We start from the raw sequence: 57,006 nt of genomic DNA, 5'->3' as shown, positions 1-57,006 counted from the left end.
AAACAGCGACCGTCCCTGTCATTAAGAGGAAGGCGCTACACCTCGGGAGGTGAGTAATGCGCAGACTTGCATTAGCTTTAATGCTGCCTGCTATTGCAAAAGCAGGGGAAATGAACTTTCCACCAGCGCAATCTGCAATAGCACACGAAATCACTAATCTGCATACGCTATTGATGTGGGTCATTCTGGTGATTTTTCTTTTAGTGTTTGGCGTAATGTTTTACGCCATTTTAAAACACCGAAAATCCCTCGGCCATGCGGCCAAACCTTTCCACGAAAACACCACGGTCGAGATTCTCTGGACCGTCATTCCTGCGCTGATTTTAATCGCAATGGCTTGGCCTGCGGCACGCGTGGTCATTGCGCAAAAAGACACCCGAGATTCAGAGATCACCATTAAAGCCACCGGTTATCAATGGTTCTGGGGCTACAAATATCTGGATCATGGTGTTGATTTTAAAAGCCGCCTCACGACCAATCGCAATCAGATTGAGGAATACAAGGGCAAGGGCAGCCCCAAGGGCGAGCACTATCTATTAGAAGTAGACGAGCCTTTAGTGGTGCCCGTTGGCAAGAAAATCCGCATTCTGACCACCAGTAACGATGTAATCCACTCATGGGCAGTGCCTGTTTTTGGCGTAAAGCAGGATGCGATTCCGGGTTTTATTCGCGACACTTGGTTTAAAGCCGAAAACACCGGCACCTTCCGCGGCCAGTGCTCCGAGCTCTGTGGTAAGGACCACGGTTTTATGCCCGTGGTCGTTAAAGTAGTGACTGATAAAGAATTCCAGGACTGGGTAGGTAAAAAACAAGCCGAGGCCAAAGCCGCTGCTGACGATCCAAACAAAAAATGGACTAAGGACGAGCTAATCGCCCGAGGCCGGTCTGTTTACGAAATCAACTGCGTAGCCTGTCATAAGGCCGACGGCAAGGGCTCTGGCCCTTACCCATCGCTGGTCGGCTCAAAAATTATCCTAGGCCCTATAGCCGACCATCTTGGCATGGTGTTGAAGGGCAAAAACGCCATGCCTGCATGGAATGCTTTATCAGATACCGAAATTGCCGCAGTCGTCACTTACGAGCGTAATAGCTTTGGCAATACCGTAGGCGATGCCCTATTCCCGGCCGACGTTAAAGCCGCCAGAAAGTAAGGACAAGACGATGACGACCGCACACGACGCACTCCACACACACGATCATGCCCATGAGGAGCATCACGTTTCCTTTGTGCAGCGCTGGTTTTACGCCACCAATCACAAAGATATCGGCACGCTTTATCTATGGTTTGCCTTTAGCATGTTTATTACTGGCGGCATTATGGCGCTGTGTATCCGTGCGGAGCTATTTCAGCCCGGCCTGCAATTCTGGCAACCTGATTTCTTTAATCAGCTCACCACTTTGCACGGCGTGATTATGGTGTTTGGGGCCATTATGCCGGCGTTTACCGGCTTGGCTAACTGGATGCTGCCGCTGATGATTGGTGCGCCAGATATGGCTTTTGCCCGAATGAATAACTGGAGCTTCTGGCTACTGCCTCCTGCTGCCGCACTGTTAATGATTTCATTCTTTGTACCCGGTGGTGCAGCGGCTGGCGGCTGGACGCTTTACCCACCGCTGTCGATTCAGGCAGGAATGGGGATGGATCTGGCGATTTTTGCCATCCACCTCTTAGGGCTATCTTCGATTATGGGTTCGATCAATATCGTCACCACCGTGCTGAATATGCGTGCACCGGGCATGACGATGCTGAAAATGCCGCTGTTTGGCTGGACAATGCTGATTACGGCTTATCTATTAATTGCCGTAGCTCCGGTGCTGGCTGGTGCAGTGACGATGCTGCTCACCGACCGGCACTTTGATACGCACTTTTTCAAGGCGATTGGCGGCGGCGACCCAGTATTGTTCCAGCATATTTTCTGGTTTTTTGGCCACCCCGAGGTTTACATTATGGCGCTACCTGCTTTTGGTATCGTCAGCCAGATTATCCCCACCTTTGCCCGCAAGCCGTTATTTGGCTATGTGTCGATGGTTTACGCCACCTGCTCGATCGCCATTCTGTCGTTTATGGTATGGGGCCACCATATGTTCGCCGTCGGCATGCCGGCCAGCACCCAGCTGTTTTTTATGTTTCTCACCATGCTGATTGCCGTACCAACGGGGGTAAAAGTCTTTAACTGGATCGCCACCATGTGGCAGGGCAGCATGACTTTTGAAACACCAATGTTGTTCTCAATTGGCTTTGTTTGCCTGTTTACCGTCGGTGGTTTCTCGGGGCTAATCCTTGCGATTGCCCCTGTCGATACGCAAATGCAAGACACCTACTATGTGGTGGCGCATTTCCACTATGTGCTGGTGGCAGGCGCGTTATTTAGCCTGTTTGGTGCTACCTATTACTGGCTACCTAAATGGACCGGCTATATGTATCACGAGGGCCGGGGCCAGTTTCATTTCTGGTGGTCAATGATCTGGTTTAACGTCACTTTTTTCCCGATGCACTTCCTGGGCCTCGCCGGAATGCCACGCCGCATCCCTGATTACAATATGCAATTTACCGACTTTAACGCCATGGCTACAGTGGGTGCGTTCTGCTTCGGGCTAGGGCAGATCTTCTTCCTGTTTAATGTGATTCACACCATTCGTGGCGGCGTAGGTAAAGCACCAGCCAGCCCCTGGGAAGGCGCAAATACGCTGGAATGGGAAGTCGCGTCGCCAGCACCACACCACACATGGGAAACACCACCGTCCTTAGAAATGGTTGAAAAAGGCCTCAAAGCCCAAGGCTTGCTAGGAGATCATCATGAGTAAAAATCTGCGCACTGCCCTGATCACCGCCAGCATCGCCGCCGCCTTTTTTGTGGGGATTATTATCCGGCGCTGGTTGATGGACGTTTAGAACCCAAACCAAACCTAAAATCTGTAGACGAAATGGTAGGGTGGGCATGCTTTTATGCCCACGCGCGTTGCACCTACCGCGTGGGCACAAAAACGTGCCCACCCTACACACTGGGCACATCGTCCTCTCACGATTTGATTTTCTCCGTGTAACTCTGTGTCCTCGGTGTTCTCTGTGGTTCAAGATTTGGGTTTTAAAATAGTTACCTGAGTATAAAAAGGCCGCAATGCAAAGCACTCTCCAGCAAGCCAATCGCAAACTCGCCATTCGGATGATCGTCATTGCCTGCATGATGTTTGGCTTTGGCTATGTCATGGTGCCGTTTTACGATGCTTTTTGCCAAGTATTGGGCATTGATCGGGCCAATAGCGATTTTGCCAATACCAGCGCAGCGGTGATTCGGGTGGAGTTTGATACCAATGTGGACGAGGGCTTAGCCGCCACATTAGAAGCGCTCGATCCTGTCTTGGCAGCCAAGCCCGGCGGCTTACTTAAAGCAAGATTTCGTTTAGTTAATAAAAGCGATCAGCCCTTGAAAGTACGCGCCGTTCCCAGCTATGCCCCGGCCAGATCGGCAGGTTTGCTGCAAAAGCTGGAATGCTTTTGCTTTGATGCACTAACACTGGCTGCTAATGAGCAACGCGATGTCACGGTAGTGTTATTAGTCGCCAATGAATTGCCCGCCGAGCTGGGTGCTGCCACGCTTTCTTACACGCTGCACCCAGAGTTGAAATCATGATTGCGGCACTTAAAACCGTCCTTGCCGCATTTTTTGGCGTTCGCAGCCGCAAAAATGCAGAAAGTGCAAAGCTAAAGCCTCAGCAAATTATTGCAGCGGGTTTATTTTTGGCCCTGTGCTTGGCGTTGAGTGTGTTTCTGCTGGTACGGGTGCTGATTGCTAATTCGTAAGGTGGGTTAGGCGGTTTTTTGCCGTAACCCACCATTGCACTAGCGCAATGGTGGGTTACGCCCCAGCCGCAGGGCTAACCCCTACGCGTGAGGGCATAAAAACTTGCCCCCCTACAATTGATGGAGCTGAAAATGAATGTAGAAAACGGAATTCACGACGCGCATTACTATGTGCCAGCCCCTTCGCGCTGGCCTATCGTCGGCTCTGTCGCCTTATTCTGTATGGGGCTGGGGGCTGCGTTTTCCATGAATAGCGTGCCTGCTGGCAACTGGATTTTGTTGCTGGGATTCGCCATTTTAATCTGGATGATTTTTGGCTGGTTTGGCGATGTGGTTAAAGAATCGCAAAGCGGCAGTTATGGTCAGCAAGTTGACTACTCTTTTCGCTGGGGAATGAGCTGGTTTATTTTCTCGGAAATCATGTTCTTTGCCGCCTTCTTTGGCGCGCTATTTTATACCCGCGTGATTTCAGTGCCCGAGCTGGGCTTTTTCTCTGATACCCATACTTTTCTCTGGTCTGGCTTTAAAGAAAGCTGGCCTGCACGCACCGGCCCGGAATCCGCCGCCTATATCCCGATGGGCGCAATCGGCCTACCCGCCATCAACACCGCCCTGCTCCTCACCTCTGGCGCTACGCTGACTTGGGCGCACTGGGGGTTAATGGAAAACAAACGTGGCCAGCTCAAGCTTGGTCTCTTGTTTACCGTGCTGCTCGGCACCTTGTTTTTAACGCTGCAAGCCGTTGAATACCACCACGGCTGGACCGAGCTAGGCCTAAAAATGAGCTCCGGCGCTTACGGTGCAACCTTCTACATGCTGACTGGTTTTCACGGCATGCACGTACTGGTTGGCACCATCATGCTCGCCACCATGTTAGTACGCACCATGAAAGGCCACTTCACTCCCGAACACCACTTCGGCTTCGAAGCCGCCGCTTGGTACTGGCATTTTGTGGATGTGGTTTGGTTGATCTTATTTGTGTTTGTTTACTGGCTATAAGAAAACCCAGATCTTGAACCACAGAGGACACAGAGAACACGGAGTTTCACGGAGGAAAGCAGAAAGGAAGAATCGTTCAAATAGGCTTTGAATAGGTAAATGAACTGTATTTCAAAACCCAGCGATCTGAATTTATATCGCGGTTCATGGCATGGGGCTTAAGAATCCCCTTAAAGCACGCCGAAGCGAGGAACAAGCGGGGTGGGGTTTCGGCGAGGATGTTTGAGCGAGCGAAGCGAGTGAGTCCCGCAGCCGCCACCTCGATTGTCCGCAGTGAGGGGCCCTCGTGCTGGCCGGGGCGGCCTTCTTTTGGTTCTTTTCTTGGCCGTTCAAGAAAAGAACGCCCCCACGGTGGCTACCGTTCCAAAATCACCGTGCCGAAGGCACTTAAATAAGATCTTTTTAGTTAGCGCACAAATAGAAAATGGCGGGTTGCACCCGCCCTACAAAAGCAGTCCAAAAAAACAAAAACACTCATGCATTGGGATGTATCCACCCCATCCCGTAAGCCACCAATAACAAAACAAATAAAGCAATCGACAAGCCCACCCTCAGTGTTAGAGCACGCACCACCTGTGTGGATCGCCCACCGCGAACCAGCTGCAAGAGTGCTCGCCCAAGGGCAACAACAATAACCAAGAGCAGGATGATGGCAACAATCTTCATGGAAAATCCTCCGTTGAATCCCATCTTAGCGCAACGTCGGCTATCTGCGCTTATCTGTTTGGCAATCTTAATCCTCATTACTTTTTGCATGGGCCTATGGCAACTCAGCCGTGCACACGACAAACAAATACTCATTAAGCAACTGGCCGAGCAAGAAGCACTCCCCCCCCTGCCTTGGGCTACGGGCACACCCCCATTATTTCGCCCAATCAAACTGATTGGGCAATGGCTGCCACAAGCCGAAATCCTACTGGATCATCGTATTGAAGCAGGACAAATCGGCTATCACGTCATCACGCCTTTTCAACTGAGCGATCAAAGCATTGTGCTGGTCAACCGTGGCTGGTGGCCAGATACCCAGCCCCCAAAGCCAAGTGAGAACAGCGTAGTGAGCACTCAGCCTTGGCCCCGTTATGTCGAGCTGGCTCATACCCAGCCTACAGAGCATGTCTTTCAGAATATCAATCCAGAACGCTTTGCCGCGTGGAGCAAGCTGCCCCTACCCATTGCCTATGCACTGATACAAACAAGCGAAAAAGGTTTGAAAGTGCAACACAGCCAACCTGCAATTCCTCCCGAGCGGCATCTTGGCTATACCGCCACATGGTGGGGGATGAGCATAGTAGGGATTTTTCTTTGGATTCGCTTTAAACGGGAGACAAGATTATGAAAGGACGCACCGTACTCATCGCATGTTTTATGTTATCCCTGCTGCCCGTATTAGCGGCGCAAGCCGTTTGGCAATGGTGGCGGCCAGCAGGAGGTAATAGCTTTGGCGAGCTACTCGCCACCCCGATCGCATCCCCCGGCCCTTGGCGATTAGCCGCCGCCGATGCAGCTTGCAGCGACGTGCATCGCAAGCTGCTCTTTGCAGCAGGGCAGCTGAGATTAGCGCAAGGCGAAGCCAGCCAGCGTATCGTGCGCGCCAGCTTTTGCCCCTCGGACAATACCGACATCGCCTATCTACCCAACCACGCCCCCAATAGCGGCCTCTACCTGATCGACCCCCACGGCAACGCCGTACTGCGTTATTCCAATGAACAGCTTTCTAGCGACGATGGTAGGCGCAAGGCATTGAAAGAAATTGGGCAGGTTTTGAAAAATAATAAGGCGCTGGGTTGAAGCTGTAGCGAGGGAGAAGCCCTACGGATGCAATGTATTTTGTTTTTAATTAGCAAACCGCAAAAAACATAATGACTACGCTCTCTGCACGGGGCTTTAGAGTCCCCTTGAAACACGCCGAAGCGAGGAACAAGCGGGCGGGGTTTCGGCGAGGACTGTTTGAGCGAGCTTGCGAGCGAGTTCCGCAGCCGCCGCTCGATTGTCCGCAGATGAGGGGCTTTCGTGTTTCGTGGGGTCGCCTTTTTTGGCTTCGTTTCTTGGCGAAGCAAGAAAGGAAGGCCCCGCGGTGGCTACCGCTCCAAAATCAATGTGCTGAAGGCACTAAAAAGGTCTTTTTGATTTTGGTTTACGAGGATGTGGTCAAACCCGCCGAATTTTGCCATTAAATATTACGAGAGTGGCGGGTTTCACCCGCCCTACAGGAGCCACTTAATGAAACCACTCCTCTGCCTCACCCTAATCTGGACTTTTTGTCTGGTCATGCTGGGTGCTTATGTGCGGCTTTCTGATGCGGGCTTGGGTTGCCCGGATTGGCCGGGCTGCTACGGGCAACTGGGCGCGCCGGATGAGGCGCATGAAATTGCCCAAGCGAGTGCGCAATTTGGCGGCGACGTAGAGCCTGCCAAGGGCTGGAAAGAAATGATCCACCGCTATTTTGCTGGCGGGCTGGGGCTGTTGGTGCTGGCGGCGTGCTGCTTGCTCTGGCAAAAACGCCAGCGGCTAAGCCGCCTCAGTATTCTTTTGCCGCTGGGGGTGATTATCTTTCAGGCCCTGCTGGGGATGTGGACAGTCACCATGAAGCTGATGCCGATAATTGTCACCGCGCACCTACTAGGAGGAATGGCTCTACTGGCCTTGCTCACGTGGCTGGCCGCACGCTCTTCCTTCACTCCTCAGCTCCCCAGCCATCTGCGCCCAATTTTAATCATCAGCCTGATTGCCATCGTGCTGCAAATTGCCTTGGGCGGCTGGGTATCGACTAATTACGCGGCACTGGCCTGCAATGGTTTTCCTAGCTGCCAAGGCAGTTTTGCCGCGCCTGCGGGGTTAAGCGAAGCCATGCAGCCGATACGGCAATTAGGCCAAACCAGCAATGGCGAATCGCTGACGATTCATCATCTGGCCGCCATTCACTGGCTACACCGGCTGGGTGCTTTACTGCTACTGGCCTGCCTGAGTGCACTGATCTGGCAGCTGCGTAAAACCAGCCCAAGATGGGCGGGGTTGATTGCAGCGGCGCTGCTGCTGCAAATCTCACTTGGCATTGCCAATGTCTGGCTTGATTTACCGCTGCCACTGGCCGTAGCGCATAACGGCGGCGCGGCAATTTTACTGATGCTGGTGGTTGCGGCATTGGCACAGGTTTTACCAGTTCATCAGCAAGCAACAAACAACGCCTTTAACACCACATCCCCTAAACACTCCGGAGCCTAACCATGCGTACTCTCGCCCTTACCCGCTCCCACGCCCAGCTGACTGAGCTGCTGAAGCTTGGCAAGCCGCGCGTCATTGCCTTGATTGTGTTCTGTGCGGTGGTTGGTATGCTGCTGGCTACACCACAGTTGCCATCCATCGCGCTGCTTTTAGCTGCCACGGCAGGCATCGGCCTCGTGGCCAGTGGCGCTGCCGCTTTTAACTGCCTGATCGAAGTAGAGCGCGATGGCAATATGCGCCGCACTCAGCAACGCCCTCTGGTCAAAGGCTCGGTAAAGCACGGCGACGCCCTGCTCTATGCCCTAATTACCACCGCAGTTGGGCTATGGCTACTAGGCGCTTTTGTAAATATGCTGACGATGTGGCTGACGCTGGCAACGTTCTTTGGCTATGCAGTGATTTACACCCGCTTACTAAAAGCCGCCACGCCGCAAAATATCGTGATTGGTGGTGCATCGGGAGCCATGCCGCCGATCCTGGGCTGGGCCGCCGTCACCGGCAGCGTGCCGCCCGAAGCGATGGTGTTGTTTTTGATTATCTACACCTGGACGCCGCCGCACTTCTGGGCACTGGCCATCTACCGCCGTGATGAATATGCCAAGGCTGGCCTACCTATGTTGCCAATTACGCATGGTTTAGCATTTACCCGATTATCTATCCTACTCTACGCCGCCATCCTCGCCGCAGTCACCGCCCTGCCGGTGGCATTAGGCATGAGCGGCTGGCTCTACGGCATTAGCGTGGCTGTACTGAACGCAGGCTTTTTATCGCGGGCGTTTAAATTATGGCAGGAAGAGGGGGAAGCGGAAGGCGATGTGATTGCGCGGGAGTTATTTAAATATTCGATTAAATATTTAGCGTATTTGTTTGCAGCTTTGTTGCTGGATCACTGGTTAATGGTGTTGGTGGCATAAAGCGCCCTCTCCCCCTGCCCAACCCTATCAACTTCGCCATATATCATGATGTTGCCACACCATGACAAACATTGAATCATCGTAGGGCGGGTGCAACCCGCGTATTTTTCAGCATGACTCGCGGGTTGCACCCGCCCTACGAATAACGTTTTACTTAAGTTGAGAGGATTATCGCCCTGCCCCTCTCCCAAAAAGGAGAGGGGAAACAAGCAACTTAAACCGTCCAGCTCACCATGCCGCTGTAAGCAGTCGCCAATACGATCAAGCCAAAGGCGATCCGGTAATAGGCAAAGCCAACAAAGGTATGGGTAGAAACAAATTTAATCAGCGCACGAATGGCGATAAAGGCAAAAATAAACGAGGCAATAAAGCCCACGGCAAAAACGCCGCTATCTCCGATATCTAACTCATGGCGGTGTTTAAGCAGGCTATAAATCGAAGCCGCACCCAGCGTTGGAATGCCCAAAAAGAACGAAAACTCAGTTGCCGCCTTACGGGAAATACCAAGAAACATTCCGCCGATAATCGTTGCACCAGAGCGGCTAGTGCCGGGGATTAACGCTAAGCACTGGCAAAGCCCTACTTTCAAGGCATCTTTCAGACTTAGATCATCCACCGTTTCAACCACGGGGGTTTTATTCAGCTGGCGTTTTTCAGCCCAAAGAATAATCAAGCCACCAATAATAAACGCCATCGCCACAGGCACAGGCTGAAATAAATGTGCCTTAATGACCTTATTAAATAAGAGGCCAAATATTGCAGCAGGAATAAAGGCAATCACGACGGCCAGCAGCAAATTACGCTCACTACCCGGCTTGCCTGCGCCCGTCAGTGTCTGAGTGATCTTAGCGCGATACTCCCAAACCACCGCCAACATAGCCCCCAGCTGGATAAAGATTTCATAAACGTCGCGCTTTTCCTTGCTCATAAAATTGAGCAAATCACCCGTTAAAATCAAATGGCCCGTGCTGGAAATCGGTAAAAACTCAGTAATACCCTCAACCATGCCCATAATGAGCGACTTAAACAGCAATACGATATCCATTGATAATCTGCCAATAGCCTGAAAAGAGAAATGCATTATATCTGGGCAATCTTATTTACTGATTAAGATCTGGTGTTTATTGAAGGATTTACATTGGAGCCTGTTGGGTTACGCATCAACATTAATCCAATGTCATGCCGCAATCCCCATGCGGCGTAATAAAGCCAAGCAAAAAACGCTTGGCTTTATTAGCGCCCTACGAATGACATGACGATGAAAAATCTAAGCCAAATTAGATTTTCTCTGTGCTCTTTGTGTGCTCGGTGTTCTCTGTGTCTACAGACCTTTTAAAACACCAAATCAAACCGGCAAATGCGCACGCAATCTGCTTGGCAGCCATGCCAAAAGTGGTTCGAAATCGGTTGCGTCCATTAAGTTTTTTAGCGTGAGGCCCAGCTCGGTATCGCCTTCAATACTTAAGCGGCGCTGGAAAAACAGCGTGTCGGGGTCTTCTAGGCGGCGGGCCAGCACTAGGTAATCGGCAAGGCTGGCGCTAAAGGTGACGTCTGCTGCGCCTGCTCCACGCTTAAACCGGCCATTAGCAAAAGACAGCGTTAAGCCTCGGCCAATATCCAACACTTCTAAGCGGATATTTCGCCCGGCCAGCCACGCAAAATCTTCCTCTGGCCACAGCTTGTTTTTGACTAAATTCAGACTGCTAGCAAAAGCAATGGCAAGCGGCGCTTCGGGGAGCTTTAGTAAGACAAATTGATGTAAGCGTTTCATACACATTCCTTTATGCCCGCTTCACCATGCCAATAACCATTCACAAGCCCCTGTGGATAAGCTGTTGAAAAGTCGTGGATAGCATTGGGATAAGTACATTTCTCTGCATAGGCAGCGACCAGCTCAGCCGTGCCGGTGGATTGGGGGCTGATACGCAGATAATCGATGCCCATCTGCGCCATTTGTGGCAATTCGGCATAAAGCGATTGGCAGGCGGAAGACTGAGTTTGAATGCCATTCAGTCGCAAAAATCCTTGGCCCTCGCGGGTAGACACCAGTTGCCCGTCGGCATGATCTAAGCATCGAAACTCGCACGCGTCTTTGCTTAAGCCGTAATAACGCGCGGTAAAGCAGCGGGCCGAAAACGCCAGCGGCAAATGGCCATGTACAAAGATTTCGGTTTCGATGGCGGCCGTTTTCTCGGCCAAAATAGCGGCGATGGTGCCTTGGCTACTTTCTAAAGAGGGCAACCAGCGCATCGCCCCCTGAGCCACAAACCAATCCAAGGCCGCGCCGTTATAAATATTAAGATGTGGGCCAGCTACAAAGCGCATTCCTAAATCTCGCGCCACCTTAACCGCGCCTAAATCATTAGCCTCAATACAGCCGCCCGCCTCGGCCAGCTTTTTTAAGCTAGAAAGATCACTAGCGGATTCCAACAGTGCTTGAGACGAAATCACCACTTCCTTACCTGCTGCACGCAGCTGCTCCGCCACCTCCAGCCAATCCGCGCTGCGCAACTCGTGGCGGCGCGAGCAAACCACCTCGCCCAGATAGATCACATCCACCGGCCAACTCGCTGCCTCGGCGTAGAAATCCAACACTTGCTGCTTAGGCCAGTAATAAAGGATAGGGCCAAGAGAGAGTTTCATTGTTATTCCTAATGGGTCTGCTTTTATAAGCCCATAATTTGTACTTGTAAGGCAGGTAAACCCCGCGAAACGATATAAAAAGATACGCGGCTTGCAACCCAATCCTATCAACATAAGCGAAATGTTTTTTGTAGGGCGGGTGAAACCCGCGAGCGATGCTGAAAAATACGCGGGTTGCACCCGCCCTACGCCTAGACACGAGCTAACTCATCGCCACGGTCTGCTATACGCACCCAAGGTTTGCTGATGTCCTTCGGATACTTTATCCAGCGTGGCTTGCCAAGCGGGTTTGACTGAATAGCGCGGGTCGGCCGAGGCGTCGATCGCCATACGTAAGGTCTTGGTCACCTCGCTCACGTAAGATGGGCTGCGCTGGCGGCCTTCTACTTTGATGGCCGCCACGCCGATACGTATCAGCTCGGGCAAGATCGAAAGGGTGTTCAGGCTGGTCGGCTCTTCCATGGCGTAATAGGTATCGCCATCGACTTCAAAGCGCCCCTTGCATAGCGTGGGATAACCCGCTGGCTCGCCTGCTTCGAAACGATCGATCAACACGCCATTTAAACGGGCATCCATACGCTCACCTTGTTTTTCCCAGCGTACAAAATGCGCAGGGGAACATACACCGTGGGTGTTCGGCGATTGGCCAGTCACATAGCTAGATAAAATACAGCGGCCTTCGGCCATCACACAGAGGCTGCCGAAACCGAATACTTCGATTTCTACCTTGGTGTTTTTAATCACGTATTCAACTTGCGGCAGGGTCAGCACGCGCGGCAGCACGGCACGGCGCACGCCAAAGCACTCGTACGCTAAATTAATCGCTTCAAAATTAGTCGCCGAGCCTTGCACCGATAAATGCAAATGCAGATGGGGATGAGTGCGGTAGGCGTATTCCAATAGCCCCAGATCAGCCAGAATCACCGTATCAGCACCCAAATCTACCGCTTTATCGACCGAAGCACGCCAATCCGCAATCCGCCCTGCTTGGGCGTAAGTATTAATTGCGATTAATACTTCACGGTTTTTAGCATGGGCATAACGCACGCCCTCGCTAAGCTGCGCATCGCTAAAATTAAGGCCTGCAAAGTTTCTGGCATTGGTAGCGTTTTTAAAACCGAGGTAAACCGCGTCAGCACCTTGGTCAACGGCAGTTTTTAAAGCAGGCAAGCTGCCCGCTGGGCAAACAAGTTGGGGCAGGGCCATAAGCACCCCCGAATGATAAACATAGGGGAGCTTAAAGAGAGATGGCGTAGTGCTTTTTAAGCTAAATCAAACAAAGCCCACAATGATGGACAGAAAAAAGCGTGCGGCCACCAAAAAGTAGCAACGCACGCACCGTACCCACACACAGAGAGTCTGTTCACAAAGCCCACACGCTTTATGACGACTTTTTAATCATAGTGCACTGCAATATATTTTGCCTTAATCGAGATCAATTTTGCAAAAATAAGCAAAATTCTCGTATAAAACATTGAAAAACACCATTTACTGCATTTTGTAGGCATTTGCTTCGCACTACGCACAATGCATAGTGCCATAATTCCCAATTGGCAGACATGCGACTAAGGTTCATGCTGCATGTTATTCCCGCTGGGGCACAAGCCCAGCAACGAAAACCAACAAACAAGGATGCTCAAAATGCAAATTGCAATGATTGGCCTCGGTAAAATGGGCAGCAATATGACACGTCGTTTGGCCGCTGGCGGAGCCACCGTATTTGGCTTTGACGTAAGCGCCGAAACACGTACCCAGCTTGCCGCTGAACACGCCAATATCCGCAGTTTTGACTCCGTAGCCAGCCTGATCGCAGAAATGCCAAGCCCGCGCGTGGTATGGATGATGCTGCCAGCGGGTGAAATCAGCGAAACCATGTTTGGCGAGCTAACCGCACTGATGGCACCAGGTGATTTGATTATTGATGGCGCAAATGCCATGTATAAAGACTCACAACGCCATGCAAAAGAACTGAACGCCCTAGGCTTTAAGTTTATGGATGCAGGCGTATCAGGCGGCGTATGGGGCTTAGCTAACGGCTACACCATCATGATTGGCGGCGAAAAAGACGCATTTGCGATGGCCGAGCCTTTCGTTAAAATCTTGGCCCCAGCATCAGATCGCGGCTGGATTCACGCAGGCCCAGCAGGTAGCGGCCACTATGTGAAGATGGTTCACAACGGTATTGAATACGGCATGATGCAAGCATTTGCCGAAGGCTTTGCCCTCTTGGAAGCCAAAAAAGAACTGAATCTTGATCTGGCTGAAGTCGCTGAAACATGGCGTCATGGCTCCGTGATCCGCTCTTGGCTACTCGACTTAACTGCCGACACGCTGAAAAACGACACCAAGCTAGACGACATCCAACCCTTCGTTCCTGATTCAGGCGAAGGCCGCTGGACCGTGCTAGAAGCCGTAGAACTAGGCGTTCCTGCTCCGGTTATTGCAGCGTCGCTATTCCAGCGCTACACCACCCAAGGCAAAGGCGATTACGTCGCTAAATTGCTATCGATGATGCGCAACGCCTTTGGCGGCCATCATGTGGCCAAGAAGTAAAAGCTGCACTAAACCCCGTCTTTTTAAGGCGGGGTTTTTTTATAGGTCCCGTAGCATAAAAATCTCACAAGAGTGATGCCCCGTCTTCCCCATAGGCTGAGCAATCTGCCTAAAGCCCATTTTTGTATACAGGGCCAAAGCAGCGGGCAAGCTAGCCGTCGTTTCTAAATAACACTGCCGATACCCTGCCTGCTTAGCAAAATCACACGCCATCATCAGCAAACGCTTGCCCAGCCCCAAGCCTCGGCAATCATTCAATAAATACATCTTCTGCAACTCACACACCGATGCATCTGCCCCGGCCAGTGGTGCAATCCCTGCCCCACCCAATAAAGCCCCCGACTCTTTTTGAATCACCCAATACGCCGCCCCAGCCTGCTGATAGCAAGGGTAAAGCTGATCCAAATGCGGGTCTGCCACGCCATACCCCTGCTCTTCACTCAGACCATGCTCAGCAGACACCTGCCGAATCACCGCCGCAAGCGCCGAATTATCCACCTCTACCATCAAGCGAATTTGATAGCCCCGCTGTGCACGCGCCGCGTTTAAAGCCTGCCGGTATAAATCTAAGCCCGCCTGTAAGCGCTGCTGCTCCGCCGAATCGAGCTGCTGTAAAACACATTCAATTTCTACATCGTATTCAGCATGTACGGCACGCAAAACATCCCGCCCAGCCAAAGTTAAAGCAGCCTGCTTGCTGCGCTTATCACTAGCATGGGCCTGCCATTGAATCAGCCCCTCTTCCGCTAATTTTTGCAGTGTGCGGCTGATATTAGATTTATCGATCCGCAGACGCTCAGCCAATTGCAAATTGGTCTGCATTGCTTGCTCCAGCTCGATCAAAATATGCGCCTCAACTGGGCTAAGATCGACCTTGCCACATTTTTTAGAAAACACGCCCAATTCACGGACAATATCCCGCGATAAGGATCTTAATGATCTTGCATTCATACCAGCTCAAAAGTAGTTGCGTTTTACAACTATATTTCACTCCTTAACAAAATACAATAAGCAACAGTTTTTTACATCTCGCTTACCCCAATATATTTAAACAGCATAGCCACGTAAATTCATCGCTAATCCCTCAATAAATAAGATCTCCGCCCCATGTCTAATCCAATTCGTACCGCCATTGCTGCGCTATTTATTGCAGGCTCCGCATTAAGCCAGGCTAATAATTTAGTGATAGAAGCCAATACAATGGATAGATCGGCTGATCCTTGCAGTAATTTTTATCAGTATGCCAATGGAAAATGGCTGGAGGATCATCCTGTGCCTGCGGATCGTGCTCGCTATGGGGCTTATGATGAAGTTTCTGAACGCAATCTCACCGCGCTTAAACATATTATTGAAACAGCGGCGAAATCAAATAGCAGCAACCCTTCTACACAAAAAATCGGAACATTTTATTTAAGCGGAATGGATGAAGCGCATTTAGAGGCTGAGGGTGCTAAACCATTGGCGGCGCGTTTAAGCCAAATATCTGCAATAAATACCCAACAAGACTTAGTGCGCGTCTTAGCCCAATTGCATAAAGAAGGAGTTAATCCCTTATTTAATTTTTATGTCGGCCAAGATGCTAAAAATTCGCTGCGTTATATTGTCGATTTATCTCAGGGTGGCTTAGGATTACCAGATCGTGATTACTATTTAAAAACCGACAGCAAACACAAGAAATTACGCCAACAATATAAAGCGCATTTAATAGAGATGTTTGGTTTATTAGGCGATAGCCCGAAAATAGCAGAGAAAAATACCCTACGTATTTTACGTTTAGAAACAGGCCTCGCCAAAGTATCGATGACTAAAGTTCAGCAGCGCGATCCTGAAGCCACTTACCATTTACTGAAAATTAAAGACTTGCAAAAATTAAGCTCGCATTTTGCTTGGCAAGCTTATTTTGCAGAGCTGGGCATAGACGCGCCCAATGAGCTGAATATTTCCCAGCCTAAATTCTTTGCCCATATTAATAATATGCTTAGCGTCATACCGATGGATGATTGGAAAACCTATTTACGCTGGCATTTGGCCCACAGCCGCGCCCAATATCTATCGACTGATTTTGTAAATGCCGATTTTTCTTTTTATAGCCAAACACTATCGGGCGCAAAAGAATTACGCCCTCGCTGGAAACGGGTATTAAAAAGTTTAGATCAAAACTTAGGTGAAGCATTGGGTGAACTGTATGTAGCGGAATACTTTAGCCCCGCCGCAAAAGCCGAGGCACTGGAAATGGTCGGCAATATTAAATTGGCGATGGCTGAACGTATTCAGCAGTTAGACTGGATGGGGGACGCCACTAAGCAAGAGGCATTAAAAAAACTAGCCAAGGTTGTAGTTAAAATCGGTTATCCAGATACTTGGCGTGATTACAGTAGTTTGCAAATAGATAAGCAATCTTATGTTGAGAATATCAAGCGAAGCAGTGAGTTTGAATTCAAACGCGAGCTAGCCAAGCTGGGTATGGAGATTGATCGCAATGAATGGGGAATGACGCCTCCCACCGTAAATGCCTATTACAATGCCAGCATGAATGAAATGGTTTTCCCTGCTGGCATATTGCAAGCGCCATTATTTCATGTAGGGGCCGATACCGCAGGCAATTATGGCAATACAGGAGCCACCATAGGCCATGAGCTTATTCATGCTTTTGACGATGAAGGCAGCCAGTTTGATGGCGATGGTAATTTAAAAAGCTGGTGGACAACCGAAGATAGAAAAAACTTTACCGCTCGTGTTAGCCAAATCGAAAAGCAATTCAATGAGTTTAATCCCATCGATAAACTATTTATCAATGGAAAACTCACTGCGGGTGAAAATATTGCAGATTTAGGCGGGCTTAAAATTGCTTTTCAGGCATTAAAGAAATCACTACTTAATAAGCCTGAGCCGACGCTAATTGATGGCTTAACGCAAGAACAGCGTTTCTTTGTCGCCAATGCACAAAGCTTTAGAAATAATACCCGTGCAGAAGCATTACGCCTGCAAATACTCACCGACCCGCACGCACCAGAAAAATACCGTGTTATTGCTCCATTTGCCAATATGCCAGAATTTGCTAGCGCATTTTCCTGCGGTAAATCAGCATTAAGAAGCGAAGAGAAGCGGGTTAATATTTGGTGATTTAAAGTATAGGGTGGGCAAGGCGATTTACCTTGCCCATGCATGCGGGAGCTACAACTATGCTACTGATTAATGAATTTTCCGCGTGGGCACAAAAACGTGCCCACTTTAAAGCTTAATTAAATAAAATACGTGGGCTTTATTCACCCTACGAATCTCATCTTAATGCTGCAAATTCTGCTCTACATATGCATTAAGGCTATTTAATTCGCTTTTATTCAAAAATGGCAATTGCGACATAATATGCGCCAGCGCCGAGCTATCATTCAAGCCAAACTCGGAGGATTGAATTAACACCGTGCCTTGCCCGCTAAAATCAATCTGCTTTTCTTCGCCCGATAATGTGATATTGGTCATTGCACCAACTGCCGACAATACGCCGGTGACATGCTCGTAATCATAGCGATAAGAAGGGCTAGGGCAATCTGCCCAGCCTAGAATAGCTTGCTCATCAACGCGGCATGGCAAATCTAAAAAGTGCACGGGGCCATTGCTTGAGGCAATTAATTTACCATTCCCCATTAAGGTTAGAAAACCTGGCATGGTTGATTCTTGGCAAATAATGTTTTTACTAAAGCCCAGTAAATGGCTGGCCTTTATCGTCATATTGGCGTCTTCAAGATCGTAGCAGGCGATATCATTACCGTTATCCCCCAAAATCAACTGTCCACGGCCTTTGGCCACGATAAAATTGTTGATATATAAAGGGGAATTAAATGACTCTTTTACTAAGATATCTAGCAGGCTTGAGCCTAGCGATTCAAATTGTAGCTGCCCATAAAACGCAATCATTTTTCCTTTACGGATAAAAATCTCATCGGCCACATCGACTACAAAGGCAAAGCGATTTAGATTATCGTTTTTAGGTAAATTACTCGGATTGTAGATAGTCATTATCTTTCACTCGCCTGAATATAAACCGTACCCTGTCCCATAAACTTCACTTGGTAGGATTCGCCCGAAGCCTGCCCAACAAAAGTTTTCCAATTTAAATCGGTCACAATCGTAGAAGTCAGATTTCCTTTGTGGCCAATATAGGCATTAGGATCGACAAATACCGGCTGCTCTGCGCTAACTTGCAAGGCAATCGCATTACCATCCGATAAAATCGCCATTTCACCCGTGCCTTGCAAGGTAGTGGTAAACAAGCCCTGCCCACTCACCGCGCCGCGCACCATGCTCTGCACGCCACCCTGATTGCCCAAAAACATTGTGCCAACAGTGAGCCGTGAATCGTAGGCGAGCAGCGTTTCGCTCTCTACATACACCATCTCATTATTCACCTGGATAATGCTGACAAATAAACCATCGTAGGCGTAATAAACCTTGCCACTACCCTTGGCAATCATGAGCGCATTGCCTTCATTGGTGGCAGTACGCATGGCTAAATCCTGCACATTCCCGCCGCCCAGAAAGGAGCGGGCAAAGTTCACCTTGCCCTGATACGAGATCATTGAGCCTTTCTTGGCAAACACTTCCTCGTTATTCAGGGTGATTTCAATCAGTTTTTCATTAATTTGTGTATATGAGGGCATCGCTCAATCCTTAAAAATTGCTGTCTAAATTTATCGTTCAGCAGGCTGGATATACACCACGCCCTGACCGGTAAACTTGAATTGATAAGATTCGCCCGATGCCTCGCCCACCATCGTTCGCCAGTTCACATCAAACACAAATTCTTGCGAGATATTGCCCTTGTAGCCAATAAACGCATCCGGATCAACAAACAGCGGATAGCTTGGCCCTACTTCCAGCGTGATCAGATTGCCGCGCGAGATCACCGCGATATTGCCGCTGCCTTCTACCGTCGTGGTAAACAAGCCCTGCCCCGATGCCGCGCCGCGCAGGCCAGCAAAAGAGGTGTTGGTTTTAAGGCCCGAGTCGTAAGCCAGCAAGCTGCTGCTTTCAATAAAAAGTTTTTCATTTGCTAGCGGAATCACCGCAATTTCGGCCGCATTATTGGCAAAAAATACTTTGCCCGTGCCGCTGGTTTGCATCAGCGACATGCCTTCGTTGGTGACTTTGCGCTTCAGTGCACCAAACAGCCCTTCGCCGCCCAAAATGGCCTTTTCAAACTTCATCGAGCCAGTGTAGGCCACCATCGAACCGGCAATCGCCATTACCTTTTCGCTCTGCAGATCGACTTCTAATAAGCGATCTGAATTGATTCTGAAACTGCTCACAGCACTTCTCCCAATTTTATCAACAGAGCAAACAGGCTCTAGTCGCCTAGAGCTGTTGTAAAAAATCCGTTAAACATGATTCACACGGCATAATACTGGGTTTTATACTGGTAATTTGCAAGATAAAAGTAAGTAAATTATCTTAAAATACTGTGTTTAACTTACTTATTTTCAAACACAAGTGGAATTGCGGCTGTAATAAAATGGTTTTTAAAACAAAAAAACCTGCCGAAGCAGGTTTTTTTAATATTTAAATAGTTATTTCAAATCAAATTCGGCTTCATTAATACCCAGCTCGCGGCAAATGGTAATCACCATTTTCTGCTCATTAGCATCAAAATTGCCATCCGCAGCACCGATCACGCAGCAAACGCGAATCATCAGCTTGCAAGCATCGGGATTGCTTTTTAATTTAGCAATTATTTTCAATGCTTCTGCTTTACCAATTTCATAATCAAAATCAAATTTAGCCGCAATTTTATTAAATGAATCAATCACATCTGCCGAATCAAATACTTTTAATTCATCTGAATTGCTGATATAGCCCAGCATCTTTCTTTTTTCTTCTGGGCTAATGCTGCCATCACTGGTGGCAACCAAAGCGCATCCAGCAACCACGGCATTTAAAAAATCTTTATTTTTAAATTTAGTCACTTCATTGCTCAGCATATTGCTGGCGTCTTGACCCATCTTTTTGATCGAATCGAACAAACCCATTGTCTATCTCCTGATGCAATTAGATTAACTGAATGATAAGGATATTACCGCTAAGCCTTGTCAGATCATGGCCGATACAAATAGTTCAGAATATACGCCACAAACAACTGTCTTCCTCAGTAAACAACAAGATAGATAATTAATCCAGCTTTAAAAAAGCCCCGCAGCAATGAGCTCGGGGCTTCACGGATAAAGGAGCTGAATTACTCAGCACTTCCTTGTTCATCGGCACGAGCTGCTGCTGCCCGCAGCTTATCTTTTTTACTCATTCGCACCCCCTTCACACCACCCGTATTGTCGGCCACAGGCATGCTCGTTAATTTAGCTTCAAAGCCAGCAATCACTTCACGGCTTAGGCGGATATTCTGGCGGGTTTCGATTAGGCGAAAATGCGCTTCGGTAGCAGCACTCACTAGGCTAATCGCCGTGCCACTCGCGCCATTACGGCCGGTGCGGCCAATGCGGTGGGTGTAATCAACGGGTGAGCGAGGCAAATCATAATTCACCACAAACGGCAAGCCATCGATATCGATACCACGGCCAGCCAGATCGGTCGCCACCACCACTTGCAAGCTGCCCGACTTAAATTCGGCCAAAACTTGATTGCGGCGACCTTGGCTAAATTCACCATGAAAAGGCGCGGCGTTAATGCCTTTGGCGTACAGCGTATTGGCAAGCTGCTCGCTGCCATGCTTGCTGGCCACAAACACCAGCACTCTTTGCCCTTCTATCTCTTTGATCAAATGCACAAGTACATCGGCACGGCGCTCTGCATCCACAAAAATCGCCCGCTGCAAGATATCTGGCTGATTAATTTCTGTAGCCGCAATCATCACCCGCGTTGGATTATTTAATATGCCAGTCGCCAGCGCGTTGACATCATCTGGAAAAGTTGCAGAGAAAAACAGGCTTTGGCGTTTAGCAGGTAACAGCGCCAAGATGCGGTTAATTTCGACAGCAAAGCCCATATCTAGCAAGCGATCGGCTTCATCTAGCACCAAGGTATTAAAAAACTCCGGCCGAACCGCGTTTTTGTCGATTAAATCCAGCACGCGGCCAGGCGTCGCCACCAGCACATCGGCACCACCGCGCAGCTGCATCATTTGCGGATTAATCGCCACACCACCAAATACCGTTGCCAGCTTGATCGGCTTAGTTAGATTATTTTTGCTTAAAGCCGCCAGCAAGCCCTTGATCTCTTCCCCCACCTGCACCGCTAACTCTCGCGTTGGCACCAGAATCAGCACCTTGCTACTGCCCGTCGTCATAAGATGCAGCAGCGGCAAAACATAAGCAGCCGTTTTGCCCGAACCCGTAGCTGCCTGCGCCAAAACATCCTCCCCCCACAGCACAGCAGGAATCACCTCCGCCTGAACCGGCGTTGGAGTGATATAGGATTTTTTGCTAGCAGCAAGTAAAACAGCGGGTGACAGACCCAGAGCGGAAAAGGACATGATGGGCCTTAGATAATATTTCTGACGGGTGCGAAGTATAAGCGAGATGGGGGGAGCTGTCCCCGTGCATAGGACAGGATGCAAGAGTGGGCAAGCCTTTGTGCCCATCATAGGCATCGAGTTAAGACAAAAATAGAGTAGAAAAACCGGTTTTTATAGGGTGTGCAAGTCGTTTTTCTTGCGCACCGTTTTGTCGTAGCAACGACTACGTCGTTGTACTCCCTATAAAAAAGGGGATTCACTCAATAACAAAAGCATAAGTTAATCCATGTCGGGCTGGTAAAGCTTTAACTTAAGCTACCGTTTTATAGATTCTCATCCTAATTACCTTGAATTATCAATTTTTCATAAATTATGGCTTTAAGATAATTGCAAATAATCAGGCGTTCCAGCTCAAACCAAAGTGCCGAATAATTAACTCAGCCGACTCGGCGGGTGATTGGTTTTCTGTGTTGATGACGACATGCCTTGCTGGATAGGGGAAATCATTGCATGAATTCATTTGATACTTTTCATCCGCTTCGGCGTGAAACGCTTTGGCGCGCTCCACATCGTGCTTGCTCGGCTTAAGAGCAAGCCGCAGTGGCGTTCCTTCGCGGGCAACTCGCGTTTCCAAGCTGGCGATCAGCTCCACAAAAAACACGCGCTGTCCCTTAGCTTCAAATAGGTCAACGAGCTTTGCCACAAAGCAATTGTCCTTTGCCTGATCAAATACCCAAAAAAACGTGAAGATGATCGAAGGCATGATGGGCTGAGCCAATGCTCTCGTCATTAAGGACAGACGTATCTCATCAGCAGCTTCGCCATAGGCCTCGGTTCCCCAGCCGAACAACGCTGCCGCAGGCTCTGCCGTCATGTGATTGTGAAAGAAACGAAAACCTGTGCTTTGGCTCAGGGCCAAACCGACTGCGGCCTTACCTGACGCAGGAGGACCGATGATGATGATGAGATCTGGCATGGCTTGAGTCCTCTAACAAAATTGGGCATGTTTTATCTGCCCAACACATTCCCATAAATAAAAATATTGAGTAGATAGAGCTTGAGCCCGATAGTCATCCAGCTAAGGTCCTTTCATACCGCAAACCGTAGGGCGCAATAAGTCTGAGGCTTTATCCAGACGCATTGCGCCGTGCATTCAACCACCATGTGGCGTAATAAAGCCAAGCAAATGACAAGATGATGAGAAAGCATGCTCATTGGCGCATTCGTAGGGCGGGTGAAACCCGCCGTTTCCCCTAGCCTGTCATGCCAAAATCTGGCGGGTTTCACCCGCCCTACAAAAGATGCACCGTATGTCATAGGCTTTAGTGATGCATATAAGACTGACGATCAAACCGTAATTTCTTCCACCCGATGGCAAGCTACTAAGCGGCCTTCTACTGGGCGCAACTGTGGGACTTCTTTGCGGCAGTAATCGTTTGCAAAGGGGCAGCGGGTGTTGAAGGCACAGCCTGTTGGCGGGTTGAGCGGAGATGGCAGCTCGCCGAGTAGCTTCACTTTGGCACCACGATCTTCGGCGCGGATGGCGGGTGTGGCCGACATCAGGGCGCGGGTATAGGGGTGCAGCGGGCGATCAAACAGAACGTCTTTGCTGCCGTGCTCTACCGCGCGGCCAAAGTACATCACCATCACGTCATCAGCTACGTGTTCAACCACGGATAGGTTGTGGCTGATAAACACGTAGGCGATGCCTAGCTCGTCTTGCAGATCCATAAACAGATTCAAAATCTGCGCCTGAATCGATACATCCAGCGCCGAAGTTGGCTCATCTGCCACCACTACACTTGGGTTTAGCATCATGGCGCGCGCCACGGCGATACGCTGACGCTGGCCGCCAGAGAACATATGCGGGTAGCGATGATAATGTTCAGGGCGCAGGCCCACGCGCGTCATCATGGCGCGTACTTTTTCTTCGCGCTCAGCGGCGCTTAAAGAAGTATTGAGCAACAGCGGCTCAGCCAGCATGGTGCCGATCTGTTTACGCGGGTTTAGAGATGCATAGGGGTTCTGAAACACCATTTGCACTTTAGGGCGCAGTGCTTTTAGATCTGCAACGCTAGCGCCCACAGTATCGATACCAGCGATTTGTAGCTGGCCGCTGGTCAAGTCTTCGATCAGGGTAAGTTGACGCGCTAAAGTCGATTTACCACAGCCCGATTCGCCCACAACGGCCAGTGTTTTTTGCGCTTCTAGGCTAAAACTCACACCATTTAAGGCTTTTACCGTGGCGGATGGCTTCATAAAGCCGCGTGAAACATGATAGTGGCGAGTAATTTCGCTGGCGACTAGGATAGGGTTGTTACTCATGCTTGCGGTCTCCCAGCTTCATCCAGTGGTGTAATACAGCGCACGGTGCTTGTGCCCGTATTGATCAGTGCTGGACGACTTGTTTTACAGGACTCTTGTACATAAGGGCAGCGTGGCGACAGTAAACAGCCTACTGGCCTATCGTATTGCCCAGGTACAACGCCGGGTAAAGTCGCCAAACGATGCGCGCCCTTGCTGTGCTCAGGAATAGAGCTAAGCAGCGCTTGGGTGTAAGGGTGGCGCGGCATATCAAAGATCGCAGGCACAGGGCTGGTTTCGGCTACTTGACCGGCGTACATCACCACCACACGCTGTGCTACTTCGGCAATCACGGCCAGATCGTGGGTAATTAGGATCAGTGCCATATCGTGTTGCTTTTGCAGATTAACCAACAGCTCCATAATCTGCGCTTGCACCGTTACATCCAGCGCGGTGGTTGGCTCGTCGGCAATCAGTAAGCGTGGCTTACAGGCAATCGCCATTGCGATCATCACGCGCTGGCTCATCCCGCCGGATAATTGATGCGGATAAGCATCGAGGCGTGATTTAGCGGCGGGAATCTCTACCATTTCTAGCAGCTCAATCGCCCTTGCCTTAGCCGCAGCACCACGCAGGCCTTCATGCTGGCGCAGCGTTTCCATCAGCTGATAGCCCACGGTATAGGCAGGGTTTAGGCTGGAGAGTGCGTCTTGGAAAATCATGGCGATATCTTTGCCGATAATCTTGCGCTTCTCGCCTGCCTTCATATTCAGCAGGTCTTTGCCTTCAAAAGACAATTCATCTGCAGTAACGCGGCCAGGGGCGTCGATCAAGCCCATCAAGGCCAGCATGGTCACGCTTTTGCCCGAGCCCGATTCGCCAACAATCCCAACGATCTCGCCACGGTTAATCGAAAAATCGACGCTTTCTACCGCCCGAAATGGCTTATCAACCGAACCAAACGCTACGGAGAGGTTTTTTATATCTAATAAACTCATCGTTTTCTCTTTATTAGAATCATTACACAAGCTAGCTGCCACAAGTTCAAACAAACCCAAATCTCGAACCACGGAGAACACTGAGAACACGGAGTTTCACGGAGAAAACCAAGGGAGGTTTTCTCTGCAGTTTCGGTTTTGTCCTTCTCCGTGTTCTCAGTGTCGAAGATTTATGGTTTTTTTAAGCCAGCTTTTTCAGTTTTGGGTCTAGCGCGTCGCGCAGGCCGTCGCCCATTAGGTTGAGTGCCAATACGGTAATCAGGATGGTTACCCCCGGCATGGTCACTACCCACCATGCGCGCTCGATATAGTCGCGGGCGGAGGCGAGCATCGTGCCCCATTCAGGCAGCGGCGGCTGAGCGCCAAGGCCCAAAAAGCCTAGCGCTGCAGCATCTAGAATAGCGGCAGAAAAACCCATCGTCGCTTGCACGATCAGCGGTGCCATGCAATTAGGCAGCACGGTGTTAAACATCAAACGCAGCTGGCCCGCACCGGATAATCTGGAAGCAATCACATAGTCTTTAGATAACTCGCCCATGGCAGACGCCCGTGCCAAACGCACATAAGAGGGCAAGCTCACCACAGAAATCGCCAGAATTGTATTGAGTAAGCCCGGCCCAAGCACGGCCACAATCGCTACAGCCAATAGCAATGAAGGCAGCGCCATCATCACATCCATGGCACGCATAATCGATGTGCCGATAAAGTTGGGGTAAAACGCGGCGATCATGCCCAGCACAATGCCCGGCAACAGCGACATCAGCACCGAAATCAGACCAATCATCAAGCTTAAGCGCGCGCCGTGTAAGAGGCGGCTTAAAATATCGCGGCCTACTTCATCGGTGCCAAAAATAAACTGCATCGACCCGCCAGTTTGCCAAGCGGGTGGGCTCAGAAAAAACTCGCGGTATTGCTCGGTAGGCGAATGCGGAGCCAGCCATGGCGCACACAGGGCAGCCAATACCAAGAGCACAAAAAAGATAAAAGAAACCAAGGCCCCACGGTTGCTACTAAAGCTTTGCCAGAATTCTTTAAGTGGAGATGGATAGCTGTACAGCGGCTCAGCGGCCGCCAGTGTTGAAGCGTTTGTCATACTTACCTCGCGTGGCGAATACGTGGATTGATAACGCCATACAGCACATCAACCAGCAGGTTCACAATAATAATCAGTGTGGCGATCAGTAAAATACCGCCCTGCACCACCGGATAATCACGACGCGAAATCGAATCGATCAACCACTTACCAATGCCTGGCCAAGAGAAAATGCTCTCGGTCAGCACCGCTCCGGCCAGCATGGTCCCTACTTGCAAACCAATGACTGTAACCACCGTCATCAAAGCATTACGCAGTGCATGCACCAGTACGATGCGGGTTTTAGACAGCCCCTTGGCACGCGCAGTGCGGATATATTCTTCGCGCAATACTTCCAGCATGGACGAGCGCGTCATCCGCGCAATCACCGCCATAGGAATAGTACTGAGTACGATGGTCGGTAAAATCAGATGCATAAAGGCCGATTTAAATGCACCTTCTTCACCGGAAATCAGCGTATCAATCAGCATCAGACCGGTGACGCGGGTGATATCGAATTCCAGATCAATACGGCCAGAAACCGGTGTCCAGCCTAGCTGCACCGAAAACAGCATAATCAATTGCAAGCCTAGCCAGAACACCGGCATCGAATAGCCAGTAAGCGCAGCGCCCATTATCGTGTGGTCAATCCAACTACCACGGCGAATAGCGGCAATCATGCCAATCGCTAAGCCAAATACCGAGGCCACCAGCATGGCACAGATCGATAGCTCTAATGTGGCCGGAAACAGCGCCCAAAAGTCTTTAATCACCGGCTCATGCGAGACCAGCGACTGGCCCAGATCGCCTTGCAATACTTTCAGCAGATATTGCCAGTACTGCACATATAAAGGCTGATCTAAACCAAGCCGGATCAGGGCTTGGCGATAAAATTCAGGGTCTAGACGACGCTCGCCCACCATCACCAATACCGGGTCACCGGGGATCATATGGATCAGGGCAAACGCCAAAACGGTGATGCCTAAAAAAGTAGGAATCGTGACGCTTAAGCGGCGAAAAATAAAACTAAACATGGATATTTCCCCATACGACAATTTGTAGGGCGGGTGGAACCCGCCGAGCCTTGGCATAAAACGCAGTAAACGGCGGGTTTCACCCGCCCTACAAATACAATAATCCTGTTGCCAAAACGCTTACGCAAAAACGGCCGCCCGAATCGCAGCGGCCGCTCTTCTTACTCAAGCAGGTTTATTTCAAGCTGACGCCAACAAAAGAATTCAGACCAAACGGGCTGATCTTGTAGCCTTGAACTTCTTTACGCATCGGCTGATACACAGTCGAGTGAGCAACGGTCGTCCAAGGAAGTTCGCGCTTAAAGATTTCCTGTGCTTTTTCGTACAGCTTAGTGCGCTCGCCTTGATTGTTGATCGCACGCGCCTTAGTGATTAAGCCGTCGAAGTCTTTAGCGCACCACTTAGCGTAGTTATTGCCTTCTAAAGCGCCGCAACCTAAGTTCACACCCAGCCAGTTATCAGGATCGCCATTGTCACCTGTCCAGCCCACCAGCATGGTGTCGTGCTCGCCAGCCTTACCGCGCTTCAGGTACTCGCCCCACTCGTAAGTGGTGATCTTGCCCTTGATGCCTACTTTTTCCCAATCAGACTGAATCATTTCAGCCATTAATTTTGCATTTGGGTTGTAAGGACGCTGTACGGGCATCGCCCACAGGGTGATCTCGGTACCCTCGGCAATACCGGCTTTCTTCAGCAATGCCTTGGCTTTAGCTGGATCGTATGTTTGATCTTTCAGTTTTTTATTGTAAGACCACTGGGTAGGCGGCATTGGGTTGGTCGCTGCTTGGCCTGCACCCTGATAAACCGCTTCGATAATGGCTTTTTTGTTGATTGCCATATCCAGTGCTTGGCGCACTTCTAATTTATCCAGAGGCTTGTGTTGCACGTTGTAAGCCAAATAGCCCAAGTTGAAACCGGCTTGTGAAGGCACGGTCAGCGCAGGATTGGCTGTCATGGCTTTTAAGTCAGCAGGCTTAGGATAAACCATCACATGGCATTCACCCTTTTGCAGTTTTTGGTAACGCACAGACGCATCTGGCGTAATCGCAAAAATCAGCTTACCCAGTTTTACATCGCCTTTCTTCCAATATTGCTCATTGGCATCAAAGCGAATATTGCTGTCTTTCTGATAGCTTTTGAAAATAAACGGGCCAGTGCCAATGGGCATGGTGTTCATTTGCGAGGTCTTGCCGCTCTTCACCAAGCTATCGGCGTATTCAGCCGAATAGATCGAGGCAAAAGACATGGCGATATTTTGCAAGAATGCGGCATCTACCGTTTTGAGCTTTAAGCGAATGGTATAAGCATCCACTTTTTCGATGCCCACGATATTGGTGTCGAGCGCCATATCCGCAACGTATGGGAAATCGGATGGCGCTGCCTTATTGAATGGCAGGTTTTTATCCGTCATGCGCTGGAAAGTAAACGCCACATCGTCGGCGTTAAAATCGCGGCTTGGCTTAAAGTAAGACGTGGTATGAAACTTCACGCCTTTACGTAGATTAAAGGTGTATGTCAGACCATCTGGCGATACTTCCCATTTTTCAGCAAGGCCTGGCTCGATTTGGGTAGAGCCTTGTTTGAATTGAACCAAGCGATTGAAAACAGTTTCTGCCGATGCATCAAAATCAGTGCCTGATGTATAACGCACGGGGTCAAAACCAGCCGGGCTGCCTTCTGAGCAAAAAATCAAAGTCTTACCAGCGGCCATCGCCGTACCGGCATTCAATGCACACGCCGTAGCGAGGATAAATCCGAGCTGTTTCAATCGCATTAGTGATTCTCCTACCTTACTGAGTTAATAGAAAAAACGCATACAGAGTCTTAAAAAGTGCTGTCTATCAGTAAACCTACAAATAGGGCCAAGTCCTACTAGAGATATCCCCAACACTTTTCTACCTGGCCGCTTAGCCAGGTTCATTCTGGCGATGCTGACGGCCTTCTTCGTGCATTAAAAAACGATATAAATCATCGCTCAAGCACAAAAATATCATCCTTATTCGCGGCACCTGCACAGACCCGCAACATAAGCTCATAATTAATAATTATTTGGCATAAAACACCCGAATCGCACACTACAATGCTTTTATATCGTAGTTTGTCAGGATAGATGGAAGAATAAATAATCACAGATACAAGTAAATATACCCAAATAAAATAGCTAAACTTGGACTTGCACCCTATTTTCTTACGAAAATTACTAGTTAATATGTAAGCAATATCTCCATTTTTACAACAGACAGACAACTCACGATCCCGTCTCTAAAAAAAACGACTCCAGCTGGAGTCGTTTTTTGCATCCTTCAATTGTATTTATGCCATTTTAATCAAGTTGCTACGTCTGCGGTGCTGCAGCCCTAGGCCCAGTAAACCTAAACCCAGCAAAGCATAGGTTTCTGGCTCTGGCACAGGTGTGATTGTGGCCGCTGCATTCAGACTTTTAAAATCCAAAGCTTGGCCGGGTGTGAACTCAGCAAAAACAATGGCCCCCGATGGATCGTTGCTAAGTAAAGCATTTGCGCTTTGATCAAACAAAGAAAAAGCAAAGCTGGTGCCAGAACCGAGCGGCGCAGTGTTGCCTTCAAATTCAATATTAAACTGCAGCTTTTTGCCAAACACCACACTCTGAGTAAATTGATTTGGCAATGTATTCTCTAGCTTAAGTGTGGTTTGCAATTGCCCCACCGCGTTAAACGTATTGCCCGCATCAACCGCACCCAAGCTAGCGCCGCGATACTGGCTTACCAAGGCACGCACCCATGGCGAATCGCTCAAGCCATTCAAACCCAGAGCCACAAAGCCGCCTTGGCCTTCCAATGAAGTGGTATCGATATCAACGTGGTATATCGCTGCTGAAGCCATACTGCTGCAAGCGAGCAATAGGCTGGCTAAAGCCAGTTTAAGAGCGTGGTTCATTATTTAACTTCCTTATTCGCGAAAATTTGTACGCTGTAATTGATGGCACTGCGGGCTGGATTAGCAAATTTCAGCGGCAGAACCAAAGGCGTGCCTGCCACCACATCAGCCAATAACACACCTTCTGAGCCATTGAGCAGGCTTACACCCGCAGGCAGATCCTTAATCAGCACCCGAACCGGGCCGGTGACGCTGTTTTGAGCGGCCAGAGTGAGCGTGCCGTTAAAGGTTTTGCTTGCCATGTTGTAAACCACGCCGGATTTCTTCAGCGCAAAACGCGCGCTCACATCAAACCATTGCTTAGGCAGCGTTAATCTGGCGACTTCCGGCTCGTGATCTGAAGTTTGATCGGCAAACTCTGCATTCACGTGAACCACATCGTATTCAGCACGGGCAGCAAGCGCTGGCGACACCAGAATATGATCCAGCGCCTGGCTATTACCCTCGTAAACATAGGTATAGCGCTCGCCTTCAGGCAGATTTTCGACCAGATCAACCATGCCTACCGCTTTGAGGCGGGCGATACTGCCGGAGAATTGGAAATCATTGATATCGCCCAGCACCACCACATTGGCATTACGATCCAGAGTATTAATCTGCCCTACAAAATCAGCCACAATTTGTGCTTGGCTGTTGCGCTGCACTTCCGAGCTGCGAGTTGCAGGCTGGAAACGACCGCTTAAAGGCTGATCACCGCCTTTAGAATTAAAGTGGTTGGCAATCACAAACAGCTTCTGGCCATTAAATGAAAACTCACCTACCAGCGGCTTGCGGCTGGAATTAAAAGCAGGATCAAGCGGCAGAATACGGCCCGGGCTGGCGGTCAGGCATGCTTGCTCTGGGCACGCCACTACATCAACCGCCTTGGTAGACGTGCCACCCGCTCGATCAATAAAGCTCACACGGGCAGGATTAAATAAGAACACCTGACGAATATTGCCGCCCGGCTCGCCCCCATCCAGCCCATCTACCGGATTAATCTGGCGGTATTGATAAAGAGGGCCACCTGCGCTTTGCACCGCAGCCATCAGCTTGCCCATCGTTTGAGATGGATCAACCGTGCCATCGCTGGTTGCGCCGTTATTGTCCTGAATTTCCATCAGACCCACGATATCCGGCGATTGCAGATTTTGAACGATTTGCGTCGCTAAACGGGCAAACTTAGCTTGGCCTTCTTTGGCATCCAAGTTTTCTACATTGAACGAGGCAATCGCCAGCTCATCAGCAGTGTGCTTGCGCGTTACTTCTGGCTGCAGATTGCTACTCACTACCGCCGACAATTCGCTCAAGAGAACGTTGTAATTAGCGAAGTTGTAATCCATCACGCCTACTGCCTGCGGGAACCAATCACCCACATTCACCACCGGAGCAGTCACCGCTCCAGAAGCCAGCTTGATGCGCTCCGGGTTAAAATCTGTTTCTGTAATCACCACCCCACCTCGCGGCGTGCGCGGGCTGGCATCACGGCCGTGATTAGCCACTACAAAAACATCGCCAAATTTATTAGTCGGGCCCGTTGCTACCGCAGCATCAATCTGCACGCGCATGCCTTCCAGGCTTTCATAGAAATCGATGCCATTGGCCAAATCAAGCTGAGCCGCTTGCTCGATATCGCCCACACTGCCTTGCCACATGCGCTGATTAGGGATATTGCTGCCCAAAATAACAGCAGCAGGCAGCGCATTGCCTGATGACAATTTGCTTAGCCCACCCACGGCCAATTTAATCTGTGTGGTTGATAAGTTCTGCGTGCCACCCGTGCCGCCCGGGCGGAATTCATTCACCACACCCGAAACCAGTACCGAATCACCTGTCGCAACGCCAGGGGCGCTCCCCACAAAAACAAAGATCCCTTCCGAAGTTAAAGGGTCGTTATCTGCTTGCAGATCTTGCATATAAAAACCATTGCTGCGCACTAGCGTAACCACACCGGCCACATTACTCACGCTACGGTTTTCCATCGCAGTGCGATGTGCTCGGCCCTGAATATCATGGATACGCTGTGCGCTTGGTGTTGGTGTTGGTGTTGGTGTTGGCGTTGGCGTTGGCGTTGGCGTTGGCGTTGGCGTTGGCGTTGGCGTTGTGCCGCCGTCGCAGGTTTTAATCAGTGTTGCCGTATTACGTGGGGCAGGCGTAGTCGCGATAAAATCAGCGCTATTATCATTACTATCGGTGCAGCCCGCGTTTTTACGTACTGCCGCCGTACTATTACTTAAAACAACACTTGGGTTAGTTTCTGCATTATTGGCAGTACCAAAACCAAGGTAATCAAGCACACCGGGCTGGCCGCTACATTGGGTACCGCAGCTCAATGCTGTGTTATTAGATACCAAGGCCACTTTGCCGCTGCTACCGCTTAAGGCTAAAGTACCCACCGCATCTGGCGTAGGTAAATAAACGCTGCCGCCCGTGCCTGCGGCCTGCTGAATCAGATAATACTGACCCGCAAGCAATACGCCGCTTAAGGGCGTTTTTTGCCAGGAGCCACCCGTTGCGGAAGCATATTGCACGCTCCAGCCATTCAGCACTTCCGGCTTATCCCCGGCATTGTATAACTCGATAAAATCATTTTTAAATACCGCACCACTATTGCCGCCGCCGCCATAAACCTGACTAATCAGCACAGCAGAATGAGCTGGAGCAGCCATCCCCCAAGCCATCAGACATAGCGCCATTAATTTTTTTAATTTGCAGCTCTCAACTGTTTTCTTATTCATTGCAACCCCTGCTAATCAATATGGTTTTTTGATACCCCGATGTGGGGCTAGACCATATAGAGACAATATGAAGGCTAAGTGTCAGGAATATGACAGATTTAATACAGTAGTAAACGCTAATGATCAGCCTGCCAGCAGACAAAGTGAACGCGTAGATGGCCGCCCATTAGGGCAAACCAAGCTAGGCTGGTAGTGCAAAACCAAATGCCTCTTCAAAACGAGCGGCCAATACTTCACGGCTGATCTCGTGATTTTGCCCGCCTTTAAAGCCAATCTTGATACTGCCAAGCAGCGAAGCAAGCCGACCCGCCGCAGGCCAATCCCAACCTTGACTAATGCCATATAAAAGCCCCGCACGATAGGCATCGCCGCAGCCTGTTGGATCAAGCACTTCACTGGCAGCCACCGCAGGAATGTCGTGGCAAATGCCATCTGTATAAATCTTAGAGCCTTCACCACCCAGAGTAACAATCAGCACCCGCACCGCTTTTTTTAAGCCTTCTATGTTCAGGCCCGTGGTGTTCAACACCATTTCCAGCTCGTAATCATTCACCGTTAGATAACTTGCCAAGGAAATCATGCGTAGCAGCTCATCTTTGCTAAACATCGGCAAGCCCTGGCCCGGATCAAACACAAAGGGGATGCCCGCCGCAGCCAGTTGCTCGCAATGCTCTTGCATACCCTGCTTACCATCAGGCGAAATAATCGCCAGCCCGATAGAGGCTTTCACATCGGCCACCCGGTTTAAATGCGAAAAACTCATCGCCCCCGGGTGAAAAGCATTGATCTGGTTATCGTCCAAATCGGTCGTTAAAAAGCATTGCCCGGTAAATGTATTTGCCACTTCCTGAATGCTGTCGCGGCGAATACCCAGCGTATCAAGGCGCTCTGCATAGGGGGCAAAATCGCAACCTGCTGTTGCCATAATCTGCGGATCTCCGCCTAGCATTTTCAGGCTATAGGCGATATTGCCTGCGCAACCGCCAAATTCCCGACGCATTTCCGGCACCATAAACGACACCGAAAGCATATGAATTTTTTCTGGCAGAATATGATTCTTAAAACGATCAGGAAACACCATGATAGTGTCGTAAGCCATAGAACCGCAGATCAAAACAGACATCGTTTCATACCTCGCTTAGGGTTGGCGATCGGGAATAAATTGAAAAACGATATTTGAAATTAAGCCTATCCATTATGCGCAATGAATGAGCGACACTCACTATGGCCTGAAAACAGAAAACTGGCTAAAACAATGATTGAATACGAGCGAATACTGGGGATATTTGCAACAGAATATGACGAGTTTCTACACTTTATCAATCACAGAGGTAAGGTATTTTCATACACAAATAAAGTATATTTATTTACACTATAAAAAAGCAGCACAGTTTCACAATGCTCAATGTTGGCCAGTCGTAATGGCCCTATACTGAGGAGGGGATAGCGATGAAGAAAAAATTGATTGCCAGTGCAATGGCAGTAGCTGCCGCATTAAGCACTTCGAGTGTTTTTGCTGCAGAAAAAATAAAGCTAGAAGTTTGGACCATGAGTATGGCACCTAAATTCAGCCACTATTTTACAGAGCTCACCACCCAATTTAATCAGAAAAACCCCAATTTAGAAGCCATTTGGGTCGATATGAACTGGGATCAGATTCAGCCTAAGCTGATCGCTGCAATTGCAGCCGGCAATCCACCTGCCTTGGTTAATTTTAATGTGCCTTGGGTACACGATTTTGCCCGTCAGGGAAATATCCTGCCGCTGGATGAATATCTGGGTGCTGATAAAAACCTATATCAGGCCAATGCGCTCAATGATGTTACTTATAAAGGCAAAATCTACGCCTTCCCTTGGTATAACTCTGTTTCTGTAATTGCTTATAATAAAGAACTATTTGATAAAGCCGGGATTAAAACAGCACCCAAAAGCTTTGATGAATTACTAGCTCAAGCCAAGACTATTACTGAAAAAACAAAAATCCCTGCTTTTGCCCCTAAATTATCGGCAGAAAGCGGCGGCAGTTTTATTAACTGGTTTTACTACGCAGGCCTGCCTGTAATTGAAAATGGAAAAGCTGTTTTTAATTCACCCAAACACATCGCTTTATTGCAGAAATTTACTGATTTATACAAAGTAGGCGCAATGCCTAAAGATGTATTCAAAATGGAATTCGAGCAAGAAATTGCAGCATATAACACGCAAAGAATTGCCATGATGACCACCGCACCACAAGCACTCAAACGTACCCAAACCGATAGCAAAGCCATTTACGCCAAAACAGATATCGCCGCCTTCCCGATTGCAGAAGGCAAAATGGCTTTTGGCGGTTGGATGATGGATTACGTGATTCCAAAGGGCGCTAAGTCTCCAAGCGATGCAGCCAAGCTGGGTAAATTTATGACCAGCGATGCCGCGCAACTGGCTTTCTCTAAAGAAACCGGCACCACTTTCCCATCCACTAAGCTAGCGGCAACAGATGGCTACTTTATGTCTGGCGCGAAGAGCTCTGATCCAGTAGAAAAATCACGCGCCATCGCCGCGCTATCGATTGGCAATGCCAAAACGCTGACGCTGGAGCCTGGCGTTTTACCAGATGAAGCCACCATGCAGCGCGCTTTGCAAAACGAAATTCAAGCTGCCATTACGGGCCGCAAATCAGCAAAAGCCGCTCTAGATGCAGCGGTGAAAAACTGGAATGCGCGACTGGCAAAGTAAGCGCCTTGAAATCGAGCTTCTCCCATGTAAAACATAAGGTAGAGCCGACTTTATAGGGTGTGCAAGTCGGTTTTCTTGCGCACCGCTTTCGGTGCTCCGACTTAGTCGTTGTACACCCTATAAAACTGAATTGGGTTTACGCCCCGCTAAGGCCTCTAAAATCGCCAACTCGTCATCGCTATGATCACGAAGTGGCGATTGTTCTATGCGGCCTTTGGCATCCAGCGTATGCGCTTTATGCTGGCTGGCTTTTACCCGAAAGCGTTTGGCTCGCTGGTGCATCGGGCTTAAATCTACTTCGCCGTAACAGAGGCAAAAATAGGTGCTCTGCTCGCTGGCCTCGGCATAGAGGCCCGTGCCCCGTATCCCAGCCGTGACCGTTGGGGTAATAATTTGCTTATTCCCCTTAGCAAACACCGCCAGTAAAGCGCCACTGGCAAGCCGCAAGCCGCTGAGCAGCAGCCCTTTTTGCTCGAGCTGCAAAACACTATTAGCCCGCAGTAAATACACGTCGCCCTCTACCCTCACCACCAATTTTGAATCTACACCGGTACGTAACTGATCTCCTGCGGCAATAGGATCGCCTATTTTTAAAGGCTGATCATTGCGCCACGCCTGCCCTTCTAACAGCTTCACTTCACCTATGGACCCCGCCGCCCATGCAGGCATGGCCACTGTGGCGAGTAAGCCGCTCACTAAAAGTAAAAACTGCCTGCGCTGTAAACATAGATGCTTCATTTGCTTACTCCAAAAGTATGACTTTAACCATAGTCAACTTTCGGTAAGTAGTTCGGCATAAGTTATCGGGCATTTTTAAATGTAAAAGCATGTGAACTCGTAGGGTGTGCAAGTGTTTTTCTTGCGCACCGGCCCTTGGTGCGCAACGACTTCGTCGTTTCACACCCTACGAAAACGCATAATTGAAGAGTGCAGGATGTTATGCCCAAGTACTTAGTCTAAATTTAATTGCTTATTTTTTAGAGGGAAACGAAGCGCTGTGATTAACTAAAAAAGCCGCAGCTTCACCCCCCTTCAATAAAGGAAGAGAGAAGCATACGGCTTGCTACAAACGAATCACGCAGCTGTGATTTATTATTAATTCAAAACACTAATGCGCTCAACACTTGGTACAGCAAGCTTAGGATTTTTCTTGATATAGCTTTCTAATGCATCGATATCCTGAGCGCCGCCTTGCACGTCTTTGCCGTTTACAAACTCAAGATAGCCATCCCCACCACTGGCCATAAAGTTATTCACCGTTACGCGGTAGCTGGCTTTTGGATCAATCGCGACACCGTTAAGCTTGATGCTTGCGATATCGATTTTGCTGCCATTGGGCTTACTCTTACTCCACACATAGCTAAAGCCAGCTGACACTTGCATGATTTTGGCAGAAGTACCATTCCATTGTTGTTCAAGCACTTTATCAATTTGCTCGCCCGTCAAAGTCATCGTCACTAATGAATTACCAAATGGCTGCACAGCAAACAGCTTGCCGTAAGTCACTTTACCCTCAGCATCTGGCGTTAAATCAGCACGCACCCCACCCGGGTTCATAAATGCAACTTTCGAAGCACCTAAATCTTTCTCTGCCGTGGCAGCCAGCTGTGAATCAGCAATCACGCGGCCTAATACAGACTCACCTGCACCTACAGGATCAACCAATCTTGGCAGAGCACCAGCGACTGTTCCTACCACGCGATCTTTCAGTGGAGTTACCAGCTTCAGGAATTTTTCAATCAGGCTAGTTTGTGCAGGATCTTTAGCCACATTACGGGTAACGGCCAGATTATTAGCGCTCATTTTGCTAACGTGACCGGTTTTTGGATCAATCGTCAGATCGATATCCGTCACCATGCCGCCGTATTGATAGGCGCTGGTCACCAGCTTATCGTTAATGGTGCAGTTATAGGGCTTGTGAGTATGGCCTGAGATGACAATATCGATCGCTTTATCTAGTTTTTTAACGATATCCACAATCGGGCCTGCAATATCTTTACATCCATTAATTTGCGCATCAGCCGGAATTCCGCCTTCGTGCAGCAACACCACAATCGCTTCCACACCTTGTTTTTGTAACTCTGGCACCAGCTTATTGGCGGTTTCTACTTCGTCTTGAAACTCAAGCCCAGCTACACCCGCTGGGGTAACAATGCCGGGTGTGCCTTTTAAAGTCATGCCAATAAAGCCAATCTTTGCGCCCTTGAATTCTTTAATCTGGTAAGCAGGCAGAATGGTTTTGCCGGTTTTGCTATCCAGCACATTGGCGGCCAGAAATTTAAACTTTGCACCTTCAAATTTACCGTCGGCGCAGCCCACTTTATCAGCGTGGCAACCGCCATTTTGCATGCGCATTAATTCTGCGTGGCCGTCATCAAACTCATGATTACCTACTGCATTGATATCAAGGCCCAGAGCATTCATGGCCTCGATGGTTGGCTCGTCATGATACAGCGCCGAAATCATCGGGCTGCCACCAATCAGATCACCCGCTGAAACCACCACATTATTAGGATTTTTAGCTTTTAGATTTTTGATCCAAGTAGCTAGGTATTCAGCACCGCCCACAGGCTCTTTAATGGTTTTGCTTGGGTCTTTAGGATCAGGCAGGGTAAGGGTAATACCATCGGCCGCTTCGATATTGCCGTGAAAATCATTAATAGCAATCAACTTAACATCGACGGGTGCGGCAGGCACTACCACTTCGGTTGAATCAGAGTCATTACACGCAGTAAGGACCAGCGCAATGCTGGCCACGAGCAGGCCATTACGTAAATTCATGGGGATATCCTTAGGCAGGAAGCAAAAAGTTAGTAAGACTAATGAAGTTGCATGACAAAAACATAACAAATATATGACTAAATCATGACATCGCTAAGCTTACTCTACTCTTTCCCCATATGCTTTACTGTGCAGGCACCAAGAGCGCCATTTGCGCCTCAGATAAATAGCACCACTCGCCTTCAGGTAGATTCATTTCAGCCAGCTTTAAGCCACCAATCTCAGAGCGCCTCAGCCCCGCGCAATGATTACCTGCTGCGGCCAACATGCGTTTTACCTGATGATATTTGCCTTGCTCAAGCACGATTTCCAGCTCGTGCTCGCCTAGCTTTTTGCAATGCACAGCGGCCAGAGGCGCAGGCTCATCATTGAGCTGCACACCGGCGATTAACAACGCAACCAATTCATCACTTACCGGCTCGGCAGTGATGGCGACATAAACCTTAGGCACATGGCGCTTGGGGGATGATTGCGCGTGGATAAACGAGCCGTCATCCGACATCAGCAGCAGGCCAGTGGTATCGTGATCTAAACGGCCAACCGGCTGCACTTCACGCCAGTGAAATTGATCAGGCAGCAGCGTCAGCACACCGGGGTGGTGGCTGGGTTTACGCGAGCATTCAAAATTGCTGGGTTTATTCAGTGCAATATATACGTGCTCACGATAGGGCCAGCTTTCGCCAAAGATGGTGAGCTCCAGCCCCGTAGTTTCAAAAGCGAGCTTGAAGTTGCTAACGATTTCACCGTTTACGGCCACTTCACCGTCGGTAATCATCTCGCGACAACCCTTGCGCGTCCCAAAGCCCTGCGATTGCAGGATGCGATCTAATGTTAATTTGCTCATGGGCGAATTTTACCGGATACATAAGCGAGGACCAATAAAAAACCGCGTTTAGCTCAAGGCTAAACGCGGTTTTTAACACTAAGCTTAAAAACTTACTTACCGAATCCTTCAACTTGCATCGCCGTCATCGCCGCTACAGTCCCCCAAACGGTGTGAGCTGTTACTGTTGGATGCACGCTGTCTGCAAATAAATACTGGGTATCTGCATCTGCAGCAGTCAGCGTCTTTGCATTACAAACTAAGGCAGATACGCCTGATGGGGTAAGACTATTACACGCCAACTGATCTACGTTTACCAAATTCACTTTATATGTTTGATTAAAGGCCTGTGGATTATCAACGGCAGCCTTAACTAATGAAGCGGCATCAAAAATCACCAGTTTTTTATCTGCTACAGGCTTAGCCAACGCATTTTTCACGGCATCGTTATACGCTTTCGATACACCAGTTGCTAAAGCAGCAAACGCTGTGCCTTTAAATTGAGGAGTCACGCCCAGATCCGGCATATTTGAATACAGAATATGTGTGGCCCCTGCCCCAAGTAATTCACTTACGCGATCTGTGATGGCTTTGGTGTTCTTAGCAACTTCTGTATTTGCTGCAGCCTGAATGCCTGCAAGATCACCATATGCACCCGCTTTTGCTGCAGCAAAGAATGCGAGGAAATCATTCGGCCCACCTTGCAACAAAACAAGCTGGTTAGAATTAAAGCTTGTGCGTGCTGCTTTATATTTAGCAATCTGAGATTTAATAGATAAAGCTGTAGCCGACTGATAAGTCACCCCAGGAGCAACAGTCACCACGCCATCAACAATTTTCTGACCTTGTGCATTTACTGTCAGCTCTGCTTCAATCCTTGCACCGCCTTCTGCATAGGCATTGCCACCCAGAGAATAAACAACCCCCATCACACCCGGTGTACCGACTGGCTTGCCCAAGGCATCCAGCCCACTAAAGCTAACCTGACGATTGGCCGTCATATTCAGACCATAAGCAGAGGCAACCACATCTACCCAAACCGCACCTGGAGTAGGCTGATCAGGCTTACCTGCTTCCTTTTTAAGAGGCTTAGTTGTAAAGCGAAGGCCCAGCGCCTGATCATTTGTCAGATCAGCATCTGCCGTAGTCGGGTTATACGTGCCCACATCGCTCAGGCTATCACCAAAAGAAACCACTTCTTTAATATTGCGGGTATCCGCCGGGGTATTTGCATCTCCACCACCGCCACACGCAGCGAGCAGGGAGGTCAGCAGCAAAACAGCAAATGGGCGACTTGCCCGTGGCAGCGAAGAATTCATGTATATCTCCCGTCTTGTTATTAGGTTTACCGCAACCCAAAGCCCTATGCTCTGTCGTTGAGAAACGATCTTCATGCTACGAATCAAACAAATGTTTGACAAGCTAAACCAGCCTAGGACTATCCCTAAGTCAGGGCCAATCCTGTATAAATTACTGATAAATAGTTGATGCTTGTAAGAATAAAGCAACACCATTGTGCATCTGCAAAACATTCGCCAGATTGGCCTAGCCAGCCATTTCATATTGAATTGAATGATTTATCCCTCTTCTTTATCAATTACTGACCAACCCTAAAAACTTGCGTATCCTGACAAAAACCTACAAAAACATTCAGCGGATACAAGAGCCAAGCGGGAAGCAATGATGTATTTAAACGACAAACCAGCAAAACTCGCTTTCTTAAAGTAGCTGCAGATTAAATAAATACAATTTTTATGCCGATTTAAAGCGATATACGCCCGTCTACCCAAGCAAACGCCAATGACAGAATTACTCGCATTATTTATTGTTTCTTTAATTGCCAATACGCTTTCTGCCCTTGCGGGGGGCGGTGCGGGCCTGCTGCAATTACCTATTTTGCTATTTCTGGGTTTAGCCTTTCCTGTGGCATTGGCAACGCATAAAGTGGCCAGCGTAGCGCTGGGGCTGGGCGCTACTGTCAAGCACTTAAAAGCAGGCACGCTTAACTGGCGGTTTTCTGCCTTAGTGCTGGCGAGTGGCTTACCCGGAGTGCTGATTGGCACCCTGCTTGTTCTGCATATTCCTGAACACTGGACGTTATTGATTTTAGCTATCCTTACCAGTGGCTTAGGCCTGTACTCTCTATTCTCCCCAGCCCTTGGTCAGCAACAGCAAAGCCGCCATCGCAGCGGCTCAAAACTCTGGCTTGGCATAGCTGGCTTATTTTTTATTGGTGTACTGAATGGCTCGTTTACTTCCGGTACAGGCCTATTTGTTACGCTTTGGTTGGTGCACTGGTTTGGTATGGATTACAAGCAGGCCGTGGCTTACACCATGGTTTTGGTAGGGCTGTTTTGGAATAGTGCGGGGGCCATTTCGCTGGCTTTACAAGCTGGCGTGTACTGGCCGTGGATTCCTGTGTTGCTGCTGGCTTCTGCCCTAGGTGGTTATTTAGGTGCGCACTGGGGATTAAAGCAGGGCAATCAAATGATTAAACGCTGCTTTGAAAGCGTCACCATCCTGACTGGAATATCATTGCTGATTAAAGCGCTGCACTAAAGCATGCAAGCATTGCGCACCAAACAGAAACCTGCCTAACTCACAATAAAGAACCGAGTCATGCTACCTATTGAGTTTATTCCAGAATACAAACACCTAACACTCAGCGCCAATAGCCTGTGCTTAGCTTTTATCGGCGATCAACTCTTGGTTTATCCCGATGGCAGGTTGCCTGTGGCAAGTGATTTACCACCGCACGATGGCGCAGAAATTTCAGTGCAAATTGGCAGCGTAACAGAACAAGCCTGCGTGTTAATGGCTTGGCACAAAGACACACCACATGCTGCTGAGCTGCAAGCCATAGGCCTACGTGCGGCTTGGGGATTAATCGAAGAAAGCCATTATTGGATTGCCGCCCGGGCGCAGCAATTACTAACCTTTGACAGGCAGCACCGCTTTTGTGGCTGCTGTGGCACGGCCACAATACGGATGAGCAGAGAAACCGCCAGAGAATGCCCAGCCTGCCTGCACCGCGCGTATCCCAGAATTTCACCCGCGATTATGGTACTAATCAAAAAAGATCAGCAGCTGCTTTTAGCCCGCTCCCCTCATTTTCGCCCTGGTGTTTACAGTGCACTGGCTGGCTTTGTGGAAGCCGGAGAAAGCTGTGAAGAAGCTATTTTTCGCGAAATTTATGAAGAGGTAGGGGTAAAGGTCTCCAACCTGAGCTGGTTTGGTAGCCAAAGTCATCCTTTTCCGCACTCTTTGATGCTCGCTTTTATTGCAGATTATGTTTCAGGCGAGATCATACCCCAAGAAGGAGAGATCGAAGATGCGCAGTGGTTTAGCCTGGAAAACCTGCCCGAATTACCCAGCAAGGCCAGTATCGCCTATCACCTGATTCAAGCTGGCTTAGCAAAAATCAGCACTGCTGAAGCTTAATCTCACCATGAGCCAACGAGTGCAATGAGCTGGGTTGCACCCCTCCTACATTATTAGACAGCGCATAAGCACTACGAAATAGACGGGAGATTTATCGTGTCTGAAACGATTTACTATCACTTTAGTGATTTAGAAAGCATAGACCCAGCCCCGTTTATTGCAGAACACGCACTGCTTAAGCAATTTAACATCAGCACGCATGATGAACGCAGCAAACTCATCCAAGCCCTGTTTGCCAAAGCAGAACAAGTGACGATTTATCCACCGCTGTATTTATCACGTGGCTGGGAAGTTGAACTTGGGCGTAAAGTGATGATCAATTTAGGTGTAAGCATTTTAGGCGGTGCGCCGATCAAAATTGGTGATCACAGCCTGATCGGCCCGCATGTGCAGATTATCAGCGTGAGCCACCCAGTCGATCCTACCGAGCGCCAGCAATGCGCCTTTACCGCCAAACCTGTCCGCATTGGCCGCAATGTATGGATAGGTGCGGGGGCAATTATTTGCCCAGGCGTTTGCATTGGCGACCATAGCGTTGTAGGTGCCGGGGCGGTGGTGACGCGTGATGTGCCACGCTGCACTCTGGTAGGCGGCAATCCAGCACGCATCATCCGCACACTAAAAGAGCCAGACCCTGCAACACTTTATCGGGATAGCCCATGAAACTCTGGAATGCGCTCAGCGCTGTTTTTACCCGCAAACCAGCAGGCCCCGCCTGTGATCCGGCCCTACTTACTGCTTTGGCAGACAGCGCCAACCCGCGTATTAAGCTCGCCAGCCGTTATCAAACACGCCTGCAAAATGCTTACGCGATTGCCTATTCCTGGAGCGGCCGCATCGTGGCAAAGCTGCCAGAGCCAGTGGAGTTATCAAGCCGTAGCTGGAACAAGCAAACCCATGCCCACGCAGCTTTTGGCACCGCCGAAAGCGTGCAAGAAACCATCAGCCACTCCGAGGAAGTCAGAAACTGGTTTGCACTAAACCCGCTTGCCGATCACGCTTATGCTGTTCTGGTTATGCAAAGCCAGTTACAGCAGCGCTATGGCATGGAAGTCTGTGGCGATAATATTCGCCAAGATGTAGCCCAGCAGGTACTGGTTTGCCGTGGGCAGCAAATCAGCCAGGTGGCTGGTAACATCGCCGATTTACAAGAAAAGCTAATTGGCCGCTTGCTCAAGCTACTTGCCAGCCACGCGGCCTGGCATATCGAAGCCAGAGAGCAATTTAAACGCCAGCTTGAAGCCGAGCTAAATGAAGTAAGAATAAGCTGGCGCTATTGCAAACCAACCGAGCCACGCCATGCCGCGCTCACGCAGGAAGTCGATAAATTATCCACAGAATTTAACGCCTGCCGCAGCGCCTTGGAGCCCGATGCCCTGCTCGCCCTACTAGAAACCTCGCTCACCGATGCCAATAGTCATCTCAAGCTGGAAATCCAATCATTAAAACTCAATAAAATGGGTGTACTCAGCCAGGCAGAAGACGCCGCAGAAATGACGCTCTGCCATGTTTTAGTCGAGCGCGGTCAATGGCTGGATCGCACCGTGCTACCCGTTAAGATATTACGTAGCGATGTGATTACGCCTAAAGACTTTAGCCAGCGGCTGGATGAGGTGCTGTTTTAAAGCGCCCGTGTAAAAACCAAAGATCTGTAGATACTAAGCTCAATGAGAGCACGAAGAGCACAGAGAAAGAACGATCAAGCCTATCGTGCTCTCTGTGGTTCAAGCTTTTGCCAACTCATTGTTTGCAAACCAATCGCTCAGAAAATCAATCAGCACCCGTAGCTTGGCAGGTTGAGGCAGACGTTGTGGGTAAACCAGATACAGCGATTGGGCGGGCAGACTAAATTTGGGCAAAAGCTGCTGCAACTGACCGCTGGCTAAATCCCCGGCAATTAGGTAATAAGGCAAACACACCGCCCCCGCACCATCCAAGGCCAGATTCCTTAGCAAACCATAATCGCTGATTCTTAGCTCCGCCTTGATATCTACTGCGTGCAATTCCTTGCCGCGATTAAAAACCCAGTGGCAGGGATCTCGAAAATGAAAGTTAGCAAGGCAAGGCCAAGCCAGCAAATCACTGGGCGAGACCAGCTCCGGCAGGCCAGCGATACAAGCAGGGGAAGCAACGAGGCAAATCTGCACCGACACTAAGGGCTTCGACACCAGCCGCTCATGCCCCAAATAGCCAGATCGCACCGCCAGATCATAACCATCGGCCTCTAAATCTCGCGGTTCGCGGCTCACATCCAGCTCTACTTCCAAGCGCGGATATTGCTCCCTTAGCGCCATTAATATCTGCGACATAAATACCCCACCAAAACTGGTTGGCACGGTGATACGCAATAAGCCTGCCACTTCTTCACGCAAAGCGAGTACTGCCTGCTGGGCGGCCGAAACCTGCGCTTGCCATGATAAACAATGCGCCAAATAAACCTTGCCCGCCTCGGTGAGATTGAGTTTGCGGGTGCTGCGAAAAAATAGCGCAACTTTTAGCAAATTTTCTAGTTGCGATACCTGCTTGCTGGCATAGGATTTAGAACAGCCCAAAATTTCTGCCGCCCGCGTAAAGCTCCCTTGCTCTGCCACACAGGCAAAGGTATTGGCCCAAATCACTTGCTGGCTGATTGTTTCCATAGCGGCAACACTTGATTGATTATTCAGCTAATTATCATTGATTAAAGATTGTTTATGCTAGTGGCTATACACAATCAAGGCTAATCAAAGGCCAATAGCCTACTTAGCAAACCCATCATCACAGAGAAAAACTATGAAAATCCTTGTTATCGGTGCCAATGGCACGATTGGCAAAGCCGTTGTTGCAGAGCTAGCAGCACGCCACGAAATCATTACCGCGGGCAGAAGCAGCGGCGAATATCGAGTTGATCTAAAAGACGCAGCCAGCATCACCGCGCTGTTTAAAGAAGTAGGAAAAGTGGACGCGGTGATCTCTGCCGCAGGGAATGTACACTTCGCCCCGCTGGCCGAATTTAGCGCGGACCATTACGCCATTGGCATTAACGATAAGCTAATGGGACAAGTTAATCTGGCGCTGGCCGCACAAGGCGCATTAAATGACGGCGGCTCCATCACCTTAACCAGCGGCATTTTAAGCAGCGATCCGATTCGCTTTGGCAGCAGCGCCAGCATGGTAAACGCCGCCATCGACGGCTTTGTCCGCGCCGCAGCGATTGAATTACCGCGCGGCCTGCGCATCAACAGCATCAGCCCCACCGTATTGCAAGAAGCCCTCGAAAGCTACGGCCCCTACTTCCGTGGCTTTGATGCCGTACCCGCCGCCAAAGTAGCACTGGCCTATAGCAAAAGCGTAGAAGGCGCACAGACTGGGCAGGTTTATACGGTGAATAACTGAAGTAATCCAGCAATCATCTTTTTAGTGCCTCCGGCACGTTGATTTCGGTGCGGGCGTCCCGCTGGACCTTCCTTTCTTGTGTGGCCAAGAAACGAAGCCAAGCCACAAACTCAAAAACACGAAGGCCCCTGCTGCGGTCCAATCGAGTCGGCGGCGGGCGGGATTGGCTCGCTGCCTCGCTCCCTGGCCGAAACCCCGCCCCGCTTGTTCCTCACTCCGGCGTGTTTCAAAGGGAGATTTAAGCCCCGTGCCATTAGGCGATACGAATCCTAACACTGGGTTTTGAAATACTTAAAACCTATAAAACACCTTAATTCAAGCTTTGTTTTTCTCCGTGAAACTCCGTGTTCTCTGTGCCCTCCGTGGTTCAAGACTTGGGTTTTCGATCCCCCTTACACCTCTTCCACACTATATCGCTCACCACCCTGAATCTCAGAAGCCACCAGCCTTGCAATCGCTGCCGCTACATCTTCTGGCTGGCGCAATAAGCCCTGCTCCTTGCGGGCAATAAAACGGCCTACATCGGGGAATTCTGCTGCTGTGCGCGAGCGGATTTCGGCTTGCATGGCAGTATCCATGACGCCGGGGTCAAAATTAATACAGCTCACCGGATGCGCCATCGTGCTTTGCTCTACCGCCAGCGCCCGAATAAAGTGTTCCAAGCCTGCTTTGCTCGCACAATACAAAGACCAGCTGCCATAGCCGCGAATCGCTGCACCGGATGAAACTTGCAACACGGTTTTACGCGCAGGCAAATCGCCAAAATGGCGGATAAACGCTGCAATAATGCGGATAGCCACATTGAAATTCACATTCAGATTAGTAGCAATGGCCTCATCACTTAAAGTGGCAACCGGGGCCAGCGGGCTGACCATGCCGGCATTATTGATTAGCAGCACCTCTTCCCAAGTTTGGCTAGCTAGCTGAGAAAAATGCCCATCAACCAGATTCGCTGCATTATTTGCCGCCAGATCAATGCTGATATGACCTGCAAGCTGGCCACTGCGCGAGAACTCACACACCTGCCAGCCTTGGGCTTGATACAAATTGACCAGCGCCGCGCCCAAACCAGCAGATCCGCCGGTGATACAGAGTAATTTCATGTTTTTCCTTAGAGGTTCTGCTGAAAACAATGGATAAGCTAGATCTTGAATTACAAAAATATGGAGCTCCGCACTTTATGTAGGGCGGGTGAAACCCGCGTATTTATTCAATATTGCTCGCGGGTTTCACCCGTCCTACGAATGATGGGATGCTTGTAAATAATTCGCGACGCTCATCCCTACATTCAAGCGGGCCAATCTCTTGCCCTGCTTGAATAATCAGCGGCGCTTTTACACTCACCGCCGTATAGATTCCTTTAGCGGTTTGCTTGGCTTCAATCACCGTTTCACCGGCTTTTAGTAGCGTCACCCAGCCGGTTTTTTCACCCACCGTGGCGATCTCAGGCTGGCTACTGTAATAGCTGATTAAACCCTGGCTATTGCTGGCAGGAACGGGGATATAAAACGGCTCGTCACCCAAGGTTTTGCTTGTCATCGTCAGCGCCACCAAGTCAGGCATAGGCAAGACAGCCTGCTGCTCTGGGCTGAATACAATGTCATTCGTATTTAAAGCACCAAGCTGGGCAAGCGATAACGAGCTAAGCTGCTCTGGGCTTAGGGCCAGCAATAATTGGGGGGGCAGAGCGGCTAATTGTGACTGGCTCAATACCGGCAATAATTTCAAAGCAGCCAGCTGAGCAGAGCTCATCGCGGCAATCACCTTAGGTGGCAAAGATAGTAATTGTTCTGCATTGAGCAATTCCAGCTCGGCCACAGGCATACGGGTAAATTGCTGTGGAGATATCTTTTGCAGGCCTAAAAGCGTAGGGAAATTTAATCGTTTCACCGAGGCCAGCTTTGCATCACCGCCCAACTCTGCAGTGGCTTTAGTCAGCTCCACTTCAATTTGCAGCACCGCACCATCGCTTTGCTGCACATCCAGAATATACACACCCGCTTTGCTAAAGCGAGTCAACATTGCCCTGATTGTGCCCGCTTCCAGCACAAATAACTCATTACCACGCTCACGAATCACCGCCTTACCCTTGCTTTGCAGGGCAATAATTTCCTTTACGGGCAAAAGCAGCAAAATAGACTGACGATTACTGATATCAATACTCACCCCGCCTGCGGCTACGCTTTTATATGGGATGGGACCACTAAGGCCGGTATAGGCCAGCACCGATTGCGGGGAAGACCGCTGAATGGCATCACTCAACACCGGTGTAAATGCCCCAGCCCCAGCAAGGTACTGAGCGCAGGTCTGGCTTTTAAAACCACCTCCATTCAGAGGAATAGCATAGCGCAGCACAATATTGCCTTGGACAATGTCCTGCTCTACCCTGCGAGTGGCAGTTACACTCCATTCGTCTTTGGCAATCCCCACATTAAATAAATGAATGGATTCGCCTCCGTTATAGCCTCCCGTAAGGCGCAGACAATTTGTGAAATACTGGCTGTATTGCACTAAAGATTGCCGCTCTCTTTCCCCCCAGGCTGCACCCGCCGCATTTTGCACACGCTTATAGCCCAAGCCTAAATCGAGCTTGGAAAAATAAGCAGGAGCGAGGCTGATATTGTAAACCGCCCCCTGCCGCTTGGTGTTTGACATGCGTGAATCAAAATCACTACTGACCATATTCTGACTTTCAACACTTGGATCAGCGGCATAGACCGTCATGCCCAGTTCGGATAAAACATGGCCCTTATCCCAGCTCTTTTTTAAATTCAGCAGATAATTATTCTGCCGCATCTCCTGCTCATCGCTGCCATTGGTCAACTGAAACGGCTTTTGTGCCTGCTGCTGGCCTAAGGAAAGCCGTAAACGCAACTGATCCGACGTGCTAAATACGCCAGAGAGCAGCGCTTCTTGAAAACGCTCGCTAACTTCTAAATTTGCGCCCAACGCAAAGTAATCGCTCAGCGCAAAGCCCCCATCTAAATTTAGCGCTGTTTTATTGGCCTCTGAAAAGCCAACAGTCGCACTAAGCCGCTCGGTCGAGGTTTTAAAGCCCAAGCTGGCCTTATCCGTAGCCCAATTGATTTTGCCAAGCGATGTATCCTGTGCATCGGGTAAATCGGGCAAATCTGCGGCATGCAAGGCCGGGCTGCTAAACAGGCTCAGAAAAATTATTCTTTTAAAAAATAGAAACGAATCCACATGCTTCCAGATCATCGGCAAAAAGGCTGTCTTTAAATCTAAAGAAAGCCATCTGCCTTGTCTTGGTAAAAGTACGATCCCACGTAAAGAAACAATCTCTACCCCTAAAAAAGAGCTATGTCTGCGTTAACAGTTGAAAACTGAAATCAAGGTTTGTTATTAGCAAATAGCGGTGAATGAAATAAACGCGCTCTTTGCACAGGGCTTTAGGGTCACCTTGAAGCGCGCCGAAGCGAGGAACAAGCGGGGCGGGGTTTCGGCGAGGATGTTTGAGCGAGCGCAGCGAGTGAGTCCCGCAGCCGCCGCCTCGATTGTCCGCAGTGAGGGGTTTCGTGCTGGCCGGGGCGGCCTTCTTTGGCTTCGTTTCTTGGCCGTTCAAGAAAGGAAGGCCCCCGCGGTGGCCAACGCTCCAAAATCCATGTGCCGCAGGCACTCAAAAGGGGTTTTTTGTTTTTTGCTTAGTGGCTATGCCGCTTCATTGTAAAAGTGGTACGCAAGAGAAACAACTTTCACACCCTTATAAAAGCATCAGTATCTACTCAACTATTTTTCAACTGTTAACGCAGACAGAGCCTAAAAAAGGCCCCTGTATAACAGAAGCCTAGGCAGAGTTAACATACGGCCAGCATTTTCTCTGACAGATTTGCATCCACTTTCGCATCACTTTGCAGCTGCTTCACAATTCTGGCAGGATTGCCGGTCACTACGCAAAAAGGCGGTACATCTTCGCTGACTACCGCTTGTGTACCGATCACCGCGCCTTCGCCAATACTGACGCCTTTTAGAATCGTTGCACCTGCACCAATCCAAGCCCCATTCGCTATTCGCACAGGGGCAGAGCGAATTCTAGCGGCTTCACCCGCCTGGCCACGCCCCAGCAGAGGATGGCCGCTGCTATCCATAATCGTTACCATCGGGCCAAAAATAACATCGTTGCCAACCTCCACACGCTGATAAGCCAAAATCGCTACGCCTTGCAATACCACCCGATCGCCAATTCGAATCTGCCCAACCGGGCCATCGTTAATTTGCACCGTACTGAGCTTAACCGGCAAATTATGAAAAGCAGGGATATTCCCCGACTCGATATAACACTGACTACCAATCACAATACTGCCTGCAAACTGAGTCTCATCGATATCAAGCGCAACTAAACCCGCCTCCAGCAACTCTTTATCAATCACTCTGGTATACGCTAAACGAGGAGTGCCAGAGAAATGGGTATTCACACCGATCCTTACCTGATGTTTTAGCAAGTTTTCGGCGACATTCTGAGCAGGGCTTGCTGCTAGCTCGGGTGGAATTAAATAAATATTCTGATATTCGCAGGGCATTTATGCCCCCTCAGTTTCAAGTAATTCGGCGCGTTTGGTTTTCTTAACCGCATAATCGCGATGAATTTTAATCACTTTATTTAAAGAGTATTTTTCATCATTCAAATCCTTGCCATAAAAGCTGGTCGACCAAAGCTGATACTTTTGGTGAATGCGTAAAGCCGCAATTTCTGATTGCTGTTTTTGATCGTCCACTTCTTTTTTATGTGGCCAATGGAAAGACACCGCTTCGCGCTCCATTGAAAACTGATTGTTATTTAGATGTAAACGCACACCTAAATCAACATCCTCACCGCCCCAACTATTAAATGATTCATCAAATAAGCCTGCTTTCAATAATTGCGCGCGCTCCGCCGAGGCATGGCAAGTCCAGAAAATATCAAAGGGCGCAGGCCAATTGCTGATGTTGTCCCCCAGCTCATCGTATTGCTGCTGGCGAATATCATGCGCCCCCATCAAAGACAGACGGCTAATTGTGGCATCGGGCGTTTGATAATCGATTTGTGAAGACATTTCGGCCAGCAGGCTATTAGCAACTTCAAAGCCATAAACATAGCCAATGATCACCACAGGGAATTCTGATTGGCTATGCACTTGGGCGTGCACTTCCAGCGTTTTACTGCCCAGCAAAACGCCGGTATCAATAAAAACAATATATTGCCCTTCAGCAATCGCCGTCCCAATATTGCGCGCCTTACCCGCCCGAAAGCCTTTATCTTCTTGCCAGAAATATTTGACATTAAGCTGCTCAGAAAACGCCTGAACCACCTGCTCGCTCTCATCTGAGCCGCCATCATCAACCACAATCACCTCAAACAGCTGCTTATCCAACGTTTGCAAAACCAAAGATTCGAGGGTGTAACGTAAAAGATCGGCTCGGTTATAGGTTGGAATAACAACACTGATCTGTAGATTAGGCATGGTCTTTCCTTTGACTTCATTTGATCAAAAAAACCAGCTTGAGTACGTTTTCTATCATCAAGCCGTGACGCTTCGTTTTACTGATGTGCAGCACAAACGACGGGGATGCGACTACATCAGCAGTGAGTAATGTAAAATTTAATTTCAATCATTTACAATTTAAAGACAATTTAAAGTAAGAATATAGCGCTTATTTACTTTATATTGCTTTCAACCAGCTGTAAACAATATGCCAATGTAGTTTTGTAACAGAATATTTTGTAGTATTTGCTGGTTTTACTACAAAGGCATATTCAAAGCGCACAAAGCCAGCACAAAGCCATTGTCTGTAGCTTACAAGCAAGAAGAGAGGGAAAAATCTGAAAGAAAAACCGCTGCAGACTTACCGTAGGCAGCAAAGAGATAAGCGGTGGGGAGAGAAAAGAGACACTTCAGGCAGGGCGATGTGCAGTAGTCACAGCCCTGCCGTTTAAGCAGTACAAGCACGAAGAAATCACTCTTTTAGCTGTAATGCCGTTAACTTAAGGGTTTTGACCTTAGCCTCCCCCTTTGTAAAAGGGGGATTGAGGGGGATTTGCATTAGCTTTGTTTGCTGCCTTTTTCTAATGATACGCCGTGCCAAATCCCCCCTAGCCCCCTTTTTCAAAGGGGGGGACAAGTACATCAGACTTATGTAGATACTTATGCCCTAGTCCCCATCAACGAAGTGGGGAAAGCAAGGTTGTGGCTTAAGTGAACGGCATGACTCTTTTAGCAATTAATTTTTGCTATCCAAAACCTGCGCTAAAAGCTTGGTTAAAAAGTTTTTCATCGCAAGCACGCGCTGGCTGGCTTTAAGATCACGGTGATACACCAGCCATAGCTCACGCGAAGGCACTACCGACGGGGCATCGAGCTTCACCAGTGTTTCATCAATATCGCCTACATATTCTGGCAACAGGGTAATTCCCAAACCACACCTTACCGCCACATATTGGGTATGCAGAGTATTGCCTTTAATCAGCGGAGCACGATTCTGAGTAATTTGTTTTAGCCATTTCACCATCGGTAAATACGCCCAGCAATCACTCAATTCAATAATAGGTAATGCCTGCCACGGGTCTTGCTTTGGGCCAAGATCTGCTAATAAAGACTTCAGGCAATACGGCGCAAAATGCACATAGCCGACAAAATGGGTAATGTAATCCTGATTATTATCAACCACAATTGAATCGCCATATCGCAAAGCCACATCGGCCTCACGCCGCGCTAAATTAGCGGGCAATGCGCCCACCAAAAGCTCTACCTGTACTTTGGGATATAAAGCCAGAAACTCCGGCATATGCGGCATGATTAAATAACTGGCTAAAGACTCCGCTGCGGCGAGCCGGATTAAGCCGCTGACCTGATCAACGGATTGCAATTGATCACTATTTCTTTCTACGGTCAGCATGGCGTTTTCTACTTCAGTCACCCTTGCCAAAATACTCACGCCCTGATCGGTGAGCAAATAGCCTATTTGCTGCCGCAAAAAAAGCTTCACCCCTAAGCGATTTTCTAAAGCGGATATATGCCTGGACACAGTTGATGCGCTGCTACCCAATTTAAGCGCAGCCGCACTTAAGCCGCCTTCGCGCGCCACCGCCAAAAAATACTTTAAATCATTCCAATCCAAATCTGCATTTTTCATTTTTAGAAAACTGTTTTCCATTCAAGGCTAAATACATCTTAAGGATCAGCAACAATAATAACGGCAATTTCCAGCTAAAGCCGTACACACCATGCCACACTTGCTGACTTATATACAACTTACATTGACTGTCTTCTTCTGGGGGGCAGTATTTCATATTGGCAAATACGTGGTGCAATTTTTATCACCGATGGTGGTCGGCAGCTGGCGATTTATCATCGCTGGCCTGATTCTATTTATCTTTGTTTCTTTGCGCGAGAAATGGGATATCCAAGCATTACGCAATAATATCCGCCCCTTATTATTTATGTCTGTCATTGGCATTATGGGCGTCAATTTTTCATTATTTTATGGTCTGCAGCTCACATCAGCGATTAACGCGGGATTAATTATGGCGCTTAGCCCCATCCTTACCGCCATACTCACCGCTTTTTTTCAAAAAGAACCGCTTAATCACCAACAAATACTCGCAATGGGATTAAGTTTTTTTGGCGTAGCGATTGTTGTCAGCGGCGGCTCTCTTCAAGCCATCCGCGATTTACATTTTGCCTTAGGCGACGCACTAGTTTTAATTGCCAGCTTTAGCTGGGCTTTATATTCTGCTATTCCTAAACGCTTTGTTCATGGCGTTTCCCCCCTGCACACCACAACCGTCACCATTATTGTTGGCGCTATTTTCATGACCGTTATTTCGGCAAGCTTGAGCAGCGATTTTTACACCCTGCCCGCTTGGAATGTTTTGTTGGCCATCGCGACCATGGCCTTTTTTTGTACCGCGCTAGCCTTTGTCTGGTGGAACGAAGGACTGCGTAAAATTGGCCCTGCACAGGGAGCCATCTTTATGAATCTGGCTCCTATTTTCGCCACGCTAATCGCCATTGCGCTAGGCCAAACCCCCAGTTTGCCGCAGTTTATTGGCATGATACTGATCATCAGCGGTGTGGTTTATAACTCACGCAAGCCCTCCGCCACACCCAAACTATTTAGCCGCAGCACGACTTATCACCGCGTTAATTCATCGACTCGCTCAGCCTTGCCTGCAAGCGTGGCACCACAAACTGAATAAACGCTTCGTATTTTTTGGGCATAGGTTGCCGGTATGGGAACACCAAAAAATAGGGCTTAGGTGTAGCTAGCCATTCGGGGAGTACAGGCTGCATCAGCCCTTGGCGTAAATAGGGGGCCGCAATGATGTTATCCAGCAGGCCCACGCCATAACCCGCCTCAACCGCGCTGGCAATCGCACCAAAGGTATTGCAAACCAGCGTAGGCCGCAGCTCTACCCTCACCACTTCACCGTTTTTCTCTAGCTGCCAGCCCATCTGCTCGTGCAAGCTCTCGTGGCATAAAACCCGATGCTGGCGCAGGTCGCTTGGATGCTGCAATTTGGCCGCCTTGGCTAAATACAGCGGTGAGGCATAGAGGCGTTTCTGCGTGAAGCCCAAGGGGCGAGCCACCATGCTGTCATCCAGCACATTGCGTGAGTGCAGGCAGAAATCGATTCCTCCCTCCGCCATACCTTGCAGCTTATTTTGCGCCGTCATTTGCACCTGCAAAGAGGGGTAATGAATGGCGAACTCGGCCAGAATCGGTGCCAATATATATTGCCCGATACCACTCGGGCTGCTGATTAACAGCGGCCCGGCCAGCTGATCTTGCATACTGCTCACTTCGGTTTTGAGGCTTTCCATCAGAACGCGCAGCTGCGCAGCCCGCATCGCCAGCGTTTGCCCCACCTCGGTTAGCGTAACCCTTCTGGTCGTTCGCAAAACCAGTACCGCTCCTAAATCCGCCTCCAGCCGCTTAATACTTTGGCTGACATAGCTCTTGGCACAATTCAACTCATCAGCCGCCGCAGTAAAGCTCCCCAATCTAGCAAGCGCATCAAAAACCAATAAAGCATCGGATGAGGGTATTGTTTTCATAGCAGAACAGTTTGTCTAGTTATCGTGGGTTTATCCAGATAATGAATCAAAATACACTCCAATTACAAATTTAAAAAGTAAATTGGAGATACCATGAAAGCACTACTCAGCAAACTACTAGATAAGCCAATGACATTCTGTGATACCCGTCTTGGCGGGCCAGCCTTCTATTCTGAAGTTGAGTTAGACGAAGGCCTTGAGCTACGCCTGCGCAAAGCAGCGCTTGTTGCAGCGGCCAAAATAGAGGAGTGGCGATGGCGATGTAGGGAGCGGTTTTAAGGAGTGTCTATGTTAAAACCGCAAACCCATCTATCAAGCGCAAAAACACGAACACCGGCCAAAGCCGGTGTTGTTTATTGCAAGATCGTACTGCATGTTTTCTTAGCAAATCTGTAGGGTGGGCAAAACGTTTTATCTTGCCCACGCGAAATATTTGTAGCTCCGCGTAAACACATACATATGCCTACCCTAAGCCCCAAACATTACGCCGTAAAAAACCGCTCCCCCATCTCATCCAAGCCCAGCTCTGCCAATACGGCGGTAAGGCGTTCGGCGGGTTTGCGGCGGGGCAGATTTTTATACTGGGCGATAATTAATTCGTTTTTCATCGAATGCTCCCAGCCTACCAACTCAGTCACCGTCACTTGGTAGCCATGCGCTTCCAATTGCAGGCAGCGCAATACATTGGTGATCTGGCTGCCAAATTCACGGGTATGAATTGGATGACGCCAGATTTCTGCCAGCGGATTCTTTAGCGATTTAGCCTTGTTTTTACGCAATACGGTAGCCACTTCGGCTTGGCAGCAGGGCACCAGCACCATAAATTTGGCTTTCTTTTTGAGTGCAAAAGCAATGGCATCATCGGTGGCGGTATTACAGGCGTGCAGCGCAGTCACCACGTCAATTGTTTCTGGTAAGAGATCAGAATCAGTTGATTCAGCAACCGATAAATTCAGAAAAGACATGCCGGGGAAGTTAAGGCGCTGGGCCAGTTCTTGTGATTTTTTGACCAGCTCATCACGGGTTTCAATGCCGTAAATATGGCCGGAACCCGGCTTATCTTTAAAAAATAAATCGTAAAGAATAAAGCCCAGATAAGACTTACCCGCGCCGTGGTCAACCAAGGTCACTTCGGGGTGGTCGGCCTGTACTTCTTTTAGCAGCGGCTCAATAAACTGATAGAGGTGATAAACCTGCTTGAGTTTACGGCGGCTATCTTGATTGAGCTTGCCGTCGCGGGTCAGGATATGCAGCTCTTTTAATAGCTCGACCGACTGGCCAGGCTTGATTTCGTGGTGTTCTGTCATGGTCTTATCCAAAAGCTGTGCTTGCAGCAAGACGCAATTCTACCTGCACTCTTAAGAAAAACTCACGGCTCTTTAAAGACTTGCCTGTTTATATCTTAATGGCATGAGTCACATTACCTGTCACTTATAAAAAAGAAAGTAATTTGAAAGGAAAAAACGATAATTACGTAAACAAAAATATTTCATATAACATGAAATTAATTAATAAAAAACAAATAAAACATCTGAATTAAAAATCAATAAAAAACATCACCCCTATTTTTCACTATTTTAGAAAAAATGAACATAATTGAATTATTCAATTGAACTAATAATAGTCCATAGATTCAGAGTAAGAGTAAATAATAAATGCATCGGCGCGTAAGTTAAGCCACTGAGACAAGAACTAAGCAATTTGCAGTTGCCAAAATGGAAAGCCTGATCCATATCACTACAACAAGCAGTTAATTAGTCGCCCCCACAAGGAAGCAAAGATGAAATCACTAAAATTTATCCCTCTTGCATTATCTCTGATGCTGGCCTCTAGTCTAAGCTTTGCCGCCGATGATCATAGTAGCGTCGTTAAGCCACAACCTTACAAAGTAGGCCACCCCGTAACCAAGGCCATACAGGCCAGCATTACACCTAGCATCGCCCTAGATATTTTGAAAGCAGGCAATCAGCGCTTTGTGAGCAATAAATCGGTTGAGCGCGATGATAAAAAACAAATTATGCAAACAGGTCTGGGCCAGTATCCATTTGCCAGCTTTGTAGCATGTATTGATTCTCGCTCTGCGCCTGAACTTGTATTTGACTTAGGCGTAGGCGATGCCTTTTCTGCCCGTGTAGCGGGTAACTTCGTTAATAGCGACATTATCGGTAGCTTAGAATTTGCC

At 49.0% G+C, this 57,006-nt stretch carries 53 protein-coding genes (1 of these 53 only partly in view); 21 read left to right on the top strand and 32 right to left on the bottom strand.

The genetic code is table 11. From position 1 onward, the window contains the following. Positions 1-56: 56 nt before the first annotated feature. The 6 genes from coxB (at position 57) to ACFQNF_RS04320 (ending at position 4,801) form a co-directional block, all read left to right on the top strand. On the top strand, positions 57-1,151 hold the full coding sequence (coxB, locus tag ACFQNF_RS04345; RefSeq protein ID WP_380186379.1) for a cytochrome c oxidase subunit II: 1,095 nt from the start codon (positions 57-59) through the stop codon (positions 1,149-1,151). 10 nt (positions 1,152-1,161) lie between these two features. Next, entirely contained in the window at positions 1,162-2,805 is a 1,644-nt protein-coding gene (gene ctaD, locus ACFQNF_RS04340; protein ID WP_380186377.1) for a cytochrome c oxidase subunit I, read from the top strand. Then, the gene (locus tag ACFQNF_RS04335; protein ID WP_218586923.1) at positions 2,798-2,893 is read left to right on the top strand and encodes a cytochrome oxidase small assembly protein; all 96 of its coding nucleotides are present in this window, start codon (positions 2,798-2,800) and stop codon (positions 2,891-2,893) included. The genes ctaD and ACFQNF_RS04335 overlap by 8 nt, the downstream gene beginning before the upstream one ends. Positions 2,894-3,119: 226 nt before the next feature. Then, the gene (locus ACFQNF_RS04330; RefSeq protein WP_380186375.1) at positions 3,120-3,632 is read left to right on the top strand and encodes a cytochrome c oxidase assembly protein; all 513 of its coding nucleotides are present in this window, start codon (positions 3,120-3,122) and stop codon (positions 3,630-3,632) included. After that, positions 3,629-3,802 carry a DUF2970 domain-containing protein gene (locus tag ACFQNF_RS04325; RefSeq protein WP_380186373.1) on the top strand — a complete coding sequence of 58 codons (174 nt, stop codon included), beginning with the start codon at positions 3,629-3,631 and terminating at the stop codon, positions 3,800-3,802. The genes ACFQNF_RS04330 and ACFQNF_RS04325 overlap by 4 nt, the downstream gene beginning before the upstream one ends. 132 nt (positions 3,803-3,934) lie before the next feature. Continuing rightward, positions 3,935-4,801: a cytochrome c oxidase subunit 3 gene (locus ACFQNF_RS04320; RefSeq protein ID WP_380186371.1), complete on the top strand. Its 867-nt coding sequence runs from the start codon at positions 3,935-3,937 to the stop codon at positions 4,799-4,801. Between the two features lie 474 nt (positions 4,802-5,275). On the opposite strand, the gene ACFQNF_RS04315 is transcribed toward ACFQNF_RS04320, so the two are convergent. After that, the gene (locus ACFQNF_RS04315; RefSeq protein WP_380186369.1) at positions 5,276-5,467 is read right to left on the bottom strand and encodes a twin transmembrane helix small protein; all 192 of its coding nucleotides are present in this window, start codon (positions 5,465-5,467) and stop codon (positions 5,276-5,278) included. Here ACFQNF_RS04315 and ACFQNF_RS04310 point away from each other — a divergent pair. The 4 genes from ACFQNF_RS04310 to cyoE all read left to right on the top strand — a co-directional run bounded on the left by ACFQNF_RS04310 (position 5,466) and on the right by cyoE (position 8,937). Next, positions 5,466-6,137 carry an SURF1 family protein gene (locus tag ACFQNF_RS04310; RefSeq protein ID WP_380186367.1) on the top strand — a complete coding sequence of 224 codons (672 nt, stop codon included), beginning with the start codon at positions 5,466-5,468 and terminating at the stop codon, positions 6,135-6,137. The genes ACFQNF_RS04315 and ACFQNF_RS04310 overlap by 2 nt on opposite strands. Beyond that, a complete protein-coding gene (locus ACFQNF_RS04305; RefSeq protein ID WP_380186365.1) occupies positions 6,134-6,589 on the top strand; it encodes a hypothetical protein in 456 nt (151 codons plus the stop codon). Before ACFQNF_RS04310 ends, ACFQNF_RS04305 begins: the two co-directional genes overlap by 4 nt. A gap of 432 nt (positions 6,590-7,021) precedes the next feature. Then, positions 7,022-8,023, top strand: a complete 1,002-nt coding sequence (locus ACFQNF_RS04300; RefSeq protein WP_380186363.1) for a COX15/CtaA family protein — start codon at positions 7,022-7,024, stop codon at positions 8,021-8,023. 2 nt (positions 8,024-8,025) lie between these two features. Then, entirely contained in the window at positions 8,026-8,937 is a 912-nt protein-coding gene (gene cyoE, locus ACFQNF_RS04295) for a heme o synthase (protein ID WP_380186361.1), read from the top strand. Positions 8,938-9,151: 214 nt separating this feature from the next. Here the strand turns inward: cyoE and ACFQNF_RS04290 are convergent, their stop codons facing one another. The 4 genes from ACFQNF_RS04290 to ubiU form a co-directional block, all read right to left on the bottom strand. Continuing rightward, on the bottom strand, positions 9,152-9,982 hold the full coding sequence (locus tag ACFQNF_RS04290) for an undecaprenyl-diphosphate phosphatase (protein WP_046353595.1): 831 nt from the start codon (positions 9,980-9,982) through the stop codon (positions 9,152-9,154). A gap of 300 nt (positions 9,983-10,282) precedes the next feature. Beyond that, entirely contained in the window at positions 10,283-10,708 is a 426-nt protein-coding gene (gene ubiT / locus ACFQNF_RS04285; RefSeq protein WP_380186359.1) for a ubiquinone anaerobic biosynthesis accessory factor UbiT, read from the bottom strand. Further along, positions 10,705-11,580, bottom strand: coding sequence for a U32 family peptidase (locus ACFQNF_RS04280; RefSeq protein WP_380186357.1), 876 nt, complete (start codon positions 11,578-11,580; stop codon positions 10,705-10,707). Before ACFQNF_RS04280 ends, ubiT begins: the two co-directional genes overlap by 4 nt. A gap of 207 nt (positions 11,581-11,787) precedes the next feature. Then, on the bottom strand, positions 11,788-12,786 hold the full coding sequence (gene ubiU, locus ACFQNF_RS04275; protein WP_380186355.1) for a ubiquinone anaerobic biosynthesis protein UbiU: 999 nt from the start codon (positions 12,784-12,786) through the stop codon (positions 11,788-11,790). Positions 12,787-13,161: 375 nt separating this feature from the next. On the opposite strand from ubiU, the gene gnd reads away from it, so the two are divergent. Further along, complete coding sequence (gene gnd / locus ACFQNF_RS04270) at positions 13,162-14,133, top strand: phosphogluconate dehydrogenase (NAD(+)-dependent, decarboxylating) (RefSeq protein WP_380186353.1); 972 nt, start codon at positions 13,162-13,164, stop codon at positions 14,131-14,133. A gap of 39 nt (positions 14,134-14,172) precedes the next feature. On the opposite strand, the gene ACFQNF_RS04265 is transcribed toward gnd, so the two are convergent. Continuing rightward, complete coding sequence (locus tag ACFQNF_RS04265) at positions 14,173-15,084, bottom strand: bifunctional helix-turn-helix transcriptional regulator/GNAT family N-acetyltransferase (protein ID WP_380186351.1); 912 nt, start codon at positions 15,082-15,084, stop codon at positions 14,173-14,175. A 156-nt stretch (positions 15,085-15,240) separates the two neighbouring features. Between ACFQNF_RS04265 and ACFQNF_RS04260 the strand changes: the two genes are divergently transcribed. Beyond that, entirely contained in the window at positions 15,241-17,256 is a 2,016-nt protein-coding gene (locus ACFQNF_RS04260) for a M13 family metallopeptidase (protein WP_380186349.1), read from the top strand. A 162-nt stretch (positions 17,257-17,418) separates the two neighbouring features. Here ACFQNF_RS04260 and ACFQNF_RS04255 read toward each other — a convergent pair whose 3' ends face one another. The 14 genes from ACFQNF_RS04255 to ACFQNF_RS04190 all read right to left on the bottom strand — a co-directional run bounded on the left by ACFQNF_RS04255 (position 17,419) and on the right by ACFQNF_RS04190 (position 33,756). Next, positions 17,419-18,150, bottom strand: a complete 732-nt coding sequence (locus tag ACFQNF_RS04255; RefSeq protein ID WP_380186347.1) for an AIM24 family protein — start codon at positions 18,148-18,150, stop codon at positions 17,419-17,421. Beyond that, complete coding sequence (locus tag ACFQNF_RS04250; protein WP_380186346.1) at positions 18,150-18,791, bottom strand: AIM24 family protein; 642 nt, start codon at positions 18,789-18,791, stop codon at positions 18,150-18,152. Before ACFQNF_RS04250 ends, ACFQNF_RS04255 begins: the two co-directional genes overlap by 1 nt. A gap of 30 nt (positions 18,792-18,821) precedes the next feature. Next, the gene (locus ACFQNF_RS04245) at positions 18,822-19,439 is read right to left on the bottom strand and encodes an AIM24 family protein (protein WP_380186344.1); all 618 of its coding nucleotides are present in this window, start codon (positions 19,437-19,439) and stop codon (positions 18,822-18,824) included. A gap of 258 nt (positions 19,440-19,697) precedes the next feature. After that, complete coding sequence (locus ACFQNF_RS04240; RefSeq protein WP_046353605.1) at positions 19,698-20,156, bottom strand: tellurite resistance TerB family protein; 459 nt, start codon at positions 20,154-20,156, stop codon at positions 19,698-19,700. Positions 20,157-20,359: 203 nt separating this feature from the next. After that, positions 20,360-21,610, bottom strand: a complete 1,251-nt coding sequence (locus ACFQNF_RS04235; protein ID WP_380186342.1) for a DEAD/DEAH box helicase — start codon at positions 21,608-21,610, stop codon at positions 20,360-20,362. A gap of 379 nt (positions 21,611-21,989) precedes the next feature. Beyond that, the gene (locus ACFQNF_RS04230) at positions 21,990-22,568 is read right to left on the bottom strand and encodes a P-loop nucleotide/nucleoside kinase family protein (RefSeq protein WP_380186340.1); all 579 of its coding nucleotides are present in this window, start codon (positions 22,566-22,568) and stop codon (positions 21,990-21,992) included. Positions 22,569-22,939: 371 nt separating this feature from the next. Next, positions 22,940-23,917: a peptide ABC transporter ATP-binding protein gene (locus ACFQNF_RS04225; RefSeq protein WP_380186338.1), complete on the bottom strand. Its 978-nt coding sequence runs from the start codon at positions 23,915-23,917 to the stop codon at positions 22,940-22,942. Next, positions 23,914-24,894: an oligopeptide/dipeptide ABC transporter ATP-binding protein gene (locus ACFQNF_RS04220; protein ID WP_380186336.1), complete on the bottom strand. Its 981-nt coding sequence runs from the start codon at positions 24,892-24,894 to the stop codon at positions 23,914-23,916. The genes ACFQNF_RS04225 and ACFQNF_RS04220 overlap by 4 nt, the downstream gene beginning before the upstream one ends. Before the next feature lie 181 nt (positions 24,895-25,075). Next, the gene (locus ACFQNF_RS04215) at positions 25,076-25,987 is read right to left on the bottom strand and encodes an ABC transporter permease subunit (RefSeq protein WP_380186334.1); all 912 of its coding nucleotides are present in this window, start codon (positions 25,985-25,987) and stop codon (positions 25,076-25,078) included. A 2-nt stretch (positions 25,988-25,989) separates the two neighbouring features. Next, positions 25,990-27,000 carry an ABC transporter permease subunit gene (locus ACFQNF_RS04210; RefSeq protein ID WP_380186332.1) on the bottom strand — a complete coding sequence of 337 codons (1,011 nt, stop codon included), beginning with the start codon at positions 26,998-27,000 and terminating at the stop codon, positions 25,990-25,992. A 175-nt stretch (positions 27,001-27,175) separates the two neighbouring features. After that, on the bottom strand, positions 27,176-28,774 hold the full coding sequence (locus ACFQNF_RS04205) for an ABC transporter substrate-binding protein (protein WP_380186330.1): 1,599 nt from the start codon (positions 28,772-28,774) through the stop codon (positions 27,176-27,178). Positions 28,775-29,313: 539 nt separating this feature from the next. Beyond that, positions 29,314-29,916, bottom strand: coding sequence for an NF038129 family PEP-CTERM protein (locus ACFQNF_RS04200; protein ID WP_380186328.1), 603 nt, complete (start codon positions 29,914-29,916; stop codon positions 29,314-29,316). Further along, on the bottom strand, positions 29,916-32,633 hold the full coding sequence (locus ACFQNF_RS04195) for an endonuclease/exonuclease/phosphatase family protein (protein WP_380186326.1): 2,718 nt from the start codon (positions 32,631-32,633) through the stop codon (positions 29,916-29,918). The genes ACFQNF_RS04200 and ACFQNF_RS04195 overlap by 1 nt, the downstream gene beginning before the upstream one ends. A 181-nt stretch (positions 32,634-32,814) precedes the next feature. Further along, on the bottom strand, positions 32,815-33,756 hold the full coding sequence (locus ACFQNF_RS04190; RefSeq protein WP_380186324.1) for a carbohydrate kinase family protein: 942 nt from the start codon (positions 33,754-33,756) through the stop codon (positions 32,815-32,817). A gap of 326 nt (positions 33,757-34,082) precedes the next feature. Here ACFQNF_RS04190 and ACFQNF_RS04185 point away from each other — a divergent pair, with 326 nt between their 5' ends. Next, positions 34,083-35,351, top strand: coding sequence for an ABC transporter substrate-binding protein (locus tag ACFQNF_RS04185; RefSeq protein WP_380186322.1), 1,269 nt, complete (start codon positions 34,083-34,085; stop codon positions 35,349-35,351). 117 nt (positions 35,352-35,468) lie between these two features. On the opposite strand, the gene ACFQNF_RS04180 is transcribed toward ACFQNF_RS04185, so the two are convergent. From ACFQNF_RS04180 to ACFQNF_RS04165, 4 genes are all read right to left on the bottom strand, one after another. After that, positions 35,469-36,089, bottom strand: a complete 621-nt coding sequence (locus ACFQNF_RS04180; RefSeq protein WP_380186320.1) for a FecR family protein — start codon at positions 36,087-36,089, stop codon at positions 35,469-35,471. A 357-nt stretch (positions 36,090-36,446) separates the two neighbouring features. Then, the gene (locus ACFQNF_RS04175; RefSeq protein WP_380186318.1) at positions 36,447-38,132 is read right to left on the bottom strand and encodes a bifunctional metallophosphatase/5'-nucleotidase; all 1,686 of its coding nucleotides are present in this window, start codon (positions 38,130-38,132) and stop codon (positions 36,447-36,449) included. A 124-nt stretch (positions 38,133-38,256) separates the two neighbouring features. Further along, the gene (locus ACFQNF_RS04170) at positions 38,257-38,976 is read right to left on the bottom strand and encodes a pseudouridine synthase (protein ID WP_380186316.1); all 720 of its coding nucleotides are present in this window, start codon (positions 38,974-38,976) and stop codon (positions 38,257-38,259) included. A gap of 92 nt (positions 38,977-39,068) precedes the next feature. Then, on the bottom strand, positions 39,069-40,274 hold the full coding sequence (locus ACFQNF_RS04165; RefSeq protein ID WP_380186314.1) for an SGNH/GDSL hydrolase family protein: 1,206 nt from the start codon (positions 40,272-40,274) through the stop codon (positions 39,069-39,071). 481 nt (positions 40,275-40,755) lie between these two features. Between ACFQNF_RS04165 and ACFQNF_RS04160 the strand changes: the two genes are divergently transcribed. From ACFQNF_RS04160 to ACFQNF_RS04145, 4 genes are all read left to right on the top strand, one after another. Further along, a complete protein-coding gene (locus ACFQNF_RS04160; RefSeq protein ID WP_380186312.1) occupies positions 40,756-41,514 on the top strand; it encodes a sulfite exporter TauE/SafE family protein in 759 nt (252 codons plus the stop codon). A 60-nt stretch (positions 41,515-41,574) separates the two neighbouring features. Next, positions 41,575-42,396 (top strand): NAD(+) diphosphatase, encoded by an 822-nt coding sequence (gene nudC / locus ACFQNF_RS04155; protein WP_380186310.1) that lies wholly within the window; start codon positions 41,575-41,577, stop codon positions 42,394-42,396. A 96-nt stretch (positions 42,397-42,492) separates the two neighbouring features. Continuing rightward, positions 42,493-43,059, top strand: a complete 567-nt coding sequence (locus ACFQNF_RS04150) for a sugar O-acetyltransferase (RefSeq protein WP_380186308.1) — start codon at positions 42,493-42,495, stop codon at positions 43,057-43,059. Further along, positions 43,056-44,021 (top strand): hypothetical protein, encoded by a 966-nt coding sequence (locus ACFQNF_RS04145; protein ID WP_380186306.1) that lies wholly within the window; start codon positions 43,056-43,058, stop codon positions 44,019-44,021. Before ACFQNF_RS04150 ends, ACFQNF_RS04145 begins: the two co-directional genes overlap by 4 nt. A gap of 99 nt (positions 44,022-44,120) precedes the next feature. Here ACFQNF_RS04145 and ACFQNF_RS04140 read toward each other — a convergent pair whose 3' ends face one another. Then, the gene (locus ACFQNF_RS04140) at positions 44,121-45,035 is read right to left on the bottom strand and encodes a LysR family transcriptional regulator (RefSeq protein WP_380186305.1); all 915 of its coding nucleotides are present in this window, start codon (positions 45,033-45,035) and stop codon (positions 44,121-44,123) included. 73 nt (positions 45,036-45,108) lie between these two features. Between ACFQNF_RS04140 and ACFQNF_RS04135 the strand changes: the two genes are divergently transcribed. Then, positions 45,109-45,771: a short chain dehydrogenase gene (locus tag ACFQNF_RS04135; RefSeq protein ID WP_380186461.1), complete on the top strand. Its 663-nt coding sequence runs from the start codon at positions 45,109-45,111 to the stop codon at positions 45,769-45,771. A 392-nt stretch (positions 45,772-46,163) separates the two neighbouring features. Here the strand turns inward: ACFQNF_RS04135 and ACFQNF_RS04130 are convergent, their stop codons facing one another. The 5 genes from ACFQNF_RS04130 to ACFQNF_RS04110 form a co-directional block, all read right to left on the bottom strand. Further along, complete coding sequence (locus tag ACFQNF_RS04130; protein ID WP_380186303.1) at positions 46,164-46,874, bottom strand: SDR family NAD(P)-dependent oxidoreductase; 711 nt, start codon at positions 46,872-46,874, stop codon at positions 46,164-46,166. A gap of 103 nt (positions 46,875-46,977) precedes the next feature. Beyond that, positions 46,978-48,915 (bottom strand): hypothetical protein, encoded by a 1,938-nt coding sequence (locus tag ACFQNF_RS04125; RefSeq protein WP_380186301.1) that lies wholly within the window; start codon positions 48,913-48,915, stop codon positions 46,978-46,980. 671 nt (positions 48,916-49,586) lie between these two features. Further along, on the bottom strand, positions 49,587-50,309 hold the full coding sequence (locus ACFQNF_RS04120; protein ID WP_380186300.1) for an acyltransferase: 723 nt from the start codon (positions 50,307-50,309) through the stop codon (positions 49,587-49,589). Next, entirely contained in the window at positions 50,310-51,230 is a 921-nt protein-coding gene (locus ACFQNF_RS04115) for a glycosyltransferase (RefSeq protein ID WP_380186299.1), read from the bottom strand. Between the two features lie 757 nt (positions 51,231-51,987). Continuing rightward, complete coding sequence (locus ACFQNF_RS04110) at positions 51,988-52,899, bottom strand: LysR family transcriptional regulator (protein ID WP_046353627.1); 912 nt, start codon at positions 52,897-52,899, stop codon at positions 51,988-51,990. A gap of 91 nt (positions 52,900-52,990) precedes the next feature. On the opposite strand from ACFQNF_RS04110, the gene ACFQNF_RS04105 reads away from it, so the two are divergent. Then, a complete protein-coding gene (locus ACFQNF_RS04105) occupies positions 52,991-53,965 on the top strand; it encodes a DMT family transporter (protein WP_380186298.1) in 975 nt (324 codons plus the stop codon). On the opposite strand, the gene ACFQNF_RS04100 is transcribed toward ACFQNF_RS04105, so the two are convergent. Beyond that, positions 53,910-54,824 carry a LysR family transcriptional regulator gene (locus ACFQNF_RS04100; protein ID WP_380186297.1) on the bottom strand — a complete coding sequence of 305 codons (915 nt, stop codon included), beginning with the start codon at positions 54,822-54,824 and terminating at the stop codon, positions 53,910-53,912. The two genes, ACFQNF_RS04105 and ACFQNF_RS04100, sit on opposite strands and share 56 nt — an antisense overlap. A 93-nt stretch (positions 54,825-54,917) precedes the next feature. Here ACFQNF_RS04100 and ACFQNF_RS04095 point away from each other — a divergent pair, with 93 nt between their 5' ends. Beyond that, the gene (locus ACFQNF_RS04095; RefSeq protein ID WP_380186295.1) at positions 54,918-55,103 is read left to right on the top strand and encodes a hypothetical protein; all 186 of its coding nucleotides are present in this window, start codon (positions 54,918-54,920) and stop codon (positions 55,101-55,103) included. Between the two features lie 203 nt (positions 55,104-55,306). On the opposite strand, the gene ACFQNF_RS04090 is transcribed toward ACFQNF_RS04095, so the two are convergent. After that, positions 55,307-56,131: a class I SAM-dependent methyltransferase gene (locus ACFQNF_RS04090; protein ID WP_380186293.1), complete on the bottom strand. Its 825-nt coding sequence runs from the start codon at positions 56,129-56,131 to the stop codon at positions 55,307-55,309. Between the two features lie 473 nt (positions 56,132-56,604). Here ACFQNF_RS04090 and ACFQNF_RS04085 point away from each other — a divergent pair, with 473 nt between their 5' ends. Continuing rightward, positions 56,605-57,006, top strand: partial view of a carbonic anhydrase family protein gene (locus tag ACFQNF_RS04085; protein WP_380186291.1) — the 5' portion only. Its footprint extends 324 nt past the window's final position; the window shows 402 of its 726 coding nt (coding positions 1-402); the start codon lies at positions 56,605-56,607; the stop codon falls past the right edge of the window.

Origin of the sequence: Iodobacter arcticus (assembly GCF_042664895.1) — a bacterium.
GTDB classification, from domain to species: domain Bacteria; phylum Pseudomonadota; class Gammaproteobacteria; order Burkholderiales; family Chitinibacteraceae; genus Iodobacter; species Iodobacter arcticus.
The sequence above is the reverse complement of the archived record's forward strand: the minus strand, read 5'-3'. Positions and strand labels throughout refer to the sequence as shown.

What these genes read in the sequence shown, in the direction of transcription:
- coxB (WP_380186379.1), top strand. Translation starts at nt 57, where the DNA reads ATGCGCAGACTTGCATTAGCTTTAATGCTGCCTGCTATTGCAAAAGCA.
- ctaD (WP_380186377.1), top strand. Translation starts at nt 1,162, where the DNA reads ATGACGACCGCACACGACGCACTCCACACACACGATCATGCCCATGAG.
- ACFQNF_RS04335 (WP_218586923.1), top strand. Translation starts at nt 2,798, where the DNA reads ATGAGTAAAAATCTGCGCACTGCCCTGATCACCGCCAGCATCGCCGCC.
- ACFQNF_RS04330 (WP_380186375.1), top strand. Translation starts at nt 3,120, where the DNA reads ATGCAAAGCACTCTCCAGCAAGCCAATCGCAAACTCGCCATTCGGATG.
- ACFQNF_RS04325 (WP_380186373.1), top strand. Translation starts at nt 3,629, where the DNA reads ATGATTGCGGCACTTAAAACCGTCCTTGCCGCATTTTTTGGCGTTCGC.
- ACFQNF_RS04320 (WP_380186371.1), top strand. Translation starts at nt 3,935, where the DNA reads ATGAATGTAGAAAACGGAATTCACGACGCGCATTACTATGTGCCAGCC.
- ACFQNF_RS04310 (WP_380186367.1), top strand. Translation starts at nt 5,466, where the DNA reads ATGGAAAATCCTCCGTTGAATCCCATCTTAGCGCAACGTCGGCTATCT.
- ACFQNF_RS04315 (WP_380186369.1), bottom strand. Translation starts at nt 5,467, where the DNA reads ATGAAGATTGTTGCCATCATCCTGCTCTTGGTTATTGTTGTTGCCCTT.
- ACFQNF_RS04305 (WP_380186365.1), top strand. Translation starts at nt 6,134, where the DNA reads ATGAAAGGACGCACCGTACTCATCGCATGTTTTATGTTATCCCTGCTG.
- ACFQNF_RS04300 (WP_380186363.1), top strand. Translation starts at nt 7,022, where the DNA reads ATGAAACCACTCCTCTGCCTCACCCTAATCTGGACTTTTTGTCTGGTC.
- cyoE (WP_380186361.1), top strand. Translation starts at nt 8,026, where the DNA reads ATGCGTACTCTCGCCCTTACCCGCTCCCACGCCCAGCTGACTGAGCTG.
- ACFQNF_RS04290 (WP_046353595.1), bottom strand. Translation starts at nt 9,982, where the DNA reads ATGGATATCGTATTGCTGTTTAAGTCGCTCATTATGGGCATGGTTGAG.
- ubiT (WP_380186359.1), bottom strand. Translation starts at nt 10,708, where the DNA reads ATGAAACGCTTACATCAATTTGTCTTACTAAAGCTCCCCGAAGCGCCG.
- ACFQNF_RS04280 (WP_380186357.1), bottom strand. Translation starts at nt 11,580, where the DNA reads ATGAAACTCTCTCTTGGCCCTATCCTTTATTACTGGCCTAAGCAGCAA.
- ubiU (WP_380186355.1), bottom strand. Translation starts at nt 12,786, where the DNA reads ATGGCCCTGCCCCAACTTGTTTGCCCAGCGGGCAGCTTGCCTGCTTTA.
- gnd (WP_380186353.1), top strand. Translation starts at nt 13,162, where the DNA reads ATGTTATTCCCGCTGGGGCACAAGCCCAGCAACGAAAACCAACAAACA.
- ACFQNF_RS04265 (WP_380186351.1), bottom strand. Translation starts at nt 15,084, where the DNA reads ATGAATGCAAGATCATTAAGATCCTTATCGCGGGATATTGTCCGTGAA.
- ACFQNF_RS04260 (WP_380186349.1), top strand. Translation starts at nt 15,241, where the DNA reads ATGTCTAATCCAATTCGTACCGCCATTGCTGCGCTATTTATTGCAGGC.
- ACFQNF_RS04255 (WP_380186347.1), bottom strand. Translation starts at nt 18,150, where the DNA reads ATGACTATCTACAATCCGAGTAATTTACCTAAAAACGATAATCTAAAT.
- ACFQNF_RS04250 (WP_380186346.1), bottom strand. Translation starts at nt 18,791, where the DNA reads ATGCCCTCATATACACAAATTAATGAAAAACTGATTGAAATCACCCTG.
- ACFQNF_RS04240 (WP_046353605.1), bottom strand. Translation starts at nt 20,156, where the DNA reads ATGGGTTTGTTCGATTCGATCAAAAAGATGGGTCAAGACGCCAGCAAT.
- ACFQNF_RS04235 (WP_380186342.1), bottom strand. Translation starts at nt 21,610, where the DNA reads ATGTCCTTTTCCGCTCTGGGTCTGTCACCCGCTGTTTTACTTGCTGCT.
- ACFQNF_RS04230 (WP_380186340.1), bottom strand. Translation starts at nt 22,568, where the DNA reads ATGCCAGATCTCATCATCATCATCGGTCCTCCTGCGTCAGGTAAGGCC.
- ACFQNF_RS04225 (WP_380186338.1), bottom strand. Translation starts at nt 23,917, where the DNA reads ATGAGTAACAACCCTATCCTAGTCGCCAGCGAAATTACTCGCCACTAT.
- ACFQNF_RS04220 (WP_380186336.1), bottom strand. Translation starts at nt 24,894, where the DNA reads ATGAGTTTATTAGATATAAAAAACCTCTCCGTAGCGTTTGGTTCGGTT.
- ACFQNF_RS04215 (WP_380186334.1), bottom strand. Translation starts at nt 25,987, where the DNA reads ATGACAAACGCTTCAACACTGGCGGCCGCTGAGCCGCTGTACAGCTAT.
- ACFQNF_RS04210 (WP_380186332.1), bottom strand. Translation starts at nt 27,000, where the DNA reads ATGTTTAGTTTTATTTTTCGCCGCTTAAGCGTCACGATTCCTACTTTT.
- ACFQNF_RS04205 (WP_380186330.1), bottom strand. Translation starts at nt 28,774, where the DNA reads ATGCGATTGAAACAGCTCGGATTTATCCTCGCTACGGCGTGTGCATTG.
- ACFQNF_RS04200 (WP_380186328.1), bottom strand. Translation starts at nt 29,916, where the DNA reads ATGAACCACGCTCTTAAACTGGCTTTAGCCAGCCTATTGCTCGCTTGC.
- ACFQNF_RS04195 (WP_380186326.1), bottom strand. Translation starts at nt 32,633, where the DNA reads ATGAATAAGAAAACAGTTGAGAGCTGCAAATTAAAAAAATTAATGGCG.
- ACFQNF_RS04190 (WP_380186324.1), bottom strand. Translation starts at nt 33,756, where the DNA reads ATGTCTGTTTTGATCTGCGGTTCTATGGCTTACGACACTATCATGGTG.
- ACFQNF_RS04185 (WP_380186322.1), top strand. Translation starts at nt 34,083, where the DNA reads ATGAAGAAAAAATTGATTGCCAGTGCAATGGCAGTAGCTGCCGCATTA.
- ACFQNF_RS04180 (WP_380186320.1), bottom strand. Translation starts at nt 36,089, where the DNA reads ATGAAGCATCTATGTTTACAGCGCAGGCAGTTTTTACTTTTAGTGAGC.
- ACFQNF_RS04175 (WP_380186318.1), bottom strand. Translation starts at nt 38,132, where the DNA reads ATGAATTTACGTAATGGCCTGCTCGTGGCCAGCATTGCGCTGGTCCTT.
- ACFQNF_RS04170 (WP_380186316.1), bottom strand. Translation starts at nt 38,976, where the DNA reads ATGAGCAAATTAACATTAGATCGCATCCTGCAATCGCAGGGCTTTGGG.
- ACFQNF_RS04165 (WP_380186314.1), bottom strand. Translation starts at nt 40,274, where the DNA reads ATGAATTCTTCGCTGCCACGGGCAAGTCGCCCATTTGCTGTTTTGCTG.
- ACFQNF_RS04160 (WP_380186312.1), top strand. Translation starts at nt 40,756, where the DNA reads ATGACAGAATTACTCGCATTATTTATTGTTTCTTTAATTGCCAATACG.
- nudC (WP_380186310.1), top strand. Translation starts at nt 41,575, where the DNA reads ATGCTACCTATTGAGTTTATTCCAGAATACAAACACCTAACACTCAGC.
- ACFQNF_RS04145 (WP_380186306.1), top strand. Translation starts at nt 43,056, where the DNA reads ATGAAACTCTGGAATGCGCTCAGCGCTGTTTTTACCCGCAAACCAGCA.
- ACFQNF_RS04140 (WP_380186305.1), bottom strand. Translation starts at nt 45,035, where the DNA reads ATGGAAACAATCAGCCAGCAAGTGATTTGGGCCAATACCTTTGCCTGT.
- ACFQNF_RS04130 (WP_380186303.1), bottom strand. Translation starts at nt 46,874, where the DNA reads ATGAAATTACTCTGTATCACCGGCGGATCTGCTGGTTTGGGCGCGGCG.
- ACFQNF_RS04120 (WP_380186300.1), bottom strand. Translation starts at nt 50,309, where the DNA reads ATGCCCTGCGAATATCAGAATATTTATTTAATTCCACCCGAGCTAGCA.
- ACFQNF_RS04115 (WP_380186299.1), bottom strand. Translation starts at nt 51,230, where the DNA reads ATGCCTAATCTACAGATCAGTGTTGTTATTCCAACCTATAACCGAGCC.
- ACFQNF_RS04110 (WP_046353627.1), bottom strand. Translation starts at nt 52,899, where the DNA reads ATGAAAAATGCAGATTTGGATTGGAATGATTTAAAGTATTTTTTGGCG.
- ACFQNF_RS04105 (WP_380186298.1), top strand. Translation starts at nt 52,991, where the DNA reads ATGCCACACTTGCTGACTTATATACAACTTACATTGACTGTCTTCTTC.
- ACFQNF_RS04100 (WP_380186297.1), bottom strand. Translation starts at nt 54,824, where the DNA reads ATGAAAACAATACCCTCATCCGATGCTTTATTGGTTTTTGATGCGCTT.
- ACFQNF_RS04095 (WP_380186295.1), top strand. Translation starts at nt 54,918, where the DNA reads ATGAAAGCACTACTCAGCAAACTACTAGATAAGCCAATGACATTCTGT.
- ACFQNF_RS04090 (WP_380186293.1), bottom strand. Translation starts at nt 56,131, where the DNA reads ATGACAGAACACCACGAAATCAAGCCTGGCCAGTCGGTCGAGCTATTA.